Below are 57671 nucleotides of genomic sequence, written 5' to 3'. Positions count from 1 at the left end.
TACAAGTGCCTGAAGCTGAAGCCGCTGCGCAAACAATTATGGTTGGTTTTGCCGATATGTTTATTCCATCAATTTTAGCGGCAGGTTCGATTGAAAGTGATGTAACGCGTTTTATCATTGCCGCAATGAGCGTGACGCAATTAATTTATATGTCGGAAGTAGGTGCACTATTACTGGGCAGTAAAATCCCCGTGAACATTTTGGAGTTGTTCACAATCTTTATCCTGAGAACCTTGGTAACACTTCCGGTGATAGCGCTTATGGCACATTGGTTAGTTGGTTGATTTAGAGACTCAGATACAAAAAAGCCCTGTTTATCGGGGCTTTTTTGTGAGCTATTTAAAGTGGTTGATCAATTAAGAGGATAGCTTGGCATGCAGGCAATGGTTTGGCTTTTAGAAAACCTTGCCCGTAATTACATTTTGTTTGTTGTAGTGTGGTTAATTGTTGTTGGGTTTCAATGCCTTCAGCAACTACATCAAGTTCAAGTGATGATGCCAATGATAAAATAGCGTCAACAAGTGGAGTTGGCGTGTCTTTGAGGTGATCAATAAAGCTTTTATCAATTTTTAGCACATGGATAGGGAGCTGATGTAAATAGCCAAGTGCTGAATAGCCTGTACCAAAATCATCTAAGCACAGTTTAACTTTTAATGGTGATAGACCTTCAATAATTTTGGTTGCCAGCTCAAGGTTCTCTATTAATCCTGACTCAGTTATTTCTAAACACAAAGAACCTAAAGGCAGTTGATAGGTATTATAAATTGCATGAATTTGTGAGACGAAATCAAGACTCGCAAAGTGCCGTGACGACACATTGACAGTGATCCGTAAAAAGCGCTTTCCCTGTTGTTGCCAAGTTGAAATTTGTTTAGCAGCCAGCTCAAGCAGATGTAGATCAAGGTTAATAATTTGACCGGTATTCTCAGCAATTGGAATAAAATCATTGGGTGGCACAAAGCCTTTTGTTGGGTGATGCCAGCGAACTAAAGCTTCAAAACCAACTACATGACAATCACCAATGGTAAAAATTGGTTGAAAATACAATTCAAATTCATTGTGCTCAATACCGTGTTGTAGATCATTTTCAATATCAGCATGACTTTTTAGCTTTTTACGCATGGTATTATTAAAGAAGCGAACTTGGCTGCGGCCATTCGATTTAGCCTCATACATAGCCGCATCAGCATGCTGTAATAGCTTATAAGCTTTATCGTTTTTATTATCGCAAAAAGCAACACCAATACTTGTTGAGGCTTGGAGTAAATGCCCATCAATGTTAAGTGGTTCAGCTAAGGCTTTTTTTATTCGTTTTAGTGCTTCAGTTACTTGATTTTTATGGGTGATATTTTCCATAAGGATTGAAAATTCATCGCCGCCCAATCGTGCAAAGGTATCTGTGTTACGGATGGTTGCTTTAATGGATTTACAAATGGCGATTAAAAAATGGTCACCAACTTCATGGCCAAGTGAATCGTTAATACTTTTAAAACGGTCAAGATCGAGGTAGAGCAAAGCATGGTAAGTGCCTTTGGGGGTACGAGTCAGTTTTAAAATGGCATGCTTAATACGATCAATCAATAAGGAGCGGTTTGCCAACCCTGTTAACTCATCATGTAAGGCGCGATATTCGAGTGCTTGTCGTGAGAGCTGTCTGTCAATTGTCAGACTGATCTGGCGACTCACGTATGTTAAAAGCGCTAAATCATGATCATCATAATGATGTGTTTTATCGTAGCTCTGTACAACAATTACACCACTAATATTATCACTTACTTTAAAAGGGACACCCAGCCACGATTCTGACTGCCTGCCCACCATTTTAAAATGGCCAGCTTGAATGTGTTGTTGGTATTCTTCTTTATTTAGTAATAAAGGTTGTTCTGAATTGAGCAAATAATATGAAGCCGTATTTTTAAGTTGCTCTTTTGATATTTTTTTATGAGCATTTGAGCGAACACCCTGCTCAACAATATAGACGATGTCCAAAATGTCTATTTGCTTATCGTAAAGTGCAACTAAGAAGTTGTCAGCCCTTAATAGGTTTGTCAATATGCCATGAAGTGACTCTAAAAATGTATCTAAATCATTTGCTTGGTAAGTCAAATTAGCAATTTGCAATAATGTACTTTCAAGCTTTTGTGCCGTATTTAGCTGGCTGACTGTTTGCTGTAGGTTTTCTACAGTATTGACATGATTAATTTTGGCGCTTAGTAAATGTGCCACAGTGGTTAAAATTTCTAAATGAGCATCAGTAAAGTAATTGTGTACTGGGTGTTCGCAGTCAATAACGCCTAAAATTTTCTCTTTGTAAATTAATGGAACGCACAGCTCTGATCTGGCAGGGCGGGCATCAGCAATATAGCGGCTATCTGTACTTACATCGCCACTAATTACTGCGCGACCTGTTGATGCAACATAACCGGTGATCCCTTGATTGAAATTAATGATACTACGTTCTATGGAGTAATCACTCGCTGAGTTAGATACGCCCATTGATGCGACTTCATGAAGGGTGGCATTTTTTTCATCTGCGATATATATCACACAATCGACAAAACCTAAGCGTTTAACGACTTCTGTCGTGGCATATTCAAACAGTTCATCGAGTCTATCTAATTGTAATAAGCTTGATGAAAACTGATTAATAATGCTCAGTTGTTCTGTTTTTACTTCAAGAGCAGAAGATAAATCTATTTTATTTTGCATAAGGCACGTGTGGTTTTTCTAATTCTTATAGTTCATATCAATATACGTTAACGGAATATTAACTTATAAACAAAGTATATATGAAAAAAATCAACGTGAGTGTGTAAATACAAACGAACAGCCAAGGTATTGAAGATGCAATGCTTTCACAATTTGTGGGGGAGTCCTTATGAGGCCCTAGGAAGAACCCTTTGGGCAGCGCATGTTTGGCATTTATACTGCGTTATCGCCTATTTATGGGGAACAACCACACCATAGGCGCTGCCTTGCCTAGATACCAAATAGACTGCTGCAAGATTAATCACGAAAGGTCAACACGCCCGAGTAAAAAAGGGCAATAAAATCTTTACTCAGATGAATCATATGCATATGATCAACTAAATTCAGCCGTGGAAATAAGTAATGACAAATAAAGCTCCCAATACTCAGTCAACATTAACTATAACTCGTCCAGATGATTGGCATGTTCATTTACGAGATGGTGATCAACTTAAAGATACCGTTCGTGATATTAGTCGATATATGGGCCGCGCTATAATAATGCCTAACTTAGTACCACCCGCAATTTGTACTGAAACAGCTTTATCATATCGAGCGCGTATTATGGCTGCAGGCCCACAAGGCAGCTTTGAACCATTGATGGTGCTTTATTTAACAGATAAAACCTCACCAGAAGAAATAAAAAAAGCGCATGCAACTGGTAAAATAGTCGCTGCAAAAGTATACCCTGCTGGTGCAACGACGAATTCTGATTCTGGTGTTACATCCATGAAAAACATTTATCCGGTGCTGGAAGCCATGCAAGAAGTGGGGATGTTATTATTGATCCATGGTGAGGTTACTGATTCTTCAATCGATATTTTTGATCGTGAAAAAGTATTTTTAGATACTATTATGGTTGATGTTGTTAAAGACTTCCCTGAGCTTAAAATTGTTCTTGAGCATATTACGACTAAAGATGCTGTTGATTTTGTTAATAATGCATCAGAAAATGTTGCAGCGACGATTACAGCACATCATTTGCTTTATAATCGGAATCATATGCTTGCCGGTGGGATCCGCCCTCATTACTACTGCTTACCTATTTTAAAGCGCAACACGCACCAACATGCACTAATAGACGCTGCGACTAGCGGAAGTAAAAAGTTTTTCTTGGGTACAGACTCTGCACCGCATTACAAAGACAAAAAAGAAGCTGCATGCGGATGTGCGGGTGCGTACACAGCTCATGCTGCATTAGAGCTTTATGCAGAAGCTTTTGAGGATGCTGGGGCTTTAGATAAACTTGAAGGGTTTGCAAGTCATTATGGTCCAGATTTCTATGGTTTAGCACGTAACACAGACACCGTTACTTTAATAAAACAGCCATGGACAGTACCAGCAAGTTACCCGCTTGGTGGTGATCACGTAGTACCAATAAAAGCTGAATCAGTTATTGAGTGGCAAGTTAAATAAATCGCGGTTTAGCCTATAGTTAAAGTACGTTTTTAGTTTTAAAATTAATCAGTTAGATAGTGTTTCGTGCATTGCGAATTGGCAGACAAAATATTTACTAATTAATAGAGCAAAAACGTTTTTATTGTGCTAATCTTATATTGCTTTGAGTTTTTGCGTATTGAATTTACGGATATTGTGCTGCGTTTAAGGTTACCGGTTAGGTTATTACTTGTTCCTGTACTATACCTCCAGATTTTTGGGCATTGACTCAGGGAGGATATTGCCATAATAATATGGCTGAATTTTAATTATTGACTTACAGGAAAATTTAGTATGTCGGTTACTGGTAAAGTAAAGTTTTTCAACGAAGCTAAAGGCTTTGGTTTTATTGAACAAGAGAATGGCCCTGACGTATTCGTACATTTCAGCGCTATCACTGGTTCAGGTTTTCGCACTCTAAGCGAAGGCCAGCAAGTGTCTTTCGGCATCAAGCAAGGCCAAAAAGGCCCTGAAGCTGAGAACGTAGAACTAGCATAATTTTATTATGTGAACCTAAGTTCATCGTGGTGAAACAGAGCCCTGTTTCACCATAATCCTCCTAAAATTTTTATAAAATTACATTTTTTAGCAATACTAAAACATTATTTATTAAATCATTCCGCATCCCAATTACTGAATTTTATATTCATCCTTGTTTTTATCCTGTATCAGTTTGTTTATATTCGTTATCCTTATACTTTAGAATTAACATCTATAACATAAATTATATTTTCTGAATGAAGAACACATAGTAAATTTTATATTCATTATAAAGTTCATTCACTGATTGCGACGATTGCCACATCAAAATGCTTGGCAAGAAGCAGGAACAATTAGCTATCTTGGTTTACACTAAGTTTAAGCATTACAAAGTAAGTAAAGGGTTTGCTAATTAATGAATATTAGAAATAACGTACTGATCGTTGATGATCACCCAATGGTATGTGCAGCGATAAAAACCACCTTAGGTACATCTGCATTAGTTGGTGATATATATACAGTCGCTAGTCAAAAAGCGGCATTGGATGCTTTAAAGAAAAATAATATCACGCTTATTATTTTAGATATTGAATTGGAAGATTCTGACGGTTTTAGCTTATATAAACGCGCGCTTTTAGATGGGTATAAAGGGCATGTTCTTTTTTTATCCGCTAAACAAGATAAGCATATAATTCGTACCGCCGCAAAGTTGGGAGCTCAAGGGTTTATCAATAAGGCTGAGAGCTTAGAAGATATCACTTCTGCAGTTGAATTAATTTTACGTGGTTTTACTTTTTTCCCGCAAGGTGATTTGGTTAGTAACGATAAAGATCTAGATGAAATACTTACTGAGCGTGAACTTACTGTCATGCGATATCTTATAGAAGGGCTATCTAATAAGGATATAGGTGAAAAATTGTTTATAAGTAATAAAACAGTCAGCACCTATAAAACGAAGATATTCGAAAAGCTAGGTGTTGACTCAGTCATTTCACTGGCGAAACTTGTAAAAGAAGACTCTTTTTAAAATTTAGCTGTAAGAAGTTAAGTACACCCTGTGTAATTTAATACATTTTACAGCTAATTCCTTTCATTTTTGTTTCAACCCGTGCATAAAAACGCTTTTTTACTGAATGATTAAGCTTATATTAAAGTTTCCTGAAATATTTTTTTTAAACCTCGCTTTGACATGAAATGTTACATTTATGTGCGTCTTTAATTTATTTAAAAAAAAACCGTCGTTAGTTAGCGGCTTTTATAGACCTTCGAAAAATCCACCTGTTGCATTTATGTTAATCCTTTGTTTTTTGTATTTTAGTTTATGCTGCTTCTGAAGATTTATTTCTAGTTAATTCCAAACATCAAGTTGACAGCGTGCATTGCATTTAGCATTATTGGAGGGTTGATATCTATTAAAAGATATCAGGGTTGTCTTCTTCGGAGGATAATTAAATTATAAAAGTAACATTACTTAATTGGTTGGGAACTATGTCTGTTAAAATCAGAAAGAGTCTTGTAGCAACTGCGTTGGTTGGCGCATTTGCATTCGCAAGCAGCAATGTGATTGCAGATCCTTTGAAGGACGTGCAAAACGCAGGTCTAAAAATTCAAACGGCTGCGGTTAAGTCTCAAACTAAAATTGACAACGTATACGGTCAAACTCAAGAGCTTATCGCTGAGTACCGTAGCATTGTTGATGAAACTGAGCTTTTGAAAGTATACAACGATCACGTTGCACGTTTGGTCGCTGACCAAAATGCACAAATTGAATCGTTTGACCGTCAAATCGCTACTATCGACAACACAAAACAAAACGTTGTGCCTTTGATGTATCGCATGATCGATACGCTCGAGCAATTCATCAAAGCGGACGTTCCGTTTAACAGTGACAATCGTTTAGCGCGCGTTGAAAGATTACGTGAAACAATGGTTTCTTCTTCTGTAACTACATCAGAGAAATTCCGTCAAGTATTAGAAGCCTACACTATTGAAGCTGCATACAGCTCTTTAGTTGCTGCTTCACAAGGTACTTTAGAAGTTGATGGCAAAAGCATAAATGTTGATTTCGGCCAATTAGGTCGTATCACTTATGTTGCACAATCGTTTGACCTTAAGCACGCGTGGGTTTGGGATAACAACACTAAGCAGTGGAAAGAATTAGGTGATGAATACCTAAAACCTGTTAAAGAAGTTATCCGTATGGCGCGTAAGCAAGCGACATTAGAACTTGTTAAACTACCAATCTTTGGCGCGGAGTAATCAATAATGAAGAAACTATTTAAAGGTTTTGCTGTTGCAGCAGTACTGTCTGTTTCTGCAGGTACCGCGCTTAATGCACATGCAAGTTCTGCTGCTCTAGATAAAATTCTTGAGCAAGTAAAACAAGAGCGTATCTCTGAAGGCAAAATCAATAAGCAACGTGAGCAAGAGTTTCTTTCTGCTCGTGCTGACAAGCAAGCGTTACTTAATAAAGCGAAAAGCCAATTAGCGTCTGAAAAGTCGCGTGGAACTCGTTTAACTAAAGAATATGCACAAAACGAAAATACAATGAATGAGAAAGCAGCAGCTCTACAAAGTGCACAAGGTACTTTAGGTGAGATGTTTGGTGTTGTACGTCGTGCAGCTCAAGATGCAATCGGTTCAATTGAAGCGTCACTTGTATCTGCTGAAAAGCCAGGCCGTGCTGAAATCTTACGTTCATTAGCTGCTGCTAAAGAATTACCAACAGTTCGTGAACTTGAAGAGCTTTGGATTTCTTTACAAACTGAAATGACTGAGTCAGCGAAGGTTTCAACATTTGAAACTGAAGTTGCAGGTCTTGACGGTAATGCATCTATCAAGAAAGTAACGCGTATTGGTAACTTCAACTTAGTAACAGATGACGGATACTTAATCTATTCACCTGAAACTAAATCGATTCAGCCACTAGGTAAGCAACCAGACGGTTTTATCCTTGCAGGTATTGATGATTTAGCAAATACTTCATCTGATAACTTTGCTGGTGTTTATGTGGATCCAACTCGTGGTGCGATCTTACGTATCAATACACAAAAAGCGACACTTGAAGAGTACTATCATCAAGGTGACGTTGTTGGTTACATCATCACTGCGTTGTTAGGCTTAGGTTTATTAATCTTCCTAGCTCGTTTTGTTGACCTAACGCTTACAAAAAGCAAAATCAACAGCCAGCTTAAAAATCTTGCTACACCGAATACAAATAACCCATTGGGTCGTATTCTTAAAGTGTACCATGATAATAAGAATCAAGACGTTGAAAACCTTGAGCTTAAGCTTGATGAAGCGATTCTTCGTGAAACGCCACGCATTGAAGCTGGTATCAACATTATCAAAATCCTTGCTGCAATCGCGCCACTACTTGGTCTACTAGGTACGGTAATCGGTATGATCTTAACGTTCCAAACAATCACATTGTTCGGTACAGGTGATCCGAAGATCATGGCAGGTAACATCTCTCTAGCACTTGTAACTACTGCGCTAGGTCTAATTGCTGCACTACCACTTATTCTTCTTCACGCTGTTGTTGCGGGTCGTAGTAAGTCGGTATTACACATCCTTGATGAGCAAAGCGCAGGTATCATCGCTACTCACGCGGAGAAGGAGAAAGCCTAATGCTAGTCCTGATGGAAATCTGGGAATCTATCAGGGATTTTGTTGGCACAGGCGGCCAGGTTTTATACGTGGTCGCGATAGCACTCTTTCTTATGTGGGTTTTAATGATTGAGCGCTATTGGTTCTTACTTGCAGAGTTTCCTCGTTTATCGAAGGGAATTATAGCTAAGTGGGATGCCCGCCAAGACACTACGTCTTGGTACGCACACAGAATCCGTGAAGCATGGATTTCTGAAGCGTCTGAAAAATTAGATCAGCGTATGTTGTTGATTAAAACATTGGTAGCTGTTTGTCCTTTAATTGGCTTACTTGGTACAGTAACAGGCATGATCGCGGTTTTTGAAACCATGGCAAGCCAAGGTACGGGTAATGCACGTTTAATGGCATCAGGTATTTCAATGGCAACAATCCCAACAATGGCTGGAATGGTTGCGGCACTATCTGGAGTATTTTTTAGCTCACGTCTTGAGACAAAAGCTAAAATGGTGAAAGCCAAACTTATTGATAGTATGCCTCATCACTAGAGAGAGAATTAAATATGGCACGTAAACAACGTTTTCGTGAAGAAGAAGATGCAACGGTCGATATGACACCGATGCTTGACATCGTATTTATCATGCTTATTTTCTTTATCGTAACTACATCGTTCGTTAAAGAGGCTGGTATCGAGGTCAATAAACCAAAAGCGGCCCAAGCTACGAAGCAAAAAAATGCTAACATTTTTATTGCTATTCGTGACAACGGCGAAATCTGGATTGATAAACAGCAAGTTGATGTTGAACGTGTTTCAGCAAAAATTGAAAGTTTATTAGCAGAACAACCTACTGAAGTTGTAATTTTGCAAGCTGACAAAGATGCAAAACATGGCGTAGTGGTTAAAGTTATGGACCAGATTAAAGCGACGGGCGATAACCTGAGAATTTCAATAGCTGGAGATCAGTAATGATTCGTTTTCTGTTTTCACTGATTGCAGGTGGGGCAGTTACTTTCGGCTTGTTCTACTTCATGGCTTTCCTCATCTCTGGTGGGGCTGACCGTAATACGGAACAAAAAGAGCAGATCATAGTCGAAATTATGACGAATCCGCCTGAATCTAAGGTGCAAGAGAGGAAGCGTGTACCGCCTCCGCCTCCACCACCGCCAAAGCAGCCGCCTAAACCGCAGCCGCCACAGCCGGAAAACAACAACCCAAATCCGGGTGCTATGTCATTTAATATGGGCAGCATCGATGTGGGAAGTTCGGCAGGTGGTTTAAGTGGTCCAGGTGCATTTGGACGTGACGGTGATGCGACACCTATCGTTCGAATTGAACCTAAATATCCAACACAAGCAGCACGTGATGGTAAAGAAGGTTGGGTACAACTTTCATTCTCAATTGATGAGCTAGGTGGAGTGACTGACATCGATGTTATCGACGCAGACCCTAAACGTATCTTTGATAGAGAAGCTAAACGTGCGCTTGGTAAGTGGAAGTACCGTCCTAAGATTATTGACGGAAAACCACAAAAACAAGTTGGTTTACAAGTTCAGCTAGACTTTAAACTTAACCAAGGCAATTAAGGAGGCAAGTATGAGAAATTTATCTAAAGTAACAGCACTTGCGGTACTTATGTCTTTCTCAGGTGCAGTATTTACTGCACCTGCTTTAGCGGCGCCTGATTACGCAAAGATAGAAGAGCGTAAAAAAGTAAAAACTAGAGTGATGGGAGAGCGTGTTGGTAAGAAAGTTATTAAAGCGTTTGAGCTTTATAACGAAGAAAAGCTTGATGAAGCAATTGCTATGCTTAAAGAGCTTGAGCCATCAGATGACTTTGATAAAGCGACAGTTAACCGCTACTTAGGTAGTATGTATGCGCAAAAAGAGCAGTATAAAGTTGCGATTAAATACCTAGAACTAGCTGTTGCGCCTGATATTTTAAACTTTGCTGATCATGAGCAAAGCTTAAAAACATTAGGTGATATGTTAGCTGGCACAGAGCAGTATGAAAAAGCGAAAAAAGCGTATGTTGCGTGGATGGACTTTACTGGTCAAGAAGATGCAACTGTTTACACACGCATCGCCCAAGCGAATCATCAGTTAGGAAAATTCAAAGATGTTTTTGAACCGGCAGATAAGGCAATTAAACTTCAAAAAGAGCCAAATAAAGGCCCTTACCAATTAAAATTAGGTTCTTATTTTGAACTTAAAGACTATAAAAATATGGTTAAAGTTGGTGAAGAGATTGTTCGTGTTTGGCCTGATGATAAAAAAGCATGGGTAGGCTTAGGTAAATACTACCTCCAGACGGAAGACTATAAAACCGGTCTTTCGACGATGGAAGTCGCATTTAATAATGGCTACTTTGAAACTGAAGTTGATTATAAAGTTTTGTCTAACTTCTACTCTTTGAATGCAATACCTTTTAAAGCTGCTAAAGTTTTAGAAGATGCGATCAATGAGAAGAAAGTTAAACGTACAAAACAAAATATCTCTGCAGTGGCAAGTAATTACCATCGCTCTCAAGAAATAGAGAAAGCAGCTAAGTACTATGAAGAAGCGGCAAAATTTGATGACGATGCTGAGTTTTACCGCAAAGCAGGTTCATTATTGCTTCAGTCGCAAAACTATAGTGCAGCCGTTGTTCGTTTGAACAAAGCTCTGGAATTAGGTTCTGATAAGAAAGGAACTATATATACAGATTTAGCAGAAGCTTATTACTATCAAGAAAAGTATAAGCAAGCTTATGCTGCTATTGTTAAAGCAATGGATGATCCTCGCACACGTAAGTTTGCAAAAGGTTGGTCAACTTATATTAAAGATAAAGCCGCTCGCAACGGTGTTAAGATTTAACTTTAATTTGCTGTAGCAATTTATAAAAAGCCCCATAGGGGCTTTTTTTATTGGATTATACTCATGATAAAACATTTACTAACGGTGTGCTTTCTCGGTTTTTTATTAAGTGGATGTGGTGAAAGTCACACGCAGTATCAAACAAAAGATCATGCTTTACAGACCCTGCAAACATTAAACCAATTACTAAAAACTAACGGATCAATTAAGCAAGTGAGTGAGGAGCAATGGCCATTCACAAACGCTTATTTAGAAAAACGGCATTTAATTTATCAAGGAATTAATACGTTTGATTTAGAGCCAACAGAGCAAAGGCTGTTGGATTATTTAATTATTGCTGAGCGTTTTCCTGAGCGCTATTTTCCCTGGCCAGCACATATTCCTGTGCTTGAAAATATGCTTAACTATAATCAGACGCTCGATATATCACAGCAGATAGCAAGCTGGATTAATTTTAATCAACAGCAGTTGATACTTGCCAAGGAAAGCAATCTAAAGCTAAATTCAATCGAATTGGGTATGTTAAAACAGCAGGTGAGTGTAAGTTTAAATCGGCCCAGCTTACCTTCAAATGTACAATTAGCATTACAAGGTTTTAATGAGTACTTATTAGCTTATATACCTAGAGGAAGCGCAGGTTTACATGGCTTAGCGAATGGGGGTCCATGGTATCAAAGTAAATTAAATTATTTTTCTGGTATGACTAAGCCTCCATTAAATTGGTTGGTAGCGGTACAGTCTGAATTAAAAGTAAGACAAAGGGAAAGTTTTGGATTGACGTTGGCGCTAGATCATCAGTATTCAGTATTAGAGCAGTGGCTCAAACCAACCGCGATTGAGAGCATAGGTTTTGACTGGGCACAAAATTATCAAGACCTTACTAAAGCTGTGTTAAGTAAAAAATCAGAGCTAACAGCACCAGATCAAGTATTTTGGTTGGCGATGATGGAGACCGACGTTGGTATTCACTACCATGCTTGGACACCACAACAAGCCAAAGTTAACTTGCTTAAGCACTTAAGCTTAACACCGCAGCAAGCTCAATACTTGGTTGAGGACATTGTTTTTTATCCTGGATCGAGCTTTAGCTTTTCATTTCTTTTAGATAAAAAGTAAACGTGAACTAATTACTTTTTATCTTAGACTCGCAGCTGGCACAACGTTGAATTGTTGGATCTGCATTTAAACGTTGCGAGTCAATTTTTTCTTCACAGTCACAGCAATAACCATATTGCCCAATATCCACTTGGCAGACTGCGGCTTCTAGCTGTTCTAGACGAATAATAAGCGATCTATATTCATTCCCAAGCTGCCTATCAGTTAATTCTAGCCAGTGCTCTGGATTATTTTGTTTTAATGTTTCAACGAGCGAATGGTGTAATAGGTTACTTGAGTTCGACAGTGCTGAGAGTAAAGACGTTCTTACTTTCTTTAATTCGCCATTTAGTATTAGCAGGTGGTTTTGAGCATTGATCATTATTAGTTTCCCCATTGAGCAATGCTGTAGTATTCATCAATAAAAAAAAGCGCACTATGATGTGCGTCAAATTAAGGTGCAATAGCGTATTTTTTCAAAACATCGGCAACGTCTTCTTTTGTTTTAAGACGCCTGATCTCATCGAATAAAATATCAGCTTGGCTATATTGACGTTTTAAATAGCCCAACCACTGCTTAGTACGAGAAGCAAAATACTTTTCATCTTTAGCTGGGTCATGGTGTATAGCAGAATGAATTAGATGATACAGCACATGTTCCCATTGAAGACTGACATATTGCTCGCCATTAAAATGAGCTTTAATTTTGCGTGCTAAATCAGGGTGCGAAAGTGCACCACGACCCAACATTAAATCGGCACAACCACTTCGCTTTTGGCATAGTATGGCATCCTCTACTTGCCAAATCTCACCATTTGCTACAACAGCAATATCTTTACCTTTGATTAATGGAGGAATTTTTTCCCAATAAGCGGGTGGGTTATAGCCATCACGTTTTGTGCGGGCATGAATGGCAATGCTACTAGCACCAGCACTGACAACAGCATCAACAATTTCTTGACTGTTACTATCGTCATCAAAGCCTAATCTGATTTTAGCTGTTACTTGATGCTCGCTTGGCACAGCATCACGTACAGCTTTGATGATTTCATACATATGCTCTGGATCTTTTAACAGTACAGCGCCGCCTTTACTCTTATTAACCGTTTTAGCAGGGCAACCGAAGTTTAGATCAACACCATGTGAACCAAGTTCTATCGCTCTTACTGCGTTTGCAGCTAATGCGTGCGCAACTTGCCCAAGTAATTGAATACGCACGGGTGTTCCTGAGCGAGTTAAGCCATTATTATGAAGCTCAGGGCAATAGCGATGAAATACTTTATCTGGAAGGCAGGCATCAATAACGCGCACAAATTCAGTTACGCATAGATCAAAGCCACCAATTTCGGTGAGCAGTTGACGCATTTTAAAATCGACAACCCCTTCCATAGGCGCTAAAACTAATTTCATGATAGGGGAACTTTATACAACTGAAAAGGAGGCGTAGTTTACCTGTATACCCAAGCCACCTCAAGATGCAGTTTCAGTTGGAGTAAAAAGCGATTTCAGTAAGGCATTGGTTGTAAGTAATAGTTGGCTCTATTGTTAAAATCAATAACGCAGTATAAATCGCCTTGATCTTAAACTCTCTGGTGGCTTGGATATAAATATAACCTTGATAAATCCTTATTTTACTCTCATAGTTATCTTCTGTTGTGCGTATTTTGTAGGGCTCTGGTAAAAAATTAATAAAAAGTTGTGATTGAATGAAATATTATTTTTTTAGCAAGGTCTACTTAGTATAACCTTTATGTTTTAGAGAGAGTCATAAAATGAATACAATTAAAAAGAATTCAATTGCGTTAACATTAGGCGCGGTAGTTGTAGGCAGCACAAGTTTTATTTCTGCTGATGTTCATGCAAACCCATTTGAATTTCAGCAAATGGTAACAGGCTACCAAGTCGATGCTACAGAGGGTAAATGTGGCGAAGGTAAATGCGGTGGCGATGCTAAAACTAAAGATGACAAAGCGAAAAAAGAAGGCAAGTGCGGCGAAGGTAAATGTGGCGGCGACGCAAAAGCGAAAAAAGAAGGTAAGTGCGGCGAAGGTAAATGTGGCGGCGACGCTAAAGACGCAAAAGCGAAAAAAGAAGGCAAATGCGGCGAAGGTAAATGTGGCGGCGATGCTAAAGACGCAAAAGCGAAAAAAGAAGGCAAATGCGGCGAAGGTAAATGTGGCGGCGATGCTAAAGACACAAAAGCGAAAAAAGAAGGCAAATGTGGTGAAGGTAAATGTGGCGGTAGCCACTAATCACTTTGTGATAGCATTAAGTTAATTCTATTAAAAAGGCCTTTGCGGGCCTTTTTAAATTAAGGAGTATCTATGGGAATATCTAATAAAGATGAATTTGGTATGGTGGGGCTTGGTTTACGCCGAGAAATGTTGGATGAATTACTCATTCAGGTACCAAAGCAAATTGATTTTATGGAAGTGGCTCCGGAAAATTGGCTAAAACTCGGAGGGCGATTTGCCAAGCAATTTAAATCACTTACTGATACAAATAACTTTGTCTGTCATGGTTTATCGTTATCGATTGGCTCGCCTGAACCGTTAGATATTGCGTTTATTAAATCGTTAAAAGTATTTTTTGAAATACATAACATAAAGCGCTTTAGTGAACATCTTAGTTATTGCTCTGGTACTGGTCATATGTATGATCTAATGCCCATCCCATTCACTGAAGAAGCAATTAAACATGTTGTACCGCGTATTAAGCAAGTACAGGATATTTTAGAGCAGCAAATTGCTATTGAAAATGTGTCCTATTATGCGGCTCCAGGTCAACAAATGAGCGAGCTTGCATTTACCACTGAGATATTACAACAAGCTGATTGTAAGTTATTACTCGATGTAAATAACATTTATGTAAATTCAATAAATCATGGCTATGACGGCGACCATTTCTTAGCAAACTTACCGTCAGAGCGTATTGCTTATGGCCATGTTGCTGGACATTACAATGAAGCCGATGATTTAATTATTGATACTCACGGCGCAGATGTAATAGACCCTGTATGGCAACTACTCGATAACGCTTATAAATATCACGGGGTATTTCCTACCTTATTAGAGCGTGACTTTAATATTCCTGCTATTCCCGATCTAGTTAAAGAACTGGATATAATTCATTGTCTACAAGCGAAGAACGCTATACCTCAGAGTAAAGAAAGTGCCTGATATGAACTTTATTGACACGCAACACGCGTTTATGGCGCATATTCGTGAACCACAATTGCACCCAAAGCCTAAAGGTATTGAAGATCGCCGAATGGCTATCTATCGTGACTTATTTTTTAATAATATAAATGGCTTTATTTCATCTGGTTTCCCAGTTCTGAAAACACTCTACAGTGATGATGACTGGTTACAGCTAGTTCGCTGTTTTTTTGCTGAGCACGATTGCCAATCCCCTTATTTTTTGGATATTGCGGGAGAGTTTATTCATTATTTAAGTAGCGACTATAAAATGCAAGAAAGTGATCCCGCTTTTATGCTTGAACTTGCGCATTATGAATGGATAGAACTTGATGTATCGATTACACAGCTAGACATTATGGAACGAATTATCACCACACAGCTAAGTAACACACCGCTTTACCTTAGTAGCTGTGCCCGAAATTTAAGTTATCAATACCCAGTGCAACACATTACTAGCGAATTTCAACCTTCAGAACCATCGCAACAGCCGCATTACTTTGTTGTATATCGTGATACTGAAGATGAAGTGCAGTTTATAGCTACCAATGCAATGACAGCATTACTCTTATCTATAATAGAGTCAACATCAGGAATTTATTTAGCTACGGTTATTGAGCAAGTCGCTCAGCACGCACCGCAATTTACAGAAGAGCAATTATTGCTAGGGGCTACCCAGACATTAACCGCGATGGTTGAACGTGGTGTGATCGTGACAAAAAATCAAGGTTAAACGCTTTATTGATTTTTTTACATAGACTATCATATGCGCTTTATTTGTCGCGCTTAATAAAGGTAGTCCCCATGTCAGATGATAAAGATTTTAAAGACCCATTTAACGCTATGTATTTTATTGCGTTTTTAGCTATATTTGCAGTAGTTGGGTGTTTAAATGCAATATTAGGTTGGATCACAACCGTGTCTTAATTTACCCTAGTAAATTATACTAAGGCTGTATTTTGTGCAGTCTTATCTTTTTAACTCCTTACCAACACTTTAGTTATACCACACGCCTCGTACATTAACAGATATTCTAAATTGCCTCCTGTGGTTTTTATAAATCACGTTTTATTCCTACTGAAACTCGCTTCTTGGGGTGGCTTGGGTATATAATTACCTGCTTTGTAATATTACATGTATGACAGCTAAAATTATGACAACTCCATCTATTATTAAAGACAGCATTACTACCATCGCAGATTACCCAAAAGCGGGCATTATGTTCCGTGATGTAACTACGTTGATGGCTGACCCTGCCGCGTTTCAAGCGACGATTAATGCATTTATAACTGCTTATAAAGATCAAGGTTTCACAAAGATCATTGGTACTGAATCACGTGGCTTTATTTTTGGTGCGCCACTTTCATATGCACTAGGTATCCCTTTCATTCCAGTTCGTAAACCAGGTAAACTACCGCGCGAAGTGATCTCGCAAGATTATCAACTAGAGTATGGTGAAGATGTATTAGAGCTACATACGGATGCTATTGTCCCTGGCGACAAAGTATTATTAGTGGATGACTTATTAGCGACTGGTGGTACGATTGAAGCAACGGCTAAGTTAGTTCACAAGCTTGGTGGCCATGCCACAGATGCGGCATTTGTAGTCTCTTTACCTGAACTAGGTGGCGAGCAACGTATTGCAAAAATGGGCATTAAAATCCTAAAATTGGTTGAATTCGAAGGCGAGTAATTAATGAGTTATCAAGTCCTAGCGAGAAAATGGCGTCCACAGACCTTTCATGAATTGGTCGGTCAGTCCCATGTGAAACAAGCATTGGTAAATGCTTTGACGCAAAATAGACTGCATCACGCTTATTTGTTCACTGGGACACGCGGGGTGGGTAAAACCACCATCGCACGTATTTTTGCAAAAAGCTTAAATTGTGATGAAGGCATTTCGGCTGAGCCTTGTGGAAAGTGCAGTAGTTGTGTCGATATTGAAACGGGTCGTTATATTGATTTACTTGAAATAGATGCGGCATCTCGGACCAAAGTGGAAGATACTCGAGAAATTCTCGATAATGTACAATATGCGCCAACGCGTGGCCGTTACAAAGTGTACCTGATCGATGAAGTACACATGCTCTCAAAGCACAGTTTTAATGCATTATTAAAAACCTTGGAAGAGCCACCTGAACACGTTAAGTTTTTATTGGCGACTACCGATCCACAAAAACTACCGGTTACCATTTTATCTCGCTGTTTGCAGTTTAATCTTAATGCGTTATCGCAACCCGAAATACTCCAGCAACTTGAATATGTATTAGGCGAAGAACAGTTAAGTTTTGAAACCCAAGCACTGCAAATTATCGCTAAAGCTGCTGATGGCAGTATGCGTGATGCATTGAGTTTAACTGATCAAGCCATTGCCCAAACCAATGGTGATATTAAGCATCAAGCGGTACAAGCAATGTTAGGGTTGATGGACAACCATTATAGCCAGCACTTGCTAGTGGCATTATTGGCGCAAGATGGCGCAGCATTGATGGCGCAAATAGAGCAGATTGCCACTCAAAACCCAAATTATATAGCCCTTTTAGATGATTTAATTGGTCTGACGCATTTAGCGCAATTGACACAATTAGTCCCAGACGCTGCAAAATTAGATGAATATAATCGTGAATTTATTAGCGAAGTAGCGTTGAGTTGTGACTCACAGCAAATTCAAATTTATTATCAATTACTGCTCAATGGTAAAAAAGATCTCCAATGGGCGCCAGAGCCGCGTTTAGGCTTTGAGATGATTATGCTGCGTTTATTAGCATTTCAACCAATTGATAACCAAATAGTTGCCAACACAGTATCGGCTGGACCATCAGCGGATGAAAAACGTTCTCGAGCAGGCTCGCTCAGAGACATTCTAAATAAAAACAAGCAAGCACCATCAGAGAGTAATGACGATCAAGTTAGATTGCCAGCGGGAACATCAGCTACTACATCAGCGGCCACCGCATCAGAGAAAAAACCGGTCGCAGTTCCCCACAACACAGTGGCGATGGAGCAAGAGCCAACTGCGCCAGTTGATATAGCGCCTGCTCATGTAGCTGCAGCTGATCCAGAAACTGAGCTTGAGCAACAATTAGCATCACAATATGATGATGTGATGAGCAACGCTGTGGATCAAGGCTTTGATGGCGATACTAACCATGCTCAAAAACAAAATATTAGTGACCATCAGCATAGCATTGAACCAATTGGAAACGCGGCGGTTGTACCAAGTAATAATTCACTTTCTGACTATTCCGCTACCACAGATATTAGTCAAAAAGAAGCACAAGCGCAGTCTGCAATCGCACGTATTTTACGTGATAGAAATATTTCGGGTGCAGGCACGCTTTCTGGTGGCAAAGTATCAGCAGAGCCGGTAACGACGACGATACCGGCGGTTGAGCGCAGTACACCGGTAAAAAAGTCCCAACCCCAAATAGCGGGGACAACTAGCCAAGCTGAGGCTAACGGCTACACGGCAAACATTGCACCAAATAAAATTATAAAACCTGACTTTAAAGAAAAACATCAAACAATTACTGAAAATTTAGCGCCAGAGTTACTAGAGCAAATTAATCCACAAAAAGTGGTGGCTGCACCTGAGCCAGAAATAAACATTCAAGTGCCCGATGATTTTCAAAGCCCGATCAGCGATATCCGTTTTGCGCATCAACAAGATGAATGGGCTTATTTAATTAAGCGAATGGGGCTTGGCGGGCGGATGCGCCAATTTGCACTGCACTCAATTTATTCAAAACAGCAGCAACAATTACATTTAGAAGTTGACGCATCGCAAAAACACCTTGATACACCTATGCTGAGACAAAAATTAACGGCAGCACTGGCCAGTATTTATGAGCATAATGTTGAATTAAGCATTAACTTTGAAGTCGGGGTGATTGATTCCCCTTACTTAATCCAGCAAAAAATAGATGCGGGGCGTCACCAGCAGGCGATTGATGTGATCAACAGCGATGAAAATATCGTGCAATTACAGCAGGTATTTTCTGCAATAATCGACGAAAACAGTATTCAGGCATTGTAATTTTTTGCAATAGCCCTTATCTTCATGCCAATTAAAGATTATATAAAGAGAGAGAGTTATGTTTAAAGGTGGAATGGGTAACATGATGAAGCAAGCGCAACAAATGCAAGAGCGCATGCAAAAAGCCCAAGACGAAATCGCAACGATGGAAGTTGTTGGTGAAGCAGGTGCAGGTCTTGTTAAAGTAACGATGCTTGGTAATCATAATGTTCGCCGCGTTGAGCTTGATGAAAGTTTAATGGAAGATGATAAAGACATGATTGAAGACTTACTTGCAGCAGCATGTAATGACGCAGTACGCCGCGTAGCTGATGAAACACAAGAGCGTATGGGCAAAGTTACTGGCGGTATGCAATTACCACCAGGCATGAAAATGCCGTTTTAAGTTAAAATATGCAACTTTCAGAGAGTTTAAGTCAGTTAATAGAAGCATTACGCTGCTTACCGGGCATTGGTCCAAAATCAGCGCAACGTATTGCATTTCATTTACTTGAGCGCGACCGTAAAGGTGGGAGCCAGCTGGGTAATGCATTAACAAAAGCGATGACTGCAATTGGTCATTGTCAATCGTGTCGTACATTTGCAGAGCAGCCACACTGTGATATTTGTTTAAGCATAAAGCGCCAAGACAGTGGTGTTTTATGTGTTGTTGAATCGCCTACTGATGTCTTGGCTATTGAACAAACAGGGCAGTATCAAGGTTTATACTTTGTTTTGATGGGGCATTTATCACCTATTGATGGTATTGGTCCTAACGAAATAGGCTTAGATACCCTTGAGAAAAAGCTACAGCAAGGCGGTATTAACGAAGTGATTTTAGCCACCAATCCAACGGTCGAAGGTGAAACCACTGCGCATTATATTGCGCAGCTTTGTCATCGTTATAAAGTAGAGGCTTCGCGTATTGCTCATGGTATACCTGTCGGTGGTGAGCTTGACTTACTCGATGGCATGACATTAATGCATGCGTTTAGTGGTCGCAGGGCAGTTACCGAAAATTAACTGTTAGCGTAATTAAACACTTTGAAAGAAAAAGCCTGCATTAACTTAGTTATGCAGGCTTTTTAATGGCTTTTAGCAAAACTGACATAAATATGTTTTTAATAAAATTGGTATTAGCAGGAATATAAATGCCTGAACAGCACGTAATAACTCCCAGCATAGTTGATGATTTTGTCGCCCCAATATGCACCGGCTTTTTAGACATACTTTATCAGGATGAAGATATTTTATTAATCAACAAACCCAGTGGTTTATTGAGCTTGTCGGGCAAAAATCCACTTAATTGGGACTCGGTACATTATCGATTAGTAAATGGGCAAGCAGGAGTTAGTCCGCCTTTCCCTGAAGCCAAATTACCGCATCGATTAGATTATGGCACATCAGGTATTATGGTCGTGGGGCTAAATGCTGAATCATCAAAGCAGCTTAATAAGCAATTTCAGAACCGAGCGATTACAAAACACTATATAGCGATGTTACAAGGGTGGGTTGTGAAAGATGAAGGGCAGGTTATCGCACCGATAGCGAAAGACACGTTACTTTTCCCTTTAGTTAAAATTTGTGAGATTACAGGCAAAACCGCAGTAAGTGACTACAAGGTATTAAAGCGTATTGACCAACCAAAGCGAAGTTTAGTGCAGTATATGCCTATGACAGGGCGTACTCATCAACTTAGGATCCACAGTAAAGAGATGGGTCACCCTATTTTGGGTTGTGATCTATATAAAAATGAAACGAGCGAAGCAATGGCAGCACGGTTGCTTTTACACGCCAGTGACTTATTTTTTCAGCATCCAAAAAGTGGCGAGCAGATCCACGGCCATTCGCCATGTTTATTTTAAGCGTTAAGTTTAAATGTTAATAGCCTATTTACTCAGTTTAAATAATTATTTCGTTTGCCTTTTTTATATTTCCCCTTGAAGTTAACGAACCGCGCCCCATATTAAGTGCATAACGCAGAGACTTTGCTAATTGGAGAAACACAATGACTGCAGCACAAAAAGAAACATTAGGCTTTCAAACGGAAGTTAAACAACTATTAAACCTGATGATCCACTCACTTTATTCAAATAAAGAAATATTTTTACGTGAGCTTGTGTCAAATGCCTCAGATGCGGCAGATAAATTACGCTTTTTAGCACTTTCAAACGGTGAGCTTTACCAAGGTGATGCTGATCTTAGAGTACGTATCAGTGCAGACAAAGAAGCCAATACGGTCACTATTTCTGATAACGGCATTGGTATGACACGCGATGAAGTGATCAGCTCTTTAGGCACAATTGCTAAATCAGGCACAGCTGAGTTTTTTAAAAACTTAACAGGTGATCAAGGTAAAGACTCACAGTTAATTGGCCAATTTGGTGTTGGTTTTTACTCAGCATTTATTGTTGCAGACTTAGTTACTGTTCGCACTCGCAAAGCTGGTGAAGCAGCCGGTGTTGAATGGCAGTCGCAAGGCGAAGGCGAATACACATTACAAGAAATTGAAAAAGAAGGCCGCGGAACAGACATCATTTTACACCTTCGTGAAGATGAAACAGAGTTTGCTGATGACTGGCGTCTGCGTAGCATCGTGACTAAATACTCAGATCATATTTCTACACCTGTACAAATGTACAAAGCAGAAGTACCTGAGTCTGAAGGTGAAGATGGCGAAAAAACACCAGCAGTACCAGGTGAGTGGGAAAGCATTAACCGCGCGACTGCACTTTGGACTCGCGATAAATCAGAGCTTTCTGATGAAGAGTACAAAGAATTTTATAAGCATGTAAGCCATGACTGGGAAGAGCCGCTTAGCTGGGGACATAATAAAGTAGAAGGTAAAACTGAATATACAAGCCTACTTTATATCCCTAAGAAGGCCCCATTTGATTTATGGAACCGTGAACGCCAAAGTGGTTTAAAGCTTTATGTACAACGCGTATTTGTAATGGATGACGCAGAACAGTTTATGCCAAGTTACTTACGCTTTGTTAAAGGTTTACTTGATTCAAATGATTTACCATTGAATGTATCACGTGAAATTTTACAAGATAACAAAGTAACGCAAGCAATTCGTAAGGGCTGTACATCACGTATTTTAAAAATGCTTGAGCGCATGGCTAAAAACAAAGCCGATGATTACCAAGTATTTTGGAATGAATTTGGTCAAGTGATCAAAGAAGGCCCAGCGGAAGACGCAGCTAATAAAGAAGCGATTGCTAAACTATTACGCTTTGCATCAACGCATACAGATGAAAGCACACAGAATGCGTCACTTGAGCAATACATTGAGCGTATGAATGAAGGTCAAGATGCAATTTATTACGTTGTGGCTGATTCATTTACTACAGCAAAAAGTTCACCGCATTTAGAGATCTTCCGTAAGAAAGGTATCGAAGTATTATTGCTAAGCGACCGTGTTGATGAATGGATGATGAGCCACTTAACAGAGTTTGCTGATAAACCATTTAAATCAATCACACGTGGTGACCTAGATTTAGGTAACCTAGATGATGAAGAGACCAAAAAAGCGCAAGAAGAATCTGAAAAAGAAGTTGAAGGACTTGTTGAGCGAATCAAAACAGCCTTAGGCGATACAGTAAAAGATGTACGCTTTACACATCGTTTAACTGATTCACCAGCCTGTGTGGTTGCAGATGATAATGACATGAGCTCACAAATGCAAAAGCTTATGGAGTCTGTAGGGCAAGCAGCACCAGAAGCAAAGCCTATTTTTGAACTAAACCCAGAGCACCAACTTGTTAAACATTTAAATATTGAACAAGACGAAGAGAAATTTGCTCAGTGGTCACATGTACTTCTTGATCAAGCTCTACTTGCAGAGCGTGGCACGTTAAAAGACCCAGCTGGGTTTGTGACACGTTTAAACAAACTAATGCTTGATTTAAGCAAGTAATTGCTCAAAAAATAACCTTTTAATGAAAAGGAAACCTCGGTTCCCTTTTTTTATGGTGTGTGTGTAGTCAATTGGTATAAGTTGCTTGAGTATCGCAGGCGCTTATGGAAGAATTCAGGCTTTATAATAAATCATACTGATGCAAGATAAGTAAAATCAGTATCAAACGAGGACAATGATATGCGCATTATTCTTTTGGGCGCGCCGGGTGCAGGTAAAGGCACTCAAGCTCAGTTTTTGATGGACAAGTACGGTATTCCACAAATTTCTACTGGTGATATGTTACGTGCAGCAATTAAAGAAGGCACACCACTGGGTTTAGAAGCTAAAAAAGTAATGGATGCAGGTCAGCTAATTTCTGATGACATCATCATTGGTCTTGTTAAAGAACGTATTACTAAAGCGGATTGTGAAAAAGGTTTCCTACTTGACGGCTTCCCGCGCACAATTCCACAAGCTGATGCAATGAAAGAAAATGGTGTTGTCGTTGACCACGTTATTGAATTTGACGTTGCAGATGAGATCATTGTTGATCGTATGGGCGGACGTCGCGTTCACCCAGGTTCTGGTCGTGTATACCATGTTGTGTATAACCCACCAAAAGTTGAAGGCAAAGATGACGTAAGCGGTGAAGATCTTATCATCCGCGCTGACGATACTGAAGAAACAGTCCGTAAACGTTTAGGTATCTACCATGAGCAAACAATGCCATTGGTTGATTACTATCAAGCTGAAGCGAAAGCAGGTAACACCCAGTACCACCGTTTAGACGGAACACAAGCTGTTGAAGCGGTTAATCAACAGTTAGCTGAATTATTAGGTTAATAAGCTAATAATCTAAAAAAACCGCCAATTGGCGGTTTTTTATTATCGTATTAATAATAAATCAGAGTGACTTTAAAGCACTAAGGACAGGCTCATACTTAGGCTCTGTTGATAGATCAGCCACTAATTGTTTGTAAACAACCTTATGATTTTCATCAAGCACGAAAACAGCGCGGGTTAATAACCCCATATCTTTGATCACTAGGCCATAATTTTGGCCAAAGTTACGCCAAACAGAGTCAGATAAAGTGACTACTTTATCGATGTTTTCAGCCTTACAAAAACGCGCCTGTGCAAAGGGTAAATCAGCACTGATAGTCAGCATGGCAATATTGGGAAATTGTGCAGCTACTTTTTCGTTAAAATGCTTTGTTTGAATACTACATACACCTGTATCCAGACTTGGAACCACGCTAATTAAAACAGCTTGTCCTTGGTAATTTGCTAAAGTGACCGGTGTGAAAGAACCGTCGACTACTTTAAAATCGGGCGCTTGTTCATTTAATTTCACTCCTTGGCCTAACAACGTTATGGGTTTTGATTGTGCGGTGACTTTCCCCGCATCTAACGTGTTTTCTGGAATTTCAGTCGCGAAAGCAACAGAGCAAAAAGCACTCAAGGCAAAACTGATAGAACGAAGCATAAGGTATTTCCTTTAGAATTAACGCAATTAGCCAGAGTGTATTATAATCATTGGTGCACACCAAGGTTTTAGTGAAATTTAAAATTGTAAATAGGTGTTACATTGATTAACATAATACAGTAATAAATGTTTATTCAATGATCAATAATAATAAATGTATTGTAACTAAAAAGTGGTTGCTATAAATAAACACTATCAGAGAGAAAATATGTCAACATCGGTACTAATTTGTGATGATTCAAAACTTGCGCGCCGCCAGTTAGCGCGTTCGTTACCCGATGATTGGGATATAAAAATAGAATTTGCTGAAGATGGCGTTCATTGTATCGAGCAATTAAAAGCAATTCGTCCTGAGATATTATTTTTAGATCTTAATATGCCGCAAATGGATGGCTATGAAGTACTGCAAGCCATTGAGGAATTACAGTTTCAAGTTCTTACTGTTGTCGTCTCTGGCGATATTCAACCAAGTGCCCATCAGCGTGTCATTGATCTTGGTGCAATCGATTTTATTCAAAAGCCATGTGATGCCCAAAAGCTTGCAGATATTATCGAGCATCATGGCATTAAAGATAAAGCCATGCGTGAAAGGCTCTCTCATAAATTGGGTGAGCAAGTTGACCCCGATGTAAGAGACATTTATCAAGAGTTAACAAACGTAGCAATGGGGCAAGCTGGGGATTTATTAGCACGACTGCTTAATGTGTTTGTTGAGCTACCTATTCCGAATGTAAATATCCTTGAAGTAAATGAGTTAGACATGGCGCTGCGTTCAATTGACGCAAATTCATCTACATCTGGTGTATGCCAAGGCTTTATTGGTGGAGGGGTCTCGGGAGAAGCGCTGCTACTGCTCAACGACTCAAGTTTTAAAGAAATAGCATCGTTGATGAACTACGAAGGCGAGCTTAACAATAAAGTTGAATTAGAATTGCTCATGGACATTAGTAACATACTAATTGGAGCGATTTTAACAGGTTTATCCAGACAACTTGATATGACCTTTAGCCAAGGTCACCCGGTCGTACTAGGGCAGCATTGCGATGTATCTGATCTAGTAAAGGCTAACAAGTCTCGTTGGCAGCGTACGTTAGCTATAGAAATTAGTTACGGTATCGAAAACCATAATATTAACTGCGATTTAATGCTGTTATTTACCGAAGATTCAATGAAAACTTTGAAATACAAAGTTGCTTACCTACTAGAAGACTAACATTATGCCTGCAGCAGATTTTAATATGAATGAAATCCATTGGTTAATGGATATGTTTAATACCGTTGATGTTGGTTTAGTGGTGTTAGATCGTGACTACAAAGTGTGTATTTGGAATGGTTTTATGGAAAACCATTCAGGTTTGCTACCAAGTGCAGTGAAAGATAAAGATCTATTTGATTTGTTCCCATCAATAGATGAAAAGTGGTTTCGTAGTAAGTCTGAATCAGTTTTCATTTTGAAAAATCGCTCATTTACCATTTGGGAACAGCAGCCTTATATTTTTAAGTTTAAAAATTATCGGCCAATAACAGGCAAAGCTGATCACATGTATCAAAATGCCACGTTTATTCCGCTTTCTAATACGATGGGCGAAGTTGGTCATATTTGCATTATTATTTATGATGTTACTGATGAAGCCGTCAATAAAAAAGAGTTAGAAGCCGTTAACCGCAAACTTGAACTAATAAGTCAAACTGATGCATTAACCCAGCTTGCTAATCGCGGTCACTGGGAAAATACTTTACGCCAAGAGTTTTTACGAATAAAACGAAGTGGTGGCTGTAGTACGTTGCTAATGTTTGATATTGACCACTTTAAAAAGATAAATGATGAACATGGACACCGTTGTGGTGATGAAGCACTGCGTAACATTGCCGACTTACTTCGTAAAACGTTACGTGAAACAGACGTAGCAGGGCGTTATGGTGGCGAGGAGTTCGCAGTAACATTACTTGATACGGATAAAAAAGGTGCACAGATATTTGCAGAGCGCTTAAGAAGTGTTATTGAAAACTCATCGATATTTTTTGATGGACAGCAAGTCACGATGACAGTCAGTGTAGGTTTTGCATGTTTTGATAGTAGTTTTGAACGTCACGAAAAGTGGATAGAGGCCGCCGATAAAGCGCTTTACCATTCAAAAGAAAATGGCAGAAACCTTGTTTCAGCTTTTAGTGATATTCCACAAAGCTAATAAAAGCGAGTAAAAGTAATGGTTAAGAAAATGACGCTATGGCGTCATTTTTTATTGTTCAATTATTCTGTTGTATGGCGAGAGTCATCAGATGGGCATTGCGCCACCGTACTTACTTCCCCAGACATAGACTCCTGCTCAAGTTTCACTTTAAAGCCCCATAGCCTATAGAGGTGTTTTAATACCTCGTCATGGGATTTAGCAAGCGGGATATTTTGATGAGGTACATAACGTAGAGTTAAAGAACGATCCCCTCTAATATCCACATCGTAAACTTGAATGTTAGGTTCGTGATTGCTTAAATTATATTGCGCTGAGAGTGCCTCGCGTACTGCGTGATAACCACTTTCATCGTGAATAGCGCCAACGTGTAAATTAGGATCTTTTTCATGATCGATAATAGTAAATAATTTAAAGTCGCGGATCAGTTTCGGTGATAAAAACTGGCTAATAAAGCTCTCATCTTTAAAGTTTTCCATAGCAAAGTGCAGCGTATCTAGCCAGTTACTGCCAGCATATTCAGGAAACCACTGTTTATCTTCCTCTGTTGGGTTTTCACATATACGACGAATATCAACCATCATATTAAAACCTAATGCATACGGGTTGATCCCCGAATAGTAATTGCTGTTATATGGTGGCTGATAAACAACATTGGTGTGGCTTTGTAAAAACTCCAGCATAAACGAGTCGGTTAATTTACCTTCATCGTATAGATGGTTCAAAATAGTGTAATGCCAAAAGGTGGCCCAGCCTTCATTCATAACTTGCGTTTGTTTTTGCGGGTAAAAATACTGAGAGATTTTACGGACTATTCTAATAACTTCTCGTTGCCAAGACTCCAATAGTGGGGCATTTTTTTCAATAAAGTACAAAATGTTCTCTTGTGGTTCACGCGGGAAATGACGTTCGTGCGGCTTTTTTTCTTGCTGATGAGATGGAATAGTACGCCAAAGCTCATTTACTTGTGATTGCAGGTAATCTTCACGTTCTTGTTGGCGCTTTTGCTCTTCAAATAAAGAGATTTGTTGCGGGCGTTTGTAGCGATCCACACCATAATTCATTAGCGCATGGCATGAGTCAATTAGGTTTTCAACATCGTCAATGCCATACTTTTCTTCGCAGCGTGCAATATAGTTTTTTGCAAACAGTAAGTAATCAATAATTGAGCTGGCATCGGTCCATGTTTTAAATAAGTAATTACCTTTAAAAAAGGAATTATGGCCGTAGCAAGCATGTGCCATTACGAGTGCTTGCATTGGCAGGGTGTTTTCTTCCATTAAGTAGGCAATACAGGGATCAGAATTAATAACAATTTCGTATGCTAAGCCCATTTGCCCACGCTTGTAGTTTTGTTCCGTTTGAATAAACTTTTTACCGTAAGACCAATGACTATAACCAATCGGCATACCGACACTGGAGTAGGCATCCATCATTTGTTCAGCCGTGATCACCTCAATTTGATTTGGGTAAGTATCAAGGCGATAATGTTCTGCTACGCGCGCTATTTCGTCTTGGTATTGCTGTAATAAATCAAATGTCCAATCTGGGCCATCACTTAAACGTTTATCGGTCATATAAATACCTCGCTGTACAGCTTAAGCTGCACCTTGGTGTTGACGACTTTTTTTAAATAGCTCTCTAAAAATAGGGTAAATATCTTCAACACTTCGAATATGTTGTATGGCAAAATTATCATTGCTTTGACAAATTTTTTCATACTCACGCCATAAGCTTTGATGGGCACGCGTCGTGATCTCAATATACGCGTAATAACGCACATCATTTAAGAGTTTATTACGCAATATTTCACCGCATTGTGGGGTGTCATCTGCCCAATTATCGCCATCAGAGGCTTGCGCAGCATAAATATTCCACTCACCCGCGTTATAGCGCTCTTGTATGATCTCATGCATTAATTTCAATGCGCTGGAGACGATTGTTCCGCCGGTCTCTTGCGAATAGAAAAACTCTTGCTCATCGACTTCTTTTGCTTGAGTGTGATGGCGAATATACACCACTTCAATATCTTTATAGCTACGTGTTAAAAACTGATATAGCAAAATATAAAAGCGTTTTGCCATATCTTTGGTTGCCTGATCCATCGAGCCCGACACATCCATAATACAAAACATCACGGCTTTACTCGTTGGGTGAGGTTGTTTTTCATAATTACGAAAACGCAAATCATAGTTATCAATAAAGGGCACAGCGCCAATACGTTTTTGCAATTGGGCAATTTCTTGCTCCATTAACGCTATGGCTGCTATATCTGGTTCAGGATCAGCCATTAACGCAGCAAGCTGCTCTTGTAACTGAGCTAGCTCACGTTTTTTACCTGCACTCATCGCAACGCGCCTTGCAAGTGAGCCTTGCAGTGAACGCACGATGTCGATATTACTAGGCATACCATCGCTGCAAAACCCGGCGCGATGTGTTTTCATTTGTACTAGTTTATCAAGTTGATTTTGTTGAAGGTTTGGTAGCTCTAAATCTTCAAATAGTAAATCTAAATACTCATCTTTAGAAATTGAGAATACAAAGTCATCTTCGCCTTCGCCTGAGTCACTTGCTTCACCTTCGCCCGCACCTCCACCTTGACCACCTTGCGGGCGCTTAATTTTATCGCCCGTAGAAAATTGATCGTTACCAGGGTGAATTTGCTCTCTATCGCCTCCTTTACCTTGATGAAACGTTGGCTCACTAATATCCCGCTGCGGAATAGAAATACTCTCTCCGCTACTGGTATCAGTGACACTACGTTTATTGATAGCATCTGATACAGCTTCTTTGATCTGTTTTTTATATCGCCTAATAAAGCGTTGACGATTTAACGTGCTCTTATTTTTACCGTTCAGGCGACGGTCTATAAAATGCGCCATAAAGACCCCCTAAAAATACACCTTTGTGTGTTATTGCGATTTACGCACTCGTAAATACCATTCAGATAACAAACGAACTTGCTTTTGGGTGTATCCTTTTTCCACCATTCGATTGACGAAGTCTTCGTGTTTTTTCTGATCTTCTGCAGATGTTTTTGCATTGAATGAAATAACAGGTAATAACTCTTCGGTATTTGAGAACATTTTTTTCTCAATCACAGTGCGTAGTTTCTCATAGCTGGTCCACAACGGATTTTTACCGTTATTGTGAGCACGAGCACGTAGTACAAAGTTAACTATTTCGTTGCGGAAATCTTTAGGGTTGGAAATGCCTGCTGGTTTTTCAATTTTCTCAAGCTCAGCATTTAAGGCTTCACGGTTAAATAATTGGCCGGTATCAGGGTCGCGGTACTCTTGATCTTGAATCCAAAAATCAGCGTAGGTTACATAGCGATCAAAAATATTTTGCCCGTATTCTGAGTACGACTCTAAATAAGCTGTTTGCAATTCTTTACCAATAAACTCAACATACTGCGGAATTAAATAGCCTTTTAAGTGACTCAGGTAGCGCTCTTCAACGTCAGCAGAAAATTGCTCACGTTCAATCTGCTGTTCAAGCACGTAGAATAAGTGCACTGGATTGGCGGCTACTTCCGTGGTATCAAAATTAAAGACGCGCGATAGAATCTTAAATGCAAAGCGGGTAGATAGCCCAGTCATGCCTTCATCAACACCGGCGTAATCACGATACTCTTGATATGATTTTGCTTTAGGATCGGTGTCTTTTAGGCTTTCTCCGTCATAAACGCGCATTTTTGAGTAGATACTGGAGTTTTCAGGATCTTTTAATCGAGATAATGTTGTAAATTTAGCCAGCGTTTCAAGTGTACCCGGTGCGCAAGGTGCGTTGTATAGTTCGCTATGCTCTAGCAATTTGTCGTAAATTTTCACTTCTTCTGAAGCGCGTAAACAATAAGGCACTTTTACAATATAAACACGGTCTAAAAATGCTTCATTATTTTTGTTGTTTTTAAAGGTTTGCCATTCAGATTCGTTTGAATGAGCTAAAATCATGCCGCTAAAGGGCAGGGCGCTAATCCCTTCTGTGCCGTTATAGTTACCCTCTTGTGTAGCAGTCAGCAAAGGGTGTAGCACTTTGATAGGCGCTTTAAACATCTCAACAAATTCCATCAAGCCTTGGTTGGCAAGACAGAGTGAGCCTGAGTACGCATAAGCATCGGGATCATTTTGGGCAAAATGTTCTAGCTGGCGAATATCAACTTTACCGACTAACGCTGAAATATCCTGATTGTTTTCATCACCAGGTTCAGTTTTGGCAATCGCAATTTGATTTAAAATTGATGGGTAACGTTTTACCACTTTAAATTGGCTAATATCACCATTAAATTCAGATAAGCGTTTAGTTGCCCATGGTGACATAATCGTTTTTAAGTAGCGTGGTTTTATACCGTACTCTTTTGCGAGCAGATCAGCATCCTCGTTAGGGTCAAACAGTGCCAATGGGTGATCGTTAACCGGAGAGCCTTTAATGGAGTAAATTGGCACCTGTTGCATTAGGTACTTGAGTTTTTCTGCAATGGACGATTTACCACCGCCTACAGGGCCTAGTAAGTAAAGTACTTGCTTACACTCTTCAAGTCCTTGTGCGGCATGTTTTAGGTATGAAACGATTTGCTCTATGGCATCTTCCATACCATAAAAATCATTAAATGCGGGGTAGCGTGCGACAACTCGGTTTGAAAATAACCGACTTAGACGTGCATCAGTTGACGTATCGACCATTTTTGGCTCACCAATCGCTGTTAATAATCGCTCTGGTGCGCTGGCATATGCCGATTTATCCGTTTTACAAATTTCTAAGAACTCAGCGATACTGTACTCTTCTTCCTGTGCCGCTTCGTATCGTGCTTGGTAATGCTCAAAAATACTCATGAAGACCTCCGAAAACCTGCTTAAACTAGGTGCTTAAAGATTAAAAATAAGCAAAGGTTATATAAAGCTTAGTCACGAATTTAGATTTTTGTGCAATAAAATTAAAAATTTATGTTAAAAAACAAAAAAGACGCCGAAGCGTCTTTTAAACTAGGTTAGCTCAAAATGAGCTGCTAATTATGCGAAGTTAGCGTTCGCGAATTCCCAGTTAACAAGCGACCAGAATGCTTTTAAGTAATCTGGACGAACGTTACGGAAATCGATGTAATAAGCATGTTCCCACAGATCCACAGTAAGAAGCGGTGTAACACCGTCTTGAGTTAGTGGAGTTGCTGCGTTAGATGTATTAACGATGTCTAAAGAACCATCAGCTAATTTTACTAACCATGTCCAGCTTGAACCAAAGTTGTTTACAGCTTTGTCATTAAAAGCTGTTTGGAATGCTTCAAAAGAGCCCCATTTAGCATTGATAGCATCTGCAACCGCGCCCGTTGCTTCGCCACCGCCATTTGGAGATAGGCTGTTCCAGTAAAAAGTGTGATTCCAGATTTGTGCTGCATTGTTAAATACACCACCATCTGAAGAACATACTACTTCTTCAAGTGTTTTATTTTCGAATTCAGTACCACCAACTAAACCGTTAAGTTTAACAACGTATGTGTTGTGGTGCTTGCCGTGGTGAAACTCTAACGTTTCTTTTGAAATGTGTGGCTCAAGTGCATCAATTGCATATGGTAGTGACGGTAGTTCAAATGACATTTTTATCTCCATCTTCTTTTGGTTGATAGTCCGTTTGGTAATACGTAATGCCTGCTCGAACAGACCACTTATCTATACCAAACAGAATTATAGTGTTACTATAATTGTTGAGTATTTTACTCAAGTTTTAGCAAACAGCAATGCCAAACAGCAATGCAAATGCAAGACTATTTCGATTGCGGCTTTATTTGCCCACTTTAAGATACATATATGAGGCTTAATGAAAAATTTTCAAGCCTTGATATGTTCAGCTATCGTCATTTTTGAGGTTGTAGATGGAAACCATAGATAAAATTAAACAGCAGATTTCTGAAAATCCAATTATCCTTTATATGAAAGGATCGCCTAAATTACCAAATTGTGGTTTTTCTTCACAAGCATCTCAAGCATTGATGTCATGCGGTGAACCGTTTGCTTATGTTGATATTTTACTTAATCCTGATATTCGTGCTGAATTACCAGCATATGCTAATTGGCCAACATTTCCACAATTGTGGATTGATGGCGAATTAATAGGTGGATGTGACATCATTATTGAAATGTTTCAACGTGGTGAGTTACAGCCACTGATCACTGAAACAGCAGAAAAATATAAAGAAGCTGATGCTGAATAAGCATTGCTGAAATAGAAAAACCACTTTATATGAAATGCCAGTCAGCTAATACTGACTGGCATTTTTATTTATAAAATTGGAAAAAGCGCGTTCGTATGTAAATAACGATTCTCTCATACCAATCGTGTTAAGTTAATGAGAATTTATAGCGAAAGATAAACGCAGTTATCGCTTTATTTAGCCCGTTAGAATGGTTAAATATTTAAGCCGATTGGTATCACTGTGCCAACTCGTTCAATAGCCTCAATGCGCGTGAAGTAGTGAGCGGTGGCGACAATTAATCTAAAACCATTGAGTATTAATTTAGGCTTTAAAAAGTGGTCGCATAGTTCAAACTTACCACCTGTTCATGGCGCTTATCACGCAGTTCTGACTGACTCAAAACCCCAGAACGATTAGGGCTATAAAAGTGCCTATACTGCATTGATTGAGCACGGTTCAACTGAGATACTGTAAAAGTAATTACACTTGAGCCAAACCCTTTATATTCTATAAAAGCATCAAAATCGTCTTGTTCTTTTAGTTCAACGTATTCAGACACATAATAGTTTTTTCGTGTATTTTTCCCTATGTAGTTTACGCCCCAAGAAAAGTCATGCGCTATGATGTCTTGGCGGATCTGCGCTTTTAATGTTGGCCGCTGCTGTTGATTAATCGCTCTATCCGTTAATGTTATCGGATCTGAATAGGAGCTTTTTTGTGTTGTAAACTCAATATCCATTACGCCATTGGGGAGCACAAAATCTAAACCTAAAGAAACATCGAGATTGATCCCCATAACTCGGGCATTACCTCCATTGGCGATCCCTTCGGCTCCTGAAGGTAAAATTTGATACTCTAAACCGTCTTGATGCCATTGTCCGAATAGCGTCATTTTAATTACATTTTTGTCACTCAATTGGTAGTTAGAATCCACACTTAAGCGGTAGTAACTATCTGGTTTTAATGCGGGGTTACCCGCTTGCTGCCTATTTGCTTCAGCATTACTTTGCGCAGCAAATAATTTAAACGACAGTTGATTTACCACTCGGTTAAACTGTACTTGCCCCTGCCATTTAGGTGTAAGTTGATGTGAATAGGCTAAACTTGGTTTAATAAACAGGTAATCATCTTGATTACTGGCATCTCCCTTTACTTCAATACTTGAATGCTCTAAGGCTATTCCTGCGTTAAAGCCTGTTGTGCTGTCTAACTGCCAGGCATGATTATAAAAAACTTCAGCCCTTTGCTCTTTTATTTCTACATTGGCGGCAGGTAATTGCACAACTTGCTGCACATTATTTTGTGTTTTAAGGTAGCGTGTGTTGTTGTTGGCATAGTTATAGGTCAGTTCAACGCCTAGCTCTTGACTGCTTTTTGTGTGTTTTTTCTGTGCTGTGCCACGGTAAATAGATTCCCATTTATTACGTTGAAAGTCATAATTTTCATAACGGGGCATTGTGTCGATAAATGCTTCTGTTTGCCTGTCGACAGTCCAATGGGTGAAATTAACAATTCCAAGGTGTTTAAGCCGCCAATTAGCAACAGGGAGCGACCAATTAAATCCAGCTTCAGCTGTGTGATACACACTGTCGCGGTCATTATGCAGTACCTCGATACTGTTTAATGTTGTTGTGGTACGCTGTAACTGAGGTCGATACTGACTTTTACCAACCCTAAATGTAAACTGTTGTTGTTCATCTTGCTGTTGTCTAGATGCGTCACCAGAGATAAAAATTTCATTTAAACTTTCTTTTTTAACTTCTGTTGCATTATTTACGTGACGACCTGCCTGTGAGGTTAGCTCATACTCTGACTGACTAGGAATATCTTTAAACTTAATATCCCCTTTAAAGTTACTCTGCCACTGCCCTAATTGCGTGACATAACTGATTTGCGCCTCGGGGAAGAGTACATCCTGTCCTGCTTTTGATAATGTAATGCTATATTGTCCTGCTTGTAATTGCGGTACTCTAACAATATTTGCAACCATTGCTTTACCTGACGCATCACCCACACCAGATGCTGAACGGTTAATTTCAATATAGGCAACTTGCTGCGCTGGGATCCGTAGTAATGCTTCTTTTAAGCCACCGGATTTTGCAGATAATCTAGCGCCGTCAATGAGAATGTTCCCAGCGCCGCCTGAAAAACCCCTGACACTTTTACCTAGATCAACTTTAAAACCAGGGAGCCTATTAACCATATCAAAGGCTGTTTGTACCGAATAAACCGTAAAGAAAGAAGGATCATACCGCTCTCTTTTTTCTGCATAAGTTAATGAAGAAAAGCAACATGTTATACTTAAAAAAAGTGGCGCAACAACGCGTAACTTGGAAAGCAATTTTATTATCCTTAACATTTTTTATAAAAAGCGATTAAAGTTGATACTATATAACATATCAACTTCATATGAAAATGCGTTGCAATCACCTATTTTTAAGTTAAATAGTTAATAATTAAACAAAAGGGGCGCGTATTGCCTTTTGCTTGTAAACATTTTTAAGGTGAGATAGAAGTAAAACGAGTTTACCGCAGTGGCGGTTGGCGAGTCTTAGTTACGACGTCTGTGGCAATATGATGAAAGGCGATAGTTTAGCTAGGACGTGTTGACCTTTCGTGATTGATTTTGCAGCAGTCTATTTGGTATTTAGGCAAGGCAGCGCCTATGGTGTGTGGTTGTTCCCCATAAATAGGCGATAACGCAGTATAAATGCCAAACATGCGCTGCCCAAAGGGTTCTTTCTAGGGGCGATTAACTCTTTGTTACCTACACGGATGTAGGTAAGGGGCGTGAGCAGGACGCGGAAGCTTTGCTCGATTTTTACTTAGCCCACTCGATTACAAACCTCGCGCCGCGATTAAATCGCCCCTAGATTGAACAAATTTCAATCCACAAAGGTCAACACGCCCTTGCGACATCTATACCCAAATCACCCTATAGTTTATAGGTTTAAAAAGTGTTTAATTTCAACGACGATCACCTCTTGGCTCGTTTGAGCATATAACGCGAAGGACAACCCCCGCAACGGGTAAAAGGCGCTAACACGCATGGCGATCCCCTACAGTTTCATTGTTTTTGTGTTTTGGATTGGTGAGGCAATACAACATGTACGCTTAATCCTCCTTGTTTATGATTATGCAAACTAATATGACCACGATGGGCTTCTGCAATTTCACGACATAGTGCCAGGCCTAAACCGCTACCGCTTGTTTTAGTTGAATAAAATGGAATAAGTGCATTCGCCATTACTTGCTCACTCATGCCTTTGCCATTATCGCTGACAGCAATTAAAGTTGCGTGTTGATCATGGCTAATGTTTACATTGATATGCTGTGGATCAGCGCCTGACTCATGCGCATTTTTTAGTAAATTAATAAGTAACTGCTCTACTTGTGTTTGATCTGCATGGGTTGTGTATTGTGACGGTGTAATTTGATAGTGAAATTGCCATTGAGTTTGCAGTGAAGTAAGTAGTGTCGGCCATTCAATAGGGCTGCGTTGAGGTTGCGGTAACTTGGCAAATTTACCATAACCTTGTACAAATGCAGTTAAATGCGCGATCCGCTCATCTATGGTTGCAAAAACCCGGCTTAAGCGAGGCTCATCTACTTTATTTGCGAGCAGTTGGGCACTGTGTAACATTGATGACATTGGACCTAATGAATTATTTAGTTCATGGCTAATAATACGGATCACTTTTTTCCAGACCGCAACTTCTTGTCGGCTAAGCTCTCGGGTGAGTTGTTTAAAAATATACAAGTGATGGCGCTGATTGTTCAGCAAAAATTCGCCTGTTGCTAAATGCCATGTTTGCGCTTCTTGGGCGTCTTTTTCGATACTAAATAAACCATCAAAACCTTGCGCTAATGCTGTGGCTAATTGTTTTGGCGCTAACTTAAGTAGTTCAGTTAATTTCATACCTTCAAGTGCGTTTGCACAATTAAAAAGTGCGCGACTACTTAGGTTGCTAAACACAACAGTATCATTATCGTTTATAAGTAATAGAGCTTGCGGGGAGCTTTGCAGGACTTTATCAAGCATAAGTTCGCGTTGATAAACCCATTGTTTTTCTTGTCGTAGTTGTTTAGCTGTTTGGTTATACAATTGGCACAACTGGCCAAGCTCATCGCGCTGGTTATAAGCGAGTAAACTTGAAAGTTCACCATCTTTAAAATTGAGTAAACCAGTTTCGAGCGATTGCATGCCTTTTACAAGGTTACAACTCAATTGCCTTATCAGCAGTATTGCTAAAATAGCACTGCCTACAGCACTACTAATAAGCCAAGGCAAACTTAATTTACATAGCCATCCAATGAGTAAAACGGGCAGTGCGCTTGATAAAGCACAATATAGGCTAATCTTATGTGCCAACGGTAATGAATTAAGAGGGAACGCCATTAATAGTCAATATCCATTTTTTGCAAACGACGATACAGCGCTTGGCGGCTTAAGCCAAATTGACGTGCCACTTTGGCTATGACACCTTGATGTTCGCGCATGGCTGATTCAATATCTGCTTTACTTGGCTCTATACTAGGTGTGGTTATGTTTGAATTTGTTTGCGTTAAAGCAAAGTCGCTAATATCTAATAATCCAGTTGGTTTGAGTACCGCAACACGTTTGCAGGCATTTTCAAGTTCTCGTACGTTACCAGGCCAAGTGTGCTTTATTAATGCTTGCTCTGCTTGTAAGGTGAGTTCACGCTCTGGCAAAAAGTGATTAAGCAAAGGCATTATATCGTCTTGTCGTTGCGATAACGCCGGTAACGCTAACTCAATCACATTCAGCCGATAATACAAATCTTCACGAAAGCGACCGGCTTGAATCGCATTCGGTAAATTTTCATTGGTGGCTGAAATAACACGCACATCAACTTTTCGTGTTTGTGTGGAGCCTAAACGTTCAAATTCACCAGTTTGTAATACCCTAAGTAGCTTCATTTGCCCTGAAAGCGGTAAATTACCTATTTCGTCTAAAAATAAGGTGCCGCCATCAGCAGCTTCAAAGCGACCAATACGTTGTTTTGTGATCCCCGTAAATGCACCTGATTCAGCTCCAAACAATTCAGCTTCTATTAGCTCGGTTGGCAGGGCACCGGCGTTGACTTTAATGAACGGTTTAGCTGCTAAGGGAGAATTGAGCTGAATAATGGCTGCGATGCATTCTTTACCACTGCCATTAGGGCCGCTGATCAGTACGGATACATCAGACTTTGCAACTTGCAGCGCCATAGTTACGGTACTTTCCATTGCGGTACTTGCAAACACTAAGCCCGCAAGATTTGCGTTTTCTAGTGGTGCTTGTCGCTCTTGCTGGTGGCGAGTGAAGGTGGCATTAACTTGTTTAGTTTTCCCAAGTTCAATTAAATTACTAATGCAGGTAAGAAGCTTGCTGTCATCCCAGGGTTTTGGTAAATAATCCGCCGCACCTGCTTTAACTAACTCAATAGCGGTTGCAAGTTCAGTCCATGCGGTAATTAAAATAATAGGTAAGTGCGGATTTTGTGCTCTTAGTTGATAAAAGAGATCTTTACCTTCTTCACCTGAGGTTGTGTCGGCGGAGAAGTTCATATCTTGAATAACTAAGTCTATGCGTTGATAGTTAACAACTTGCAGCGCTGCAAAAGGGGTATCGGCGGTGACGACTTGGTAGTCATGAATTTCTAATAATAATGACAACGCATCTAAAATTGCAGGGTTGTCATCTACAATGAGTATTTTTTCCATATTATTGTTTTTAATCGCTGTTATTATCCGAATTCAGGGGTAGTTTTATTTGAGTGCTACACTATTTTACAGTGTAGCACAGCTTATTGATTACTATTAAATAGTGCGAGTTGCTATGCTTGGTGAAATATTTGCCGCTCGTTTGGCGGGACCAAATACGGCTAATAAGCTCATACAAAACACTCCCATGGCAGTAATGATGATATAGCTAGGCGGTAGCGCTGCAATAGAGAAATACTGCATCAATATTTGCCCGAGCAATAGCGCTACTATAACCCCAAGCACTAAGCCCACGCAGCAAATCATCGCATTCTCAACTAAAAAGTAGTTAATTATTGCAGACTTTCTAGCCCCAAGCGCACGACGAGTACCAATTTGCTTGGTGCGTTTACTGATGTTAAATAAGGTTAAGCCAAAAATCCCCAGTGCAGTTACCAACACTAAAATAGTGATCAGCACAATCAACATTCGCATCATGAGTTTATCTTGGGCAACATATTCTGCCTTGCTTTCATCAAGCCCTCGGATACGTGAAATAACGCGTTTATTGTAATTATTGAGCATCGCTTCTTCAATTTGCTTAATAACGGACGCACGTTGTCCCGGCTCAGTTCGTACTACAAAATTTGCTGAACTAGTGGCATTAATAAAAGGAATGAATGCTAGGTTATCTGGGCGGCTGTCTTTTAGCCATGGTCCCATCATTTTTTCAACTACACCCACAATTTTTAAGGGAATATCACCAAAATAAACCGTTTTACCAAGCCCGTTTTCACCAGGAAATAGCTCCGTTAGTAAGGCTTGAGACACAATTGTTACATTCGCTTGTTTTTCAAAGTTGTCAGTAACGACAACTTCCTCTTCGGTAAAATTTCTACCTGCTATTAGTTTTACGCCATAAGTGTTAACACCGTGCTCATCAATAAAAAAGTACCCGGTTCTGACTGATAGGCTTTCTTGTGGCGCGGGTTTTAGGCTAAAGTCAGACGCACTACCACTACCAGTTAATGGGGCACTGCTACTCATTGCTGCACCTACCACACCAGGTAATTGCCTGATCATGGCTTCATCTAATTCAAACTGTTGCGTAACATTTACGTCTTTACCAAACGTCATAACATTAAATAAGAAAATATCTTGCTCAGGGTAACCTGTTTCCTGGCTCAAAAAGCTTATTTTATCTTGAATAATAAAAGCGGCATTACTGACAATCGCTGTTGTAATTGCTATTTGGATCAGTAGTAACATAGCGCCCACTTTGGAGCGACACAGTGCATGAAATATAGGTTTGATCTCTAACATAGTGATAGCTCCTTTATTGGCTTTTTAAGTAAATAGCAGGATTAGTGCGACACACCAGCCAAGCAGGGTAAAGCCCAGCAAGAATACAGGTGGTGATAGCAATAAGTGGTGCGCTTATAAGCATCGTTAAATCCATTGTTGCTAATGATGAATAATAATCATAGCTTTGACGTACGCCTAATAAACCTATTTGTGCGAGCACGATACCAAGCAGCCCACCAAAACAGCCCAGCATTGCAACTTCGACTAAGTGTTGTAAAAATATTTGGCGTTTGCTGGCTCCAAGTGCACGGCGAACACCCACTTCAGGCGCGCGACGCAAAAATTTAGCTAATAAGAGTCCGAGTATATTTGCTAAGCACACAGCTAAAAACATAAAGCTTAGTGCCACTAAAATTTTATTGTCTTCACTTACAACATCGTTGTAGGCCATCCATTGTTTTACGTCACGCAATGTGTATTGAAGCTCTTTTCGATTAAAACGACCATTTTTTTGTTGGTCTTGCATATAGGCAAGTAAGTAGTCTTGGTATTTATTTTTTACTTTTTCATCGGGCAATTGCACCCAAAACTGAATCCAAAACCTCTCTGATTGCAGTTTATCTTTAAAGGTATGAGTAACCTCATGTTTCCAGCCGTTAGTATTACCCCAATTATTGAACTCATTCGCTTCAAGCAAGCTAAAAGGCATAAATAGCTCTTCAGTATCGTTAAAAGCACCGTTATTTAAATCATAGTATTTGGTTGTTAATTGCCAGTCAGCGATCACCCCAATAACTTCGTAACTTAGATCGTCAAGATAGATCATTTTTCCGACGGAGTTTTCACCTGCAAATAACTTATCATTGATTTTTTCACTCAGTACAACCACAGGCGCAGCAGTTTGCTCTTGCTGTTGTGTCCATACTCCACCATAGATGAATGGTACATTGAACATGTTAAAGAAATCAGGCGTTGTTAAACGAGCACCGCCAATAAATGGCTTTAACGTATCTGAATTAAGGTGCACTGAAAATCCTGAACGTACCATAGCCACTTTGTTTGTTTCTACAGGGGCATTTAGTAGGTTTACCGCATCCTGATAGGTAAGCTGTAAAGGCATGTTGTCGTATTTCCACCAGGTACGGCCTTCATCCATGGTTTGTAATTGCACGTTGTATAATTGACTGCTTTTTTCAGGAATAGGATCCGCCGACATCATGTGGTAAACACTCAAGCTGGTCATGGTGATACCAATACCGATTGCAATTGCCAGTACCATTAAAAAGCTGACTAATGGCGTGCGCTTAAAGCTACGCCAACTTAAATCAAGATAATGTAATAGCATAAGTTACACTCCAGCCACATTTTTAAGATTTTGCGCACCTTGGTACAAGGTAAAGTCGGCAAGTTGACCATCGACTACTTGAATATTACGCGGTGCTCTGCGGGCAAGTTCAGGGTCGTGAGTCACCATAATAATGGTGGCGCCATCGCGATTAATTTGTTCAAGTAACTCCATAACTTGACGTGCCATAAGGCTATCGAGGTTACCAGTTGGTTCATCGGCCAATAAAAAGCGCGGTTCACCTGCAAGTGCGCGGGCAATCGCTACGCGCTGCTGCTGACCACCCGATAATTGTTGTGGTAAATGTTTTGCCCGTGAGGCCAAACCGACTTGTTCTAAGCATTGTTCAATACGGCGTTTTCGCTCGTTGGCTTTAATGCCACGATAACGTAGCGGTACTTCAATATTTTCATAGAGATTCAAATCAGGGATAAGGTTGAATCCTTGAAAGATAAAACCAATTTTTTGATTGCGTAAGTCAGCGCGTTGGTTGTCATTAAGCTTGCCTACATTAATATCATCTAAAAAATATTCACCGTCGCTAAAGGGTTCTAACATACCGGCAATATTTAAAAAGGTGGTTTTACCTGAACCGCTTGGGCCTGTAACGGCAATAAACTCGCCTTCATTAACGTTTAAGTTAAAATCTCTTAGTGCGTGGGTTTGTACCATTTCAGTTTGGTACATCTTACTAATATTGTTCATTTTTAACATGGTTGGGATCCTGTTTATATCACTTAATTTGGTTGTTATCGTTTAGGTTGTTAGTCTTTAGCGTAATAATATAGTGTCGGCTTGCTTAAATTCGCTGTAGCTGGAAATGATTAACTCATCACCTGGCGCTACACCTTGTAAAATTTCAACGGCGTTAATGCTGGTGGCACCAATGCTGATAGGAATTCTGGTAGCAGTATCTCCGGTTACTTTGTAAGCCACAGTGCCACCTTGTTGCATAAATGCACCGCGTTTAATCATCAACACATCGTCACGGTTATCTAATATAATACGTGCCGTGAGGCGTTGATTTTGACGGATGTTATCAAGTGGCTCATCAAAACGGACACGGGTGGTGACTTCGCGATTATTAACTTCAGGGGAGATCGCAGAAAGTACACCCATTACAGTTCTAGCGCCGAGCTTTAATTCAACTTGCATCCCTAAACCCAGCTCGTTGGCGTAACTTTCAGGTACTTGTAGTTGAGCTTCAAAATTACTTAAATCAACTAAAGTCATCAGTGCCTGGCTTTGTATAACGGCTGATTTCTCTTGCACTAATAAATTCCCGACAATACCGGTAACCGATGCTTGAATAGATAAGTTATTAACTTTACGCGTTAAATCATCAACGACTAGCTGTTGGCGGTTAACATCACTTTGTGCTGCTTGTAGCTCAAAGGCAAGGGTGTCTTTAGCAAGTAAAGCTTCTTGTTGTGCATGTTTAAATGTTAATTTTGCACGCGCTAACTCATCAACCGCTTTTTCTAAATCAATTTGACTGATAAGGTTTTTTTCAATTGAAAGTTGGGCGCGACGATTTTCTCTATCCGCTGCATTGAGCTCAACTTGAGCCATATCGAGTGTTTTACTTAGGCTGAGTGTTTGACGACGGGCTTCTAAGTGCTTGCGTTGTTGCTCTCCATGTAAACGTTGCAAAACAGATTGTTGTTGTTTTAATTCGTTAGTTAATTCAGGGCTTTCTAATGTGGCTATAACATCACCTAGTTGTACTTTATCACCAGCTTTAACTTTTAAATCTACAAAACCACGTTCAGGGCTGTATACCTGAGGCGCATTTGCAGCAACTATTTTGCCACTTGCGGCTACGTCTCTTATTAACGTATCAATAATCACAGTTGCTGTATTTACGCGTTTAAGTTCTACAGACACGCTTGCAGAGGTCTGTGCAATAAAAACTTGGCTACACAAAACAATAAATAACAGCAGAGTCAAAACAATGATCAACGGCTTCTTATAGTTAGTTGTAGGTTTTACGCTTACATCTTGTGCGCTGGTATCTTTGATCATTTTTATCCCTTACTTAAAATCAGCATAACTAAATTGGGTTGCTTGCTTTAAAGGCAAAGCCACGAGTGAATGGCTAGGCATGTGATTTTTCAAAAACAGTGATCATGTATGCAACTAAAATCATGGTAACTGGCGAAACTAAAAAAATGCTTAAAATAAACATGGTGCTGTCCATTAACTATCATAAGTTTATTATCCGAAAAGCATGCCAACATTTAGGTGTTTGATTTTATTGTTTATTATTTTTATTTTGTATTTTTTAACTGTCCGCGGACAGTTAAAGTGTCCGCTGCGGACATGCATGCTTTGCGTTGAGGTAAAGAGGGGCGCGGTTAAGTTCTTAAACTTGCAGGGTCAATCAGTATTAATTATGCAGTAAAGCTACATTTTATTATTTTTATGCATTAGTTAGCTGCCTTTTATAAATAACAATTTGCGTCTAGATTAGAGCCAGCGCTCTACAGGTAAGAGTAACGCTGCTCAAGTGTGCAAATTAAATGGCAACTATTTAGGCTAAAGAAAATATATCGATGAATGGGTTAGTGAATATTTATTCACTTTTTGTGCGGTTTACGTTTACGTAAACTGTACTGTTTTTATTTTGTGATTTTACAACTTATTAATTATGACACCAGTGTCATAAAAAAATAATGACCAAAATATCGCTAAATGTTAAAAAAAGGCGTGAAATAAAAAGATTGTGTTGTGGTGAGAAATATTCAAGAATGTGAATATGTATTCAAAACACTATTGACTCAATGTACAATTGGCGATAGTTTTGACTGTCTGCTAGCAAACCGTCGAGAAGGTCATTCATAGCTAGCTGTTGTAGCAAGGGGAGGGGTCTATGTTATACGACTCAAAATTAGAAAAAGATAATTGTGGCTTTGGCTTAATAGCCCAAGTTAATGGTCAGGCAAGTCATCGCTTAATTCGTACAGCGATCACGGGTTTAGACCGTATGGAACACCGTGGTGGTATATCTGCCGACGGTAAAACAGGCGATGGCTGTGGTTTATTATTACAAAAACCAGACAGTTTCTTCCGCGCTATTGCCGCTGAAAAAAATTGGCACCTGGGTAAAAATTATGCTGTAGGTATGATTTTCCTAAATTCAGATCCAGTACTTGCGCAAGCTGCTAAAGATATATTGAGTGAAGAACTCGAAAAAGAAACCCTCAATATTCAAGGTTGGCGTGTAGTACCAACTGATGAGTCATGCTTAGGGCCCATTGCAATCAAGCAATTACCAAAGTTTGAGCAAATCTTTGTAAGTGCACCAGAAGGTTGGCGTCCTAAAGATTTAGAGCGCCGTTTGTATGTTGCGCGTCGTCGTGCTGAAAAGCGTTTAAGCGAAGACGACGGTTTTTATATTGCCAGCTTGTCAGGCTTAGTGACTATCTACAAAGGCCTAATGATGCCGGTAGATTTACCTAACTTTTATTTAGACTTGGCTGATATTCGCATGACTAGTGCGATTTGTGTTTTTCACCAACGTTTTTCAACAAATACACAGCCACGTTGGCCATTAGCACAGCCATTTCGCTATTTAGCGCACAATGGTGAAATTAATACCATTCAAGGTAACCGCCAATGGGCACGTGCACGTTCATATAAGTTCTCATCGCCACTGATCCCAGATTTACAATCAGCAGCACCGTTTGTAAACGAAACGGGTTCAGATTCATCAAGCTTAGATAACATGCTTGAGCTGTTTTTAGCGGGCGGCATGGATTTGTTCCGTGCTATGCGTATGCTTGTGCCACCGGCATGGCAAAAAAACCGTGCAATGGATGATGACTTACGGGCATTTTATGACTTTAACTCAATGCACATGGAACCATGGGATGGCCCCGCGGGTATTGTAATGTCTGATGGTCGTTTTGCTGCGTGTAACTTGGATCGTAATGGTCTGCGCCCTGCGCGTTATGTGATCACCCAAGATGGTTTTATCACACTTGCCTCTGAAGTGGGTATTTGGGATTACACCGCCGATGAAGTGGTTGAGAAAGGCCGAGTCGGTCCAGGTGAGTTACTTGTAATAGATACTCAGCAGGGGAAAATTTGGCATTCTGATGAAATTGATCAGGATTTAAAATCTCGCCATCCATACAAAGCTTGGCTTGAAGAAAACGTTAAGCGTTTAACCCCGTTTGAGCAATTATCAGAACAAGATGCAGGAAATCGTTCATTTGATGACGAAACCTTGGCCAAATATCAAAAAATGTTTGGCTACACCAATGAAGAGCTTGATAGCGTTATTCGCGTGATGGGTGAAATTGGTCAAGAAGCAACGGGTTCTATGGGGGACGACACGCCATTTGCAGTGCTCTCTGAAGGTAACCGTTCTTTATTTGATTACTTCCGCCAGAAGTTTGCACAAGTTACAAATCCGCCAATTGATCCACTGCGTGAAAATCACGTAATGTCGTTGGCAACGTGCATCGGTAGTGAGCAAAACGTATTTAATGAGACCACAGGTCACGCTAAGCGATTGCAGTTTGATACACCTATTTTGATGTATGCAGACATGCAACAATTACTCAGCGCCGATCAAGCGCACTACAGTTATTGCAAAATAGACATTACCTACAACAAAGATGAAAATCTGGGCGATGCGGTAGTTCGTATTTGTGATGAAGCACAAGAAAAAGCGGCTGCTGGCTGTGTCATGTTGTTTTTAAGTGACCGTAATTTTGATGAGAATCAATTACCAATTCCTGCGGCTATGGCGGTTGGTGCGGTGCAAAAGCGTCTTGTTGATAACAATTTACGTTGTGAATCAAACATCATTATTGAAACCGGCAGTGTGCGCGACGCACATCAGTTTGCGGTATTACTTGGTTTTGGTGCAACGGCTATTTACCCATACTTAGCGTATGAATCACTGGTTGCGATGAGCGATAATAAAGTGATTAATAAAAGCTATTGTCAGGTTACTTTGGCGTATCGTAATGCGATCAACAAAGGCCTGTACAAGATCATGTCAAAAATGGGTATTAGTACCGTGGCATCGTATCGTTGTTCAATGTTATTTGAAGCAGTAGGCTTATCAGACAGTATTGTTGAGACGTGTTTCCACGGTGTAGCAAGTCGTATTAAAGGTGCCTGCTTTACTGACTTTGATGATGACCAACGCAAACTGCATACTTTAGCAATGAGCAAACGTAAATTATTAAGCCATGGGGGCTTATTAAAATATGTTCACGGTGGTGAGTACCACGCGTACAACCCTGATGTAATTCAAACGCTGCAAAAAGCAGTGCGCTCAGGTGAATACACTGATTACAGCGTGTACGCTGATTTAGTGAATAAACGCCCAATTGCTACATTACGTGACATGTTATCGCTTAAACTGCCAGCTGAAGGCATTAATATTGATGAGGTTGAGCCTGCAACTGAGCTATATAAGCGTTTTGACTCTGCTGCAATGAGTATTGGTGCATTATCACCAGAAGCGCATGAAGCACTTGCAATTGCAATGAACCGTTTAGGCGGGTGTTCAAATTCAGGTGAAGGCGGCGAAGATAAGCTTCGTTACGGTACGGAGAAAAACTCACGTATTAAACAAGTTGCGTCAGGGCGTTTTGGTGTAACACCGCATTACTTACGCAGTGCTGACGTTATCCAAATCAAAGTAGCGCAAGGTGCAAAGCCAGGCGAGGGTGGTCAATTACCGGGTGAAAAAGTAACCCCGTATATTGCAAAGCTTCGTTACTCGGTGCCGGGTGTAACCTTGATTTCACCACCGCCGCATCACGATATTTATTCGATTGAAGATTTAGCCCAGCTGATTTTCGATTTAAAGCAAGTTAATCCAAAAGCGTTAATTTCAGTGAAACTGGTTTCAGAGCCAGGTGTTGGCACTATCGCAACCGGTGTAGCAAAAGCGTATGCTGATTTAATCACTATTTCAGGCTACGACGGCGGTACCGGTGCAAGCCCGCTTACCTCGGTTAAATATGCAGGTAGCCCATGGGAACTTGGTCTGGCTGAAACACAACAAGCGCTGGTTGAAAATGGCTTACGTCATCGTATTCGCTTACAAACAGATGGTGGTTTAAAAACCGGGTTAGATATCATCAAAGCCGCTATTTTAGGTGCTGAGAGCTTTGGTTTTGGTACGGGGCCTATGGTTGCATTAGGCTGTAAATATCTACGTATTTGCCACCTGAATAACTGCGCGACCGGTGTTGCAACGCAAGACGAAACGCTACGTCAAAAGCATTACCACGGCTTACCTGAAATGGCGATGAACTACTTTAAGTTTATTGCTCAAGAAGCGCGTGAAATTATGGCAAGCCTAGGGGTTGTTAAATTAACAGACCTCATTGGCCGTCTTGATTTGCTTGAAGCGATTGAAGGTAAAACGGCGAAACAGCAAAAAATTGACCTATCGTCAGTGATTGCACAGCCTAATAACCCAACCGGTGAAACGCTTTATTGTAGCGCGCCTAATACGTCTCATTACTTAGGTAAGTTAAATGAAACGCTATTAGCAAAAGCGCAACAAGCAATTGATACCAGCAGTGGTATTTCATTAGTCAGTCGTATTTGTAACACTGACCGTTCAGTGGGCGCGATGTTATCGGGTTATATTGCCGATAAGCATGGTAACCAAGGGATGGCAGCAGATCCTGTATCAATTGAATTACATGGTACAGCGGGTCAATCGTTTGGTGTTTGGAATGCCGGTGGTCTAGAAATGACGCTAGTAGGCGATGCCAACGATTACGTTGGTAAAGGCATGGCGGGCGGTAAGCTCGTTATTCGCCCACCGCTAGGGTCTTCGTTTAAAAGCCATGAAGCGACTATCGCGGGTAATACCTGTTTATATGGTGCAACAGGCGGCAAATTATTTGCAGCAGGTTGTGCAGGTGAGCGCTTTGCTGTTCGTAACTCAGGTGTGCAAGCGGTTGTTGAAGGCGTGGGTGATAATGGCTGTGAATACATGACCGGTGGCGTTGTTTGTGTACTAGGTAATGTAGGCGTTAACTTTGGTGCAGGTATGACCGGTGGTTTTGCCTATATATTGGATGAGCGTAATGATTTTGAAAAACGCATCAATCCAGAGCTTGTTGAAGTCGTGCTATTAGATGAGCTTGCGTCACATCAAGAACACTTACGAGGTCTAATTGCTGAGCATTTGGAGCTAACCGGTTCAAGCCGTGCAGAAAACATTTTAGCCAGTTTTGAAGCGTATTTACCAAAATTCAAACTTGTTAAACCGAAATCAAGTGATGTGAAAAGTTTACTCGGGCATCGCGCTCGCAGTAGTGCTGAACTTCGTGTTCAAGCACAGTAAGGGGGTAGTATGAGCGAAAATGTATATCAATTTATAGACGTGCAGCGGGTTGATCCCCGCAAGAAGCCAATTTCATCACGTAAAAAGTCATTTGTTGAAATTTACGAACCCTTTTCAGAGAAGCAAGTAAACTCTCAGGCCGATCGTTGTCTTGATTGTGGTAACCCATATTGTGAATGGAAATGCCCAGTACATAACTATATCCCACAGTGGTTAAAGTTAATTCGTACAGGTCGCATTCTTGAAGCAGCAGAGCTGTCACACCGTACAAATAGTTTACCGGAAGTGTGTGGCCGCGTATGCCCACAAGACCGCTTATGCGAAGGCTCCTGTACGCTTGACGAAGAATTTGGTGCTGTAACGATTGGTAATATTGAAAAATATATTACCGATACCGCGTTTAAAATGGGCTGGAAGCCTGACATGTCCTACGTTGTATGGACAGATAAAAAAGTAGCTATCATCGGCGCAGGCCCTGCGGGTCTAGGTTGTGCTGATATTCTGGTGAGAAATGGTGTAAAACCCGTGGTATTTGACCGTCATCCAGAAATTGGTGGTCTGCTAACGTTCGGTATTCCATCGTTTAAACTTGAAAAAGAAGTTATGCAAAAACGTCGTGAAATTTTCACCGAAATGGGTGTTGAATTTAAACTCAATGTTGAAGTTGGTGTTGATATCACGATGGATGAAATATTGGCAGAATACGACGCAGTATTTTTGGGAGTGGGGACTTATCAAAGTATGCGAGCGGGCCTTGAAAATGAAGATGCACCAGGCGTTCATGATGCACTACCGTTTTTAATTGGCAATACAAACCGCGTAATGGGTTACGACGAATCAAATCAAGAATACCTTGATATGGCAGATCAAAAAGTCGTGGTACTTGGAGGTGGCGATACAGCGATGGATTGTCTTCGTACCTCGATTCGTCAAGGCGCAGAAAAAGTAATTTGTGCTTATCGTCGTGATGAAGAAAATATGCCAGGTTCAAGACGTGAAGTGAAAAACGCCAAAGAAGAGGGTGTTGAATTTACCTTTAACGTGCAACCAACAGGTATAGTACTAAACGACAACGGCCATGTAGCAGGCGTACAAATGGTAAAAACCCAAATGGGTGAACCAGATGAAAAAGGCCGCAGCCGCGCAGAAGTAGTACCTGGCTCAGAACATGTGATTGAAGCCGACCAAGTAATAATGGCATTTGGTTTCAAACCACACAAAATGGACTGGTTAGAAAAATACGATGTAGAGATAAATCACTGGGGCGGCATTAACGCACCAGAAAAAGGTGAGTTTACACATCAAACAACCAACCCAAAAATCTTTGCTGGTGGTGATATAGTGCGCGGCTCAGACTTAGTAGTCACCGCAATCTTTGAAGGGCGTAACGCCGCCGAAGGGATCATGGACTACTTGAAAGTGTAACGCTTTGAAAGTTTAAGAATGTAAAAAGCAAGCCTACTGGCTTGCTTTTTTTATGCATTGGATAATAGCGGGTAAGTTGTAAGTTGTAAGTTGTAAGTTGTAAGTTGTAAGGCATAAGCTTGCTCGGTGTTAAACTAAGTAACGTAGGTTGGCTTGAGTACCACGAAACCCAACGAAAAAAACCAACCAGTTAACACCAGTTTTTTACATTATCGATGTCTTAAATCAGCCACTAAACCACTATAATACCTTCTAAAACGTCCATTAAAACAACACCAAACCCTCTTTTTATATTTTACGTAAAATCAAAGTAACCGATTGAACCAAAAATAGGAACTCAGCTATTGTTGAACTATCAATAAAAATAAATTAAAAATGAGTTATTTTACAGCCTCGTTAGTTGCTTAAGTATAACGTGTACTCAATCTTGGACAGGTTATAGTTTTTAATTAAACTTGTCTTATTAGTTGTACAACTTAAAGTGAGTTAATTATGAGAATAGTGTCTTTTACTGAAGCAAGAAATGGGCTTAAATCTGTACTCGATCATGTAGTGAATGATGCAGACTATGCAATCATTACCCGCAGAGATGCTGTCGTTATGTCAATGGATCATTACAACAGCTTAATGGAAACCGTGCATTCGGGTTAAGATGGGTGTCATCCTAAGTTCCATTTCAAAGAGCTAAAGTCATGGAATAACCTTAAAGGGTTTATCACACGAGATCCACACATTGCCGAATCATTGGTTTGGCTGAGCATACTGCAAACACTTATCAAGCGTTTTATCTGCCATAGTGCGGCAACTATGTTTAAGTGTGCGATCTCAACATTTAGAGCGAGCAAGTGCAGTTATCTTTGGTTGGATGATATTCTAGAATGCATGGAGCAAACACGGTGCAGCCACAAGATACACCGTGTACTAAAGCTACTAGCGGAAAATTGTAAGCGTCAATCCATTGAAAAAGAGAGTGAAATTTGCCGTTTTAAAATAGGAAGTTACGCGATCAATGTTCCTTAAGAACTAAGCTATGAGGTGTCGTTAGCTATACGCTTACCTTATATTCTATGTTAAGTTACGAACATTTTCATAAAAGATAATAATAACATGTGCGTAAATAATTCTGAAATGAACCCAAAACTTAGCCTCTTAATGCAATCATTTTACCACGTCGCAAACCTTGGTAGCTTTAGTAAAGCATCCCGTATTTTACGACAATCACGGAGTACTTTAACTAATCACATCTATGAGCTTGAATCAATCTATTCGATAAGATTAATTAATAGGACAACCAGAAGTTTTTCACTTAGCGAAGAAGGGGAGAAATTATTAGATAAATGTCGGGAATTAAACTATTTACTTCAGTCAAGTAATGAACTCCTATCTAATTTTTCAAACAATGATGCTGGTGGTCTATGCATTAAAATTCCCACTGTACTTGATAATAAAAACTTTCATACTCTACTCAGAAAGTTTAAAGAAAAGTATCCAGGAGTTATTTTAAAAATATTAGTAGATAATAATGTTTGTGACCTAGTAAATGAGAAAGTTGATGTAGCACTTCATCTTGGAGAATTACAAGATAGCAGCTACATCTGTCGCACTATAACGTCTTTTGACACCTACGTTGTAGCTAGTAAATCATTTTGGGATAAATATGATTATCCTGTGCATCCGAACCAGCTAAGAGATTTACCGTGTGTAAATTATCGCCACTGTAAAACTGGTAGTAAATGGGGCTTTATTGAAAATGGGCATGTGTTTTTGGTAGACATAGGAGCCTCTCACATATGCGATAGCGATGAAATGCTCATGTCATTTGCACTAGACGGCTCGGGAGTTACTACCCTCTTAGATTTTACATGCTCTGATTTGATTGCTGAGGGTAAATTAATCCCCTGTCTAACTAATTGGACCCATAAAGTTAAGCTACAAGCTTTATTCCTAAAAAGAGAAAATACACCACCTAGGGTTAGGAATTTTTTAGATACATTAGTAGATTTAGCCCCTTTATTAAAACCATAGATAGGGGTGGCATCCTATAATTTTCAAACATTTTTACTCAGGACTCTTTTCTAAATCCATTAACCCAACCTGCTTAAACTTTACTCCATTCGCCACTTTCCTAACATCTGTTGTGCAAGATTGTGCACAATTACCTGTGTAACATACAGAAATTGCAGTGAATTTAGTTGCTTTATTTTTTGAGAGTATGGTTTAAAAGGAGGTTAAATAGTGTTTCCAATTCAAGAAAATACTAACGGTAGAGGGCTTGAGATAGATTTTGAATCTTGCAGCTTGTTACAACAAAAATTAGAAAAACAGCTGAGTTTATACGATCAAGAAACTCAGCCTTATGTAATTAGTGAGTTAGTTAAACAAGTTATTAGAAATGAAATTATTGACAAAAAAATAGACCTTTCTTTAATAGAAAATTTTGAAGAAGATGAGCGTTACGATTGGATTTTATTCAAGAACTGCTTTGATACTTCTTTTATGCCATTAACTCCGATAAATGATACACCTCCAGAAAATGAGTCGTGGAAAATTCCTGCAGCAATCCTCATGGGGCTAATTTCATCAACTGGTCACAAAGTGGCAAGCTATAAAGGCGAAATGAAAGGTCGTTTAGCTCATATGGTTATGCCAGCCCTAAATAATGAAGTATATAAAAGTCGTTCGACTAAACAGTTGATGCCTCATACCGAGGTTGTAAATGGTTTATGGCCTGAAGAAATATTCTCGAACAATGCAGGGTATTGTATAGCTCCAAATGTTTTTGGATTAGCTAGCATTAGAAACCCAGCTAAATGTGCGACACGAGTTTGGTACTTAGAAGATATTTTGAAAAGCTTACCATTTTCTGTAGTAAGAGATTTAATGCGGCCAGAATTTAGTACAACTAGCCAATCTAGTTTCGATGTTGAACATAACTTAGAGGGAGTTAGTGTAATTTCCCAATACGGAGACCGTCTGAGCATTCGATTCAGCTATTCAAAACTCAAAGGTGACACTATACGAGCTAAAAATGCATTGAAACGCTTAAAAGAATATCTAGATGATGCAAATAACGTAGATAGGCTCGTTGTTGAGCCTGGGCAAGTGCTGATTCTAAACAACCGAACATTATTACACGGCAGAGACGATTTGAAAAATGACTCATTTTACGATGGAAATGATCGTTGGTTAATAAGAATGTATGGGTTTAGTCATGATGGCTGGAAAAAACTACCTAAAAAAGAACATTTACAACATGTAGCTACTCTATAAAAGGAAATTAAATATGTTATCCCCTTTAGTCGGAAGTGATAGATACTTTGATGCTAAAAATGAGCCTATATTATTTAGTCACGGTTCAGAAAGTTCTATATTTGACCAAAATAACAAAGAATATACGGACTTTGTTTTAGGTTTGGGACCAGTAATATTGGGTCATTCAGACCCTGAATTTATCTCTAAAATTACATCAGAGTTGAAAAAAGGGCTTTCTTATCCAGGCTTTTCAGAAGTACATACACAGTTAGCAAGCGTATATGAAAGTGTGTACAAGTCACATAAGGTTGTCTCAATTTTTAAAACAGGTTCAGAGGCGGTCACTGCAGCTATACGTTGCGCTATGATCGAAACAGGACGAAAGAAAATAATCCGGTGTGGTTTTTTGGGATGGCATGACACACAACTTGCAAAGACACCTAGTTGGCATGAATGGCCTGGTAGTGACAAGCGTATACAAACACGGTTCAAAACTGGAATGCGCGGTATTGATGATTCAGAGCAAGTATTTAATTGGTTAGATGGGGACTTGGATTACTTAGAATCGCTTTTAAGTATACACGGTTCACAAGCTGCCGCATTTGCTATTGATGTCTACCAGTTAGCATTTATTCCCTTAGAAACATTTAGTAAGGCCCTTAAACTTGCTTCAAAATATGGGATTAAAATTATAATAGACGAAACAAAAACTGCAGGTAGAGGGAGCGCTGGTGGCTATATTGATACATCAAAGTTTGAAGCTGACTATATTGTCTTAGGGAAAGCGATAGGAAACGGTCTTCCTTTATCAATCCTAATGGGTCAACCAGAGCAATTGCAGATATACCGTGAAGCAAGAATTGGTGGCACTCATACAAAGGAAACTCTTTCGGCAAGTGCAGGGATTATAGTTGCTAACATTATGCAAGAGCGGAACGGCTATGTAAGAATTAAAGACGCTTGCCAAAAGGTAGTTGATACTTTTAACAAAGCTATTCAACTTTCAGGGACAAATGAATACTTAAAAGCTGTCCCACTATTAGACAATACTTTATTTGACCTTAAATTTTCAGACTCGATGATAAATAATTACACGTCAAGAGAACTCTTAAAAAAGGAGTTCATAACAAATGGTGTATTTGTTTTGCAGGGGCATAATTCATTCATTTGCTTGGCTCATGAATCAATTGATTTTGAATTATTAGAAAGTAAATTGCACTCAGCGTTATCAAGCTGGAAAAGCACCCTTTAATTAAATTATTTGTTGGATTAACACGATGAACTCATTAAATGTTAAAAATGACCTTGAAGAAATACTTTCAAATTATTCCTCTGAAGGTTCGGTTGAAATTCAGTATAAGCAGAAAATGCTTAATTTTTTAAGAGCTAACGAAAACCCAATATATCTAACTAATACAGCTGGCCATTTTACAGCATCTGCTTGGATTGTATCTCATGACGGGAAATCTGTTTTACTAACCGAGCATGCTAAATTAGGTAAGTGGTTTCAGTTAGGGGGCCATATAGAAGAAGAAGATAGTAGTTTTTTAAATGCTTGTTTGCGTGAAGCTATTGAGGAAAGCGGTATCGTTGGTTTGACACTGGATGGTTCTTTCATAATTGATTTAGATATACATGAAATTCCAGAATACAAAGGTATTAAAAGTCATCCACACTTTGATGTGACTTGCTATATCGTAGCTCCTGAAGATGCCAAAGTAAAAATCAGTCAAGAATCAAAAAATTTAAAGTGGGTTCCCTTAACGGAAGTCAAAGCTTTAACTGATGACGAAGCTATACACAGAATGGTAGATAAAACTTATTGCATTGAGTGCGCCTACTGATGTTCAAAGGTCACTTGAAAGCAATTATTGCTAACGTGATTTGGGGGTCTTTGCCGATATACTTTTATTTTATTGGCAAGTACCCCCCCTTAATTTTACTGTCTGTTCAGATGATTTCTACCTTTCTAGTCGTCTTATTATTCTTATTAATAAGCAAAAGAAATGTATTTTCGTTTTTAGAGCTAAAACTCAGTATTGTACCGGCGTGTTTATTGACAATTAATTGGGGAGGGTATGCGGTTGCAGTTAAAGCTGGCTATGTTATCGAAGCAAGTTTTGCATACTTAATATTACCAGTACTTCTCCTTACTGTTGGGCATATGTTGAGTAGCGTTGCTCATAGAAGTTCAATTATTTGTATATTATTATGCTTGGCGATTGTTGCATTCGAGTGCTATCTCAAAGGCGTTTTCCCGATTATAGGGTTTGCTATAGCAGCACCATTTGCGGCCTACATACTTTGGCACTCTAAGTATAACTTAGAGCCTGTAAAAGCATTATTCTATGAAACTAGCTTAATGCTTCCTATCGGAATAATTATACTTCCATTTGTTAATTTTGCGCTTATTTCAGATTGGGAGTTAATTGAAATTTTATACTTGTCAATTCTAGGGATACTTACTGTGCTTCCTCTATTATTGTTTGTAAGTTCAACTAAGGTGGTTAGCTTTGACATACTTTCAATATACCAATTACTCTCACCTGTTCTTGGAATATCAATAGGTATAGTTTTATATAATCAAAGCATCGAAGGACATACATTTATATCGTACTCAGCATTAATATTTGTATTAATTTCATATAATTTATATTTATTCAGCACAAAGGCTAAAAATCATGTATGAAGACCTAATGTTTAAAGTTCTTAAAATAGCAAAAGATGCATCTAATATGATTGAAGCATCTAAAAAAAATGCTAAATTCTCTCTTAAAAATGATAGCTCATACGTAAGTGAAGTTGATATTAGTGTTGAAAAGTTTATAAGCCTAAATTTAAAATCAATTGATCCCAACACGCCAGTTTATGGTGAAGAACTTGGCTCTGAAGGGGTTGAATCAGAGGATACTTATTGGCTGATCGATCCAATTGATGGTACTGCTTGGTATAAAATGGGTATACCCGTTTATGGTTCGCTTATAAGCCTTATTAAAAATGGAGAACCAGTTATAGGTTGTATTAGCCTACCAGGTATTAACAAGGTCTGTTATGCATTCGAAGGAGGTGGGTGCTTTGTTGAAGAATATGATAAAAGTGAAAAAGTACCTACAGAGTCCTCTGTAGTCAATCATATTAAAGATGCAACTATTTCAGCGTCTGGGATACATGGGACCTCAACTTGGTTAGAAAATGGCTCTACCCCATGGGAATTGCAAAGAATATTTAAGGATGCAAAGTTATTCAAATTTACAGGTGATTGCATACAGCATGTACAAGTAATTCTAGGTCAAGTTGATGCGGCGATAGATACTATAATGAAGCCTTGGGATAGTGCAGCACTAATCATTTGTCTAAGAGAGTCTGGTTCAGTGGTAATGAATTTACACGGTTGTACTAATAACCTAATATTCAGCGAAACTTTATTATCTGCATCATCAGAAGAACTAGCTCTGGAGATTGTCGAAAAAATAAAGCCATTGGCGCGTTAAATAGCTTAGACATAATAAGTCCGCAGGTCATTCCATGTAATAAATAATTGGAGCCTGCAAAAGTATAAATAATCATTGGAGTACACAGATTACTGCACTACAAGTTGATATGGAGCAGATTCTTGTAAAGTTTAGTAACGAGGCTGTAAAATAACTCTAACAGCCAAATTCAATTAAAAAACGAGCTCCTACAATTAACTCTAAGCGTTTTTAAAGCACTAGGCAATGCATTTAGGACCCACAAAACTGGCTGTTTTTCTTAAAAAAGAGTAATTCTACAGCCACAACGAGGCTGTAGAATAACTCTAACAGCCAAATTCAATTAAAAAACGAGCTCCTGTGATTAACTCTAAGCGTTTTTAAAGCATTAGGTAATGCATTTGGAACCCATAAAACAGGCTGTTTTTCTTAAAAAAGAGTAATTCTACAGCCACAACGCCCGCCTAACACGCAATGTGTTGGCATGGCTTTTTGCGTTGTTTGCCAAAGCCATGACAACTTAACATTGTCGGAGCTAAGGCGCTTGTTAGGTGTTTTTATCACTTTTGTCTGGAATATCATTACATAAAGCACACTCTACACCTTTACGTGATTGATATAATCTTGAACATATAAA

48 protein-coding genes and 1 pseudogene (1 of these 49 running past the window's edge) are annotated in these 57671 nt (G+C 39.5%); 34 read left to right on the top strand and 15 right to left on the bottom strand.

Annotation, left to right across the window (positions count from 1 at the left end):
* A protein-coding gene (locus tag A7967_RS17210) for a YjiH family protein (RefSeq protein WP_054205745.1) crosses the window boundary here: on the top strand, positions 1–284 show its end. The gene continues 1105 nt to the left of window position 1, outside the view; 284 of the gene's 1389 nt are visible here — the last part of the coding sequence; its start codon lies off the left edge, out of view; its stop codon occupies positions 282–284.
* 55 nt (positions 285–339) lie between these two features.
* Here the strand turns inward: A7967_RS17210 and A7967_RS17205 are convergent, their stop codons facing one another.
* Complete coding sequence (locus tag A7967_RS17205) at positions 340–2709, bottom strand: EAL domain-containing protein (protein WP_054205746.1); 2370 nt, start codon at positions 2707–2709, stop codon at positions 340–342.
* 402 nt (positions 2710–3111) lie between these two features.
* On the opposite strand from A7967_RS17205, the gene pyrC reads away from it, so the two are divergent.
* From pyrC to A7967_RS17155, 10 genes are all read left to right on the top strand, one after another.
* Positions 3112–4164 (top strand): dihydroorotase, encoded by a 1053-nt coding sequence (gene pyrC / locus A7967_RS17200; RefSeq protein ID WP_054205747.1) that lies wholly within the window; start codon positions 3112–3114, stop codon positions 4162–4164.
* 315 nt (positions 4165–4479) lie between these two features.
* Positions 4480–4683, top strand: coding sequence for a cold-shock protein (locus A7967_RS17195; protein ID WP_054205748.1), 204 nt, complete (start codon positions 4480–4482; stop codon positions 4681–4683).
* Between the two features lie 397 nt (positions 4684–5080).
* Positions 5081–5692 carry a response regulator transcription factor gene (locus tag A7967_RS17190; RefSeq protein ID WP_054205749.1) on the top strand — a complete coding sequence of 204 codons (612 nt, stop codon included), beginning with the start codon at positions 5081–5083 and terminating at the stop codon, positions 5690–5692.
* Between the two features lie 461 nt (positions 5693–6153).
* Positions 6154–6924 (top strand): DUF3450 domain-containing protein, encoded by a 771-nt coding sequence (locus tag A7967_RS17185; protein WP_054205750.1) that lies wholly within the window; start codon positions 6154–6156, stop codon positions 6922–6924.
* A 6-nt stretch (positions 6925–6930) separates the two neighbouring features.
* Entirely contained in the window at positions 6931–8295 is a 1365-nt protein-coding gene (locus A7967_RS17180) for a MotA/TolQ/ExbB proton channel family protein (protein ID WP_054205751.1), read from the top strand.
* Complete coding sequence (locus tag A7967_RS17175; RefSeq protein WP_054205752.1) at positions 8295–8819, top strand: MotA/TolQ/ExbB proton channel family protein; 525 nt, start codon at positions 8295–8297, stop codon at positions 8817–8819. The genes A7967_RS17180 and A7967_RS17175 overlap by 1 nt, the downstream gene beginning before the upstream one ends.
* Before the next feature lie 14 nt (positions 8820–8833).
* Entirely contained in the window at positions 8834–9238 is a 405-nt protein-coding gene (locus tag A7967_RS17170) for an ExbD/TolR family protein (protein WP_054205753.1), read from the top strand.
* The gene (locus tag A7967_RS17165) at positions 9238–9855 is read left to right on the top strand and encodes an energy transducer TonB (RefSeq protein WP_054205754.1); all 618 of its coding nucleotides are present in this window, start codon (positions 9238–9240) and stop codon (positions 9853–9855) included. Before A7967_RS17170 ends, A7967_RS17165 begins: the two co-directional genes overlap by 1 nt.
* 10 nt (positions 9856–9865) lie before the next feature.
* Positions 9866–11125, top strand: coding sequence for a tetratricopeptide repeat protein (locus A7967_RS17160; protein ID WP_054205755.1), 1260 nt, complete (start codon positions 9866–9868; stop codon positions 11123–11125).
* A gap of 63 nt (positions 11126–11188) precedes the next feature.
* Positions 11189–12241, top strand: a complete 1053-nt coding sequence (locus A7967_RS17155; RefSeq protein WP_054205756.1) for a hypothetical protein — start codon at positions 11189–11191, stop codon at positions 12239–12241.
* Positions 12242–12248: 7 nt separating this feature from the next.
* On the opposite strand, the gene A7967_RS17150 is transcribed toward A7967_RS17155, so the two are convergent.
* On the bottom strand, positions 12249–12602 hold the full coding sequence (locus A7967_RS17150; protein WP_054205757.1) for a TraR/DksA C4-type zinc finger protein: 354 nt from the start codon (positions 12600–12602) through the stop codon (positions 12249–12251).
* 71 nt (positions 12603–12673) lie between these two features.
* The gene (locus A7967_RS17145; protein ID WP_054205758.1) at positions 12674–13630 is read right to left on the bottom strand and encodes a tRNA-dihydrouridine synthase; all 957 of its coding nucleotides are present in this window, start codon (positions 13628–13630) and stop codon (positions 12674–12676) included.
* A 362-nt stretch (positions 13631–13992) separates the two neighbouring features.
* Between A7967_RS17145 and A7967_RS17140 the strand changes: the two genes are divergently transcribed.
* The 11 genes from A7967_RS17140 (at position 13993) to adk (ending at position 24179) form a co-directional block, all read left to right on the top strand.
* The gene (locus A7967_RS17140; RefSeq protein WP_054205759.1) at positions 13993–14472 is read left to right on the top strand and encodes an HvfA family oxazolone/thioamide-modified RiPP metallophore; all 480 of its coding nucleotides are present in this window, start codon (positions 13993–13995) and stop codon (positions 14470–14472) included.
* A 72-nt stretch (positions 14473–14544) separates the two neighbouring features.
* Positions 14545–15399, top strand: a complete 855-nt coding sequence (locus tag A7967_RS17135) for an HvfB family MNIO-type RiPP peptide maturase (protein WP_064435895.1) — start codon at positions 14545–14547, stop codon at positions 15397–15399.
* A 1-nt stretch (position 15400) separates the two neighbouring features.
* Positions 15401–16150, top strand: a complete 750-nt coding sequence (locus A7967_RS17130; RefSeq protein ID WP_054205760.1) for an HvfC family RiPP maturation protein — start codon at positions 15401–15403, stop codon at positions 16148–16150.
* Between the two features lie 71 nt (positions 16151–16221).
* Positions 16222–16344: a hypothetical protein gene (locus A7967_RS23575; protein ID WP_269432723.1), complete on the top strand. Its 123-nt coding sequence runs from the start codon at positions 16222–16224 to the stop codon at positions 16342–16344.
* A 226-nt stretch (positions 16345–16570) separates the two neighbouring features.
* On the top strand, positions 16571–17110 hold the full coding sequence (gene apt, locus A7967_RS17125) for an adenine phosphoribosyltransferase (protein ID WP_054205791.1): 540 nt from the start codon (positions 16571–16573) through the stop codon (positions 17108–17110).
* A 3-nt stretch (positions 17111–17113) separates the two neighbouring features.
* Complete coding sequence (dnaX, locus tag A7967_RS17120; RefSeq protein WP_054205761.1) at positions 17114–19453, top strand: DNA polymerase III subunit gamma/tau; 2340 nt, start codon at positions 17114–17116, stop codon at positions 19451–19453.
* A 58-nt stretch (positions 19454–19511) separates the two neighbouring features.
* Positions 19512–19838: a YbaB/EbfC family nucleoid-associated protein gene (locus A7967_RS17115; protein WP_004588122.1), complete on the top strand. Its 327-nt coding sequence runs from the start codon at positions 19512–19514 to the stop codon at positions 19836–19838.
* Positions 19839–19846: 8 nt separating this feature from the next.
* Positions 19847–20455 (top strand): recombination mediator RecR, encoded by a 609-nt coding sequence (recR, locus tag A7967_RS17110; protein WP_054205762.1) that lies wholly within the window; start codon positions 19847–19849, stop codon positions 20453–20455.
* Positions 20456–20583: 128 nt separating this feature from the next.
* The gene (locus A7967_RS17105) at positions 20584–21297 is read left to right on the top strand and encodes an RluA family pseudouridine synthase (RefSeq protein WP_064435894.1); all 714 of its coding nucleotides are present in this window, start codon (positions 20584–20586) and stop codon (positions 21295–21297) included.
* A 143-nt stretch (positions 21298–21440) separates the two neighbouring features.
* Positions 21441–23354: a molecular chaperone HtpG gene (gene htpG / locus A7967_RS17100; protein WP_064435893.1), complete on the top strand. Its 1914-nt coding sequence runs from the start codon at positions 21441–21443 to the stop codon at positions 23352–23354.
* Between the two features lie 180 nt (positions 23355–23534).
* The gene (gene adk, locus A7967_RS17095) at positions 23535–24179 is read left to right on the top strand and encodes an adenylate kinase (RefSeq protein WP_054205765.1); all 645 of its coding nucleotides are present in this window, start codon (positions 23535–23537) and stop codon (positions 24177–24179) included.
* A 61-nt stretch (positions 24180–24240) separates the two neighbouring features.
* On the opposite strand, the gene tpx is transcribed toward adk, so the two are convergent.
* Positions 24241–24822 (bottom strand): thiol peroxidase, encoded by a 582-nt coding sequence (gene tpx, locus A7967_RS17090; RefSeq protein ID WP_054205766.1) that lies wholly within the window; start codon positions 24820–24822, stop codon positions 24241–24243.
* A gap of 208 nt (positions 24823–25030) precedes the next feature.
* Here tpx and A7967_RS17085 point away from each other — a divergent pair, with 208 nt between their 5' ends.
* Complete coding sequence (locus A7967_RS17085) at positions 25031–26035, top strand: response regulator (RefSeq protein ID WP_054205767.1); 1005 nt, start codon at positions 25031–25033, stop codon at positions 26033–26035.
* A 4-nt stretch (positions 26036–26039) separates the two neighbouring features.
* Entirely contained in the window at positions 26040–27011 is a 972-nt protein-coding gene (locus A7967_RS17080; RefSeq protein ID WP_054205768.1) for a sensor domain-containing diguanylate cyclase, read from the top strand.
* Between the two features lie 62 nt (positions 27012–27073).
* Here A7967_RS17080 and A7967_RS17075 read toward each other — a convergent pair whose 3' ends face one another.
* The 4 genes from A7967_RS17075 to A7967_RS17060 form a co-directional block, all read right to left on the bottom strand.
* Positions 27074–28588, bottom strand: a complete 1515-nt coding sequence (locus tag A7967_RS17075; protein WP_054205769.1) for a SpoVR family protein — start codon at positions 28586–28588, stop codon at positions 27074–27076.
* 21 nt (positions 28589–28609) lie between these two features.
* Positions 28610–29893: a YeaH/YhbH family protein gene (locus A7967_RS17070; protein ID WP_054205770.1), complete on the bottom strand. Its 1284-nt coding sequence runs from the start codon at positions 29891–29893 to the stop codon at positions 28610–28612.
* A 30-nt stretch (positions 29894–29923) separates the two neighbouring features.
* Complete coding sequence (locus tag A7967_RS17065; protein ID WP_054205771.1) at positions 29924–31846, bottom strand: PrkA family serine protein kinase; 1923 nt, start codon at positions 31844–31846, stop codon at positions 29924–29926.
* 177 nt (positions 31847–32023) lie between these two features.
* Complete coding sequence (locus A7967_RS17060; RefSeq protein ID WP_054205772.1) at positions 32024–32605, bottom strand: superoxide dismutase; 582 nt, start codon at positions 32603–32605, stop codon at positions 32024–32026.
* A gap of 275 nt (positions 32606–32880) precedes the next feature.
* Between A7967_RS17060 and A7967_RS17055 the strand changes: the two genes are divergently transcribed.
* Positions 32881–33219 (top strand): Grx4 family monothiol glutaredoxin, encoded by a 339-nt coding sequence (locus A7967_RS17055; RefSeq protein ID WP_064435892.1) that lies wholly within the window; start codon positions 32881–32883, stop codon positions 33217–33219.
* A 310-nt stretch (positions 33220–33529) separates the two neighbouring features.
* Here A7967_RS17055 and A7967_RS17050 read toward each other — a convergent pair whose 3' ends face one another.
* The 7 genes from A7967_RS17050 to A7967_RS17020 form a co-directional block, all read right to left on the bottom strand.
* Entirely contained in the window at positions 33530–35542 is a 2013-nt protein-coding gene (locus tag A7967_RS17050; protein ID WP_064435891.1) for a TonB-dependent receptor domain-containing protein, read from the bottom strand.
* A gap of 726 nt (positions 35543–36268) precedes the next feature.
* Positions 36269–37600 carry a sensor histidine kinase gene (locus A7967_RS17045; protein WP_054205775.1) on the bottom strand — a complete coding sequence of 444 codons (1332 nt, stop codon included), beginning with the start codon at positions 37598–37600 and terminating at the stop codon, positions 36269–36271.
* Positions 37600–38928, bottom strand: a complete 1329-nt coding sequence (locus A7967_RS17040; protein ID WP_054205776.1) for a sigma-54-dependent transcriptional regulator — start codon at positions 38926–38928, stop codon at positions 37600–37602. The genes A7967_RS17045 and A7967_RS17040 overlap by 1 nt, the downstream gene beginning before the upstream one ends.
* Positions 38929–39024: 96 nt before the next feature.
* Positions 39025–40230, bottom strand: coding sequence for an ABC transporter permease (locus A7967_RS17035; protein ID WP_054205777.1), 1206 nt, complete (start codon positions 40228–40230; stop codon positions 39025–39027).
* 13 nt (positions 40231–40243) lie between these two features.
* Entirely contained in the window at positions 40244–41557 is a 1314-nt protein-coding gene (locus tag A7967_RS17030) for an ABC transporter permease (protein ID WP_064435890.1), read from the bottom strand.
* Positions 41558–41560: 3 nt separating this feature from the next.
* Positions 41561–42271 carry an ABC transporter ATP-binding protein gene (locus A7967_RS17025; protein ID WP_054205779.1) on the bottom strand — a complete coding sequence of 237 codons (711 nt, stop codon included), beginning with the start codon at positions 42269–42271 and terminating at the stop codon, positions 41561–41563.
* A 57-nt stretch (positions 42272–42328) separates the two neighbouring features.
* A complete protein-coding gene (locus A7967_RS17020) occupies positions 42329–43582 on the bottom strand; it encodes an efflux RND transporter periplasmic adaptor subunit (protein ID WP_054205780.1) in 1254 nt (417 codons plus the stop codon).
* A gap of 847 nt (positions 43583–44429) precedes the next feature.
* Here A7967_RS17020 and gltB point away from each other — a divergent pair.
* The 9 genes and pseudogenes from gltB (at position 44430) to A7967_RS16980 (ending at position 57055) form a co-directional block, all read left to right on the top strand.
* Positions 44430–48887, top strand: coding sequence for a glutamate synthase large subunit (gene gltB / locus A7967_RS17015; protein WP_054205781.1), 4458 nt, complete (start codon positions 44430–44432; stop codon positions 48885–48887).
* Positions 48888–48896: 9 nt separating this feature from the next.
* Positions 48897–50312: an FAD-dependent oxidoreductase gene (locus A7967_RS17010; protein ID WP_054205782.1), complete on the top strand. Its 1416-nt coding sequence runs from the start codon at positions 48897–48899 to the stop codon at positions 50310–50312.
* 492 nt (positions 50313–50804) lie between these two features.
* A pseudogene (locus A7967_RS22525) lies at positions 50805–50954 on the top strand (type II toxin-antitoxin system Phd/YefM family antitoxin); the annotation flags it as partial.
* 486 nt (positions 50955–51440) lie between these two features.
* Positions 51441–52337 carry a LysR family transcriptional regulator gene (locus A7967_RS17005; protein ID WP_231659058.1) on the top strand — a complete coding sequence of 299 codons (897 nt, stop codon included), beginning with the start codon at positions 51441–51443 and terminating at the stop codon, positions 52335–52337.
* Positions 52338–52547: 210 nt separating this feature from the next.
* The gene (locus A7967_RS17000; protein ID WP_054205784.1) at positions 52548–53582 is read left to right on the top strand and encodes a TauD/TfdA family dioxygenase; all 1035 of its coding nucleotides are present in this window, start codon (positions 52548–52550) and stop codon (positions 53580–53582) included.
* A 13-nt stretch (positions 53583–53595) separates the two neighbouring features.
* Entirely contained in the window at positions 53596–54816 is a 1221-nt protein-coding gene (locus tag A7967_RS16995; protein ID WP_054205785.1) for an aminotransferase class III-fold pyridoxal phosphate-dependent enzyme, read from the top strand.
* A 25-nt stretch (positions 54817–54841) separates the two neighbouring features.
* On the top strand, positions 54842–55408 hold the full coding sequence (locus tag A7967_RS16990) for an NUDIX hydrolase (protein WP_054205786.1): 567 nt from the start codon (positions 54842–54844) through the stop codon (positions 55406–55408).
* Positions 55408–56253, top strand: coding sequence for an EamA family transporter (locus tag A7967_RS16985; RefSeq protein ID WP_054205787.1), 846 nt, complete (start codon positions 55408–55410; stop codon positions 56251–56253). Before A7967_RS16990 ends, A7967_RS16985 begins: the two co-directional genes overlap by 1 nt.
* Positions 56246–57055 (top strand): inositol monophosphatase family protein, encoded by an 810-nt coding sequence (locus A7967_RS16980; RefSeq protein WP_054205788.1) that lies wholly within the window; start codon positions 56246–56248, stop codon positions 57053–57055. The genes A7967_RS16985 and A7967_RS16980 overlap by 8 nt, the downstream gene beginning before the upstream one ends.
* Positions 57056–57671: the final 616 nt, after the last annotated feature.

It is taken from the genome of Pseudoalteromonas neustonica, assembly GCF_001653135.1.
Classification (GTDB): Bacteria; Pseudomonadota; Gammaproteobacteria; order Enterobacterales; family Alteromonadaceae; genus Pseudoalteromonas; species Pseudoalteromonas neustonica.
Note: the sequence above shows the minus strand (reverse complement) of the source record. Positions and strands in the feature narration are given on the sequence as shown.

Excerpts from the sequence above, each read along its gene's own strand:
- A7967_RS17020 (WP_054205780.1), bottom strand. The coding sequence starts at position 43,582 with ATGATCAAAGATACCAGCGCACAAGATGTAAGCGTAAAACCTACAACT.
- A7967_RS17170 (WP_054205753.1), top strand. The coding sequence starts at position 8,834 with ATGGCACGTAAACAACGTTTTCGTGAAGAAGAAGATGCAACGGTCGAT.
- A7967_RS17115 (WP_004588122.1), top strand. The coding sequence starts at position 19,512 with ATGTTTAAAGGTGGAATGGGTAACATGATGAAGCAAGCGCAACAAATG.
- A7967_RS16980 (WP_054205788.1), top strand. The coding sequence starts at position 56,246 with ATGTATGAAGACCTAATGTTTAAAGTTCTTAAAATAGCAAAAGATGCA.
- A7967_RS17070 (WP_054205770.1), bottom strand. The coding sequence starts at position 29,893 with ATGGCGCATTTTATAGACCGTCGCCTGAACGGTAAAAATAAGAGCACG.
- A7967_RS17085 (WP_054205767.1), top strand. The coding sequence starts at position 25,031 with ATGTCAACATCGGTACTAATTTGTGATGATTCAAAACTTGCGCGCCGC.
- A7967_RS17165 (WP_054205754.1), top strand. The coding sequence starts at position 9,238 with ATGATTCGTTTTCTGTTTTCACTGATTGCAGGTGGGGCAGTTACTTTC.
- A7967_RS17035 (WP_054205777.1), bottom strand. The coding sequence starts at position 40,230 with ATGTTAGAGATCAAACCTATATTTCATGCACTGTGTCGCTCCAAAGTG.
- A7967_RS17075 (WP_054205769.1), bottom strand. The coding sequence starts at position 28,588 with ATGACCGATAAACGTTTAAGTGATGGCCCAGATTGGACATTTGATTTA.
- adk (WP_054205765.1), top strand. The coding sequence starts at position 23,535 with ATGCGCATTATTCTTTTGGGCGCGCCGGGTGCAGGTAAAGGCACTCAA.
- A7967_RS17190 (WP_054205749.1), top strand. The coding sequence starts at position 5,081 with ATGAATATTAGAAATAACGTACTGATCGTTGATGATCACCCAATGGTA.
- A7967_RS17150 (WP_054205757.1), bottom strand. The coding sequence starts at position 12,602 with ATGATCAATGCTCAAAACCACCTGCTAATACTAAATGGCGAATTAAAG.
- A7967_RS17045 (WP_054205775.1), bottom strand. The coding sequence starts at position 37,600 with ATGGCGTTCCCTCTTAATTCATTACCGTTGGCACATAAGATTAGCCTA.
- A7967_RS17010 (WP_054205782.1), top strand. The coding sequence starts at position 48,897 with ATGAGCGAAAATGTATATCAATTTATAGACGTGCAGCGGGTTGATCCC.
- htpG (WP_064435893.1), top strand. The coding sequence starts at position 21,441 with ATGACTGCAGCACAAAAAGAAACATTAGGCTTTCAAACGGAAGTTAAA.
- recR (WP_054205762.1), top strand. The coding sequence starts at position 19,847 with ATGCAACTTTCAGAGAGTTTAAGTCAGTTAATAGAAGCATTACGCTGC.
- A7967_RS17030 (WP_064435890.1), bottom strand. The coding sequence starts at position 41,557 with ATGCTATTACATTATCTTGATTTAAGTTGGCGTAGCTTTAAGCGCACG.
- tpx (WP_054205766.1), bottom strand. The coding sequence starts at position 24,822 with ATGCTTCGTTCTATCAGTTTTGCCTTGAGTGCTTTTTGCTCTGTTGCT.
- A7967_RS17135 (WP_064435895.1), top strand. The coding sequence starts at position 14,545 with ATGGGAATATCTAATAAAGATGAATTTGGTATGGTGGGGCTTGGTTTA.
- A7967_RS16995 (WP_054205785.1), top strand. The coding sequence starts at position 53,596 with ATGTTATCCCCTTTAGTCGGAAGTGATAGATACTTTGATGCTAAAAAT.
- A7967_RS16990 (WP_054205786.1), top strand. The coding sequence starts at position 54,842 with ATGAACTCATTAAATGTTAAAAATGACCTTGAAGAAATACTTTCAAAT.
- A7967_RS16985 (WP_054205787.1), top strand. The coding sequence starts at position 55,408 with ATGTTCAAAGGTCACTTGAAAGCAATTATTGCTAACGTGATTTGGGGG.
- A7967_RS17130 (WP_054205760.1), top strand. The coding sequence starts at position 15,401 with ATGAACTTTATTGACACGCAACACGCGTTTATGGCGCATATTCGTGAA.
- pyrC (WP_054205747.1), top strand. The coding sequence starts at position 3,112 with ATGACAAATAAAGCTCCCAATACTCAGTCAACATTAACTATAACTCGT.
- A7967_RS17180 (WP_054205751.1), top strand. The coding sequence starts at position 6,931 with ATGAAGAAACTATTTAAAGGTTTTGCTGTTGCAGCAGTACTGTCTGTT.
- A7967_RS17060 (WP_054205772.1), bottom strand. The coding sequence starts at position 32,605 with ATGTCATTTGAACTACCGTCACTACCATATGCAATTGATGCACTTGAG.
- gltB (WP_054205781.1), top strand. The coding sequence starts at position 44,430 with ATGTTATACGACTCAAAATTAGAAAAAGATAATTGTGGCTTTGGCTTA.
- A7967_RS17065 (WP_054205771.1), bottom strand. The coding sequence starts at position 31,846 with ATGAGTATTTTTGAGCATTACCAAGCACGATACGAAGCGGCACAGGAA.
- A7967_RS17185 (WP_054205750.1), top strand. The coding sequence starts at position 6,154 with ATGTCTGTTAAAATCAGAAAGAGTCTTGTAGCAACTGCGTTGGTTGGC.
- A7967_RS17145 (WP_054205758.1), bottom strand. The coding sequence starts at position 13,630 with ATGAAATTAGTTTTAGCGCCTATGGAAGGGGTTGTCGATTTTAAAATG.
- A7967_RS17005 (WP_231659058.1), top strand. The coding sequence starts at position 51,441 with ATGAACCCAAAACTTAGCCTCTTAATGCAATCATTTTACCACGTCGCA.
- A7967_RS17025 (WP_054205779.1), bottom strand. The coding sequence starts at position 42,271 with ATGTTAAAAATGAACAATATTAGTAAGATGTACCAAACTGAAATGGTA.
- A7967_RS17160 (WP_054205755.1), top strand. The coding sequence starts at position 9,866 with ATGAGAAATTTATCTAAAGTAACAGCACTTGCGGTACTTATGTCTTTC.
- A7967_RS23575 (WP_269432723.1), top strand. The coding sequence starts at position 16,222 with ATGTCAGATGATAAAGATTTTAAAGACCCATTTAACGCTATGTATTTT.
- A7967_RS17105 (WP_064435894.1), top strand. The coding sequence starts at position 20,584 with ATGCCTGAACAGCACGTAATAACTCCCAGCATAGTTGATGATTTTGTC.
- apt (WP_054205791.1), top strand. The coding sequence starts at position 16,571 with ATGACAACTCCATCTATTATTAAAGACAGCATTACTACCATCGCAGAT.
- A7967_RS17080 (WP_054205768.1), top strand. The coding sequence starts at position 26,040 with ATGCCTGCAGCAGATTTTAATATGAATGAAATCCATTGGTTAATGGAT.
- A7967_RS17175 (WP_054205752.1), top strand. The coding sequence starts at position 8,295 with ATGCTAGTCCTGATGGAAATCTGGGAATCTATCAGGGATTTTGTTGGC.
- dnaX (WP_054205761.1), top strand. The coding sequence starts at position 17,114 with ATGAGTTATCAAGTCCTAGCGAGAAAATGGCGTCCACAGACCTTTCAT.
- A7967_RS17155 (WP_054205756.1), top strand. The coding sequence starts at position 11,189 with ATGATAAAACATTTACTAACGGTGTGCTTTCTCGGTTTTTTATTAAGT.
- A7967_RS17205 (WP_054205746.1), bottom strand. The coding sequence starts at position 2,709 with ATGCAAAATAAAATAGATTTATCTTCTGCTCTTGAAGTAAAAACAGAA.
- A7967_RS17140 (WP_054205759.1), top strand. The coding sequence starts at position 13,993 with ATGAATACAATTAAAAAGAATTCAATTGCGTTAACATTAGGCGCGGTA.
- A7967_RS17195 (WP_054205748.1), top strand. The coding sequence starts at position 4,480 with ATGTCGGTTACTGGTAAAGTAAAGTTTTTCAACGAAGCTAAAGGCTTT.
- A7967_RS17040 (WP_054205776.1), bottom strand. The coding sequence starts at position 38,928 with ATGGAAAAAATACTCATTGTAGATGACAACCCTGCAATTTTAGATGCG.
- A7967_RS17055 (WP_064435892.1), top strand. The coding sequence starts at position 32,881 with ATGGAAACCATAGATAAAATTAAACAGCAGATTTCTGAAAATCCAATT.